Genomic DNA, 50802 nt, shown 5'->3' with positions numbered 1-50802 from the left:
GTCCACAGCCTGGTCGCCTGATACAGCTTGCGTGCCCGGGCAGGGAAGCCCGGGTGCAAGCACTGCGCGGTCCGCCCCGGCGGCCGGCGCAGTGGCTGGTCGGCAGCACCAACATGCTGCCGGCTCCACGGCCATTCAAACTCGCGAAGGGCCGACAACAGAAAATAGAGGAGTCAAAGATGTCTCTTGGAATAGTATTCCTGTCCGAAGTATTCGGAACCGCAATGCTGACCCTGCTGGGTTGCGGCGTTGTGGCCAACGTTGTGCTCAAAAGCACCAAGGGCAACAACGGCGGGTTCCTGATGGTGACCTGGGGGTGGGGCCTTGCCGTCTTCTCCGGTGTCTATGTTGCTTCCATCTCAGGTGCGCACCTGAACCCCGCGGTCACCCTTGGTCTGCTGCTCAACGGCAAGAGGTTGTACGCTCCCGGCGTTCCGGTTGACTTCGCCTCGACCCTGACGTACTTCGGCGGTGAACTGACCGGTGCCTTCCTGGGTGCCGTCGTCATGTGGGTGGCCTACCGGCAGCACTTTGACGTCGAGTCCGAGCCCGCCGGCAAGCTGGCCGTTTTCTCCACCGGCCCCGCGATCCGCTCCTATCCGTGGAACCTGGCCACCGAGATCATCGGCACCTTTGTCCTCGTGTTCGTCATCCTGACCTTCGGCGGGACACCTTCCGGGCTCGGCCCGCTGGCGGTCGCCCTGCTGGTTGTCGGCATCGGTGTTTCCCTCGGTGGTCCCACCGGGTACGCCATCAACCCGGCTCGTGACCTGGGCCCCCGCGTTGCGCACGCCCTGCTCCCCATCAAGGGCAAGGGGTCCTCCGACTGGAGCTACTCCTGGATCCCGGTCGTGGGACCCCTGATCGGTGGAGGCCTTGCCGGACTTGTGGCAGCCGTCGTGCCGATCATCCCCCCTGTACTCCCGCTCTAACCATTAGTTCAACTGCCACGCTAAAAAGACAAGGACGTCAATATGAACCAGTACGTAGTCGCCATCGACCAGGGCACCACGAGCACCCGAGCCATCGTGTTCGACCACAGCGGCAGCATCGTCTCCTCCGGCCAGATGGAGCATGAGCAGATCTTCCCCCAGCCCGGCTGGGTGGAGCACAACCCCGCTGAAATCTGGAACAACACCCGCGAAGTGATCGGCTCGGCCCTGTCCAAGGCGAACCTGACCCGGCACGACATCGCCGCCGTCGGCATCACCAACCAGCGCGAAACGGCGGTGGTGTGGGACAAGACCACAGGCGAGGCGATCTACAACGCCATCGTGTGGCAGGACACCCGCACCCAGCCGATCGTGGACGAACTCGCGAAGGACGGCGGCGTAGAACGCTTCAAGCAGAAGGTGGGCCTGCCACTGGCGACCTACTTCTCGGGCACCAAGATCAAGTGGATCCTTGACAACGTCGATGGTGCCCGGGCCAAGGCGGAGGCCGGCGACCTCGTCTTCGGCAACACCGACTGCTGGGTGCTCTGGAACCTGACCGGCGGGACCGACGGCGGAGTGCACGTCACCGACGTGACCAACGCCTCACGGACCATGTTCATGGACCTTGAGACGCTGTCATGGGACCAGGAGATTCTGGACGCGTTCGGCGTCCCGGCCTCCATGATGCCGGCTATCAAGTCCTCCTCCGAGGTCTACGGCACGGTGCACACCTCCCAGTTGCTGCGCGAGGTTCCTGTGGCCGGCATCCTGGGCGACCAGCAGGCGGCCACGTTCGGGCAGGCGGCGTTCGATGCCGGGGAAGCCAAGAACACCTACGGCACGGGCTGCTTCCTGATCTTCAACACGGCCGAGGAGATTATCCATTCCAAGAACGGGCTGCTGACCACCGTCGGCTACAAGCTCGGCGACGCGGCGCCGCACTACGCGCTGGAGGGCTCCATTGCCGTCACCGGTTCCTTGATCCAGTGGCTGCGGGACAACCTCGGCATGATCAGCAGCGCCCCGGAGGTCGAGACCCTCGCGGCCTCGGTTGAGGACAACGGCGGCGTGTACATTGTGCCGGCGTTCTCCGGCCTCTTTGCGCCGTACTGGCGCTCGGACGCCCGCGGCACCATTGTGGGCCTGACCCGATTTGTTACCAAGGCCCATATCGCCCGCGCGGCGCTGGAGGCCACCGCCTTCCAGACCCGTGAGGTCCTCGACGCCGTCAACGCCGACTCCGGCGTCCCGCTGACGGAGCTGAAGGTCGACGGCGGCATGGTCGCCAACGATGCCCTCATGCAGTTCCAGGCGGACATCCTCGGCGTGCCGGTCATTCGTCCGAAGGTGGTCGAGACGACCGCGCTGGGCGCAGCCTACGCGGCCGGCCTGGCGGTCGGATTCTGGAAGGACCTGGGCGAGTGCTCGGCCAACTGGGCCGAGGACAAGCGGTGGGAGCCGCAAATGGATCAGGCCGAGCGGGAACGCCAGATGCGCCTCTGGAAGAAGGCCGTCACCAAGTCCATGGACTGGGTTGACGACGACGTCCGGTAGGGGCGCACCCTGACCCGCCGACCGGGCACGGCTTCGGCGGACAATGAAGAGCTCCGGCCAGGGAAACCTAGCCGGAGCTCTTCGCTTTCCCGCGTCCGCCTCGTCCCTCAGGACACGGGCCGCGTTGAYGTGGTGGTCACGACAGCACGCGGCGTCTTGGCGTAGACGTCCTTACTGACTGTGTAGCCCCTGCTGTCGAGCTCCAGGGCACGTTTGTTGATGAGAGCCAGTTCCGTGGTGTTCAGCTTCCTGATTTTGACCAGATCCATGAACTCCTGGTCCTCGCCGCCGACGGCCGTCACTTTGATGAGCCCGGTCCCGGCTGAGTAGAACTTGCGCTGGTGGCCCGCGCTTGGCGGATCCAGCGGGTTGAACTCATCGATCACCATGACATCGTTGTAGCAGCCCGTGGGGACACACACGCGCAGGTGCTTGTACTTGACGTCACCGCAGTCCAGGAAGTCCACGCTGGGGGCGTAGGCCTGGACGTAGGCAGGGGTATTCCGGTGCGGCTCGGCCTGCATCGCGATGCCGGCCTGGGCCTTGTCGATGCCGCTGATGAACGTGCTGGGCGCGCCGACAAGCTTGCCGTTTTCGTACTCCTCCGGATACTCGCCGAAGAGCCAGACCGTCCCCTTCGTCGYCTGGGCGAAGAAGGCGAGCTCGGACTCCACCAGTACGCCGTCGGAGTAGTCCCGGTCCCAAATCGCGATCGTCTTGACCCCGTCGATCACTTTGGTCAGACCCGTGACGGTGCTGACCACCTTGCGGGTGGTCGTTCCGTCCGGGGAGACTACCTTGCCGACGGTGGTGGACTGCATGCCGGGCTTAAGCGTCAGCCACTGGTTGTTGATCAGTGGCTTGGCCGGGAAGGCAGAGCGGTTGAAGGACAGCGCCGAGCCGGGGCCGCACAGTTCCTGAGAACTGGTGGCCGCCGGCGCGGCCGCCGATGCAGCGGTGGCCGCGGTCAGTGACGCCACCACCAGCAAGAGCGCGGAGCCGTAGGCGGTAAATCTCTTTGATCGTGGAGTCATCTGACTGGCCTCTCAGTAGGTGGTTGATGCTAGGCGGCTGGTACGGGTTCCGGCTCGCGGGGCCCGCGTTCGCGTGCCGGACCCTTCTTGGCGAACCGAAGGTAGAGCGATGGAACGACGAACAGGTTGACGAGTGTCGAAGTCACCAGCCCGCCCAGAATCACCACGGCCATGGGGTGCTCGATCTCATGGCCGGGCCGGTTGCCCAACATCACCAGCGGCACCAGTGCGAGTGCGGTGGCGAGTGTGGTCATCAGGATTGGAGACAAGCGTTCGGCAGCGCCGCGCAGGACCAGGTCCCGGCCGAACGGCACGCCCTCGAACTGCTCCAGATGCTGGCAGTGGTTGATGAGCAGGATGCCGTTGCGGGCGGCGATGCCCATCACTGTCAGGAACCCGACCAGCGACCCAAGGGACAGGATTCCGCCGCTCATGTGCGCGGCGATCACCCCGCCTACCAGGGCTACCGGCAGCGTCAGGATGCCGAGGGTGGCAAGCCGCCAGCTGTGGAATGCCGCCTGGAGCAAGAGGAACACCACAACCAGGGCGCCGATGGCGAAGAGGAGGAGCCGTTGTGAGGCGGCCTGCCGCTCTGCGTATTCGCCCAGGATGTCCGCGCTGTAACCGGTGGGGAACTCAACCGACTTGAGGTCGGATTCGAGTTTCTCCACGACTTTGGCAAGATCGCCTTCCTTGACGTTGGCGCTGACATCGAGTCGGCGGGACCCTTCCGAACGCTCTATCACGTTGGGAGTGGGCTTTACCGTGATCTTGGCGACGTCGGCCACCCGGATCTTCTGTCCGCTGGGAGTGTCCAGCGGGAGGTTCTCGATGCTTGTGACGCTGGTCCGGATCGCGGGAGGACTCCAGACCTGGACGTCGTAGGCTTTGCCGTCCCGATAGACGTCGCCGACCTCCTCACCGGACACCAGGGTGGCTGCGGCACGGCGGACGTCACCGGGCTTCAGGCCATAGCGGTTGGCGGCGTCCAGGTTCACCTCGACGTCCACCTGCGGAACATTCACCTGCAGGGCGACTTTGGCTCCAATTGCCCCCTCGATGCCCGCGAGGACCGTCTTGACCTTGTCCGCCTGCTTCTTCAGTGTGTCCAGGTCATCGCCGTATACACGGACGACGATCGAGTAGCCGGTGCCGGTGAGCACCTCGCGGACACGTTCCTTGAGGTAGGTCTGGACGTCCCGGTGGATGCCGGGGTATCCGTCCACGACCTGCTGGATGGAGGCCAGGGTTTTGTCATAATCGACCGAGGGGTCAACGCTGATCCAGTTCTCTCCAAAGTTGACGCCCACCACCTCATCGGCGGCGAACGCCTGACCGATGTGGGACCCGCAGTTGTTGACGCCTGGGATGGTCATCAGCTCCCGGCAGGCCAGTTGGCTCACGCGGACTTCCTCGGCATTGGACGTGCCGGGTTGGGTGACCCAGTGCATGAGGAAGTCGCGTTCCTTGAACGACGGCAACAGCGACTGACCCAGGAGCGGTGCCGCTATGATACCGACGACGCCGAGCGCCGCCACCGCGAGATAGCCCGGGAGCGGCCGCTTTACAATGGGCCGCAGAGCCTTGCCGTACCAGCGCTTGAGAACCCGGACCACCGGCGGATCCCGATCTTCCAGCTTGGCATTGCGCAGGAAGATGTACGCCATGGCCGGCGTGACCGTGAGGGCCACCAGCATGGACGCCATCACGGCCAGGGTGTAGGAGGTGGCCAGRGGGCGGAAGAAGGCGCCCGTCAGTCCGTCCAGGAAGAAGATCGGCACCGTGGCGGCGACGATAATCAAGGTGGCGTAAACGATGGGGCCGCGAACTTCCAGGGAAGCATTGACGACCACACGGGCGGTACTCTCGGTTCCGCCGCTGGCGCGGTGGTGCCGGAGCCGCCTGACGATGTTCTCGACGTCGATGATGGCATCGTCCACCACCACCCCGACGGCGATCACCAATCCCGCAAGCACCATCGTATTAATAGTGCCTCCGGTCCAGTACAGCACCAGGGCCGCTGCCATCAGCGACAACGGGATCGCCGTCACGCTGACCAGCGCCGTCCGCCATTGGAACAGGAAGACGCTCAGCACCAGGACCACCAGGAAGCAGCCCAGCAAAAGCGCGAGGCTCAGGTTGCCGAGGGACTCCTCGATGAACGAGGCGGGCCGGAACAGGGTTGTGTCGACTGCGATCCCGGTGAGGCCGGGCTGCAGTTCCTTGAGCGCTTCCTCAACCCCGCGCGTGACTTCGAGCGTGTTGCCCCACGGCAGCTTTTCGACAATCAGCATGAGTCCGGGGCCGCCGTTGATGACCGCGTCACCGATCAGTTGCTGGTGGTCCTCCACGACGGTTGCCACGTCGGCGAGCTTCAGGGGAGGCAGTCCCTCGCGTTCCTCCAGTGCCACTTGGGCAAGGTCCGCCGGGGACGTGATGGGTTGTACGTGCCTGATGGTCAAGCTCTGGCTCGGCGTTTCCAGCGCCCCGCCGGTGCCGATCAAGGCGCCGGGGGAGTACTTGAGCAGGCCGGCGTCCAGGGCGTCGGACGTGGAGTTCATGACGTTCTCCAGCGTGACGTTGTTGGCCGCCAGCTTGGCCGGATCAACCTGGACCTGCAGCATCTGAAGGCGTTCGCCCCAGATCGCCACGTTCGCGACGCCCGGCACCCGCAGGAGGTGCGCCCGGATATTCCAGTAGGAAACCATGGACATCTCGATCAGGGAGCGGGTCTCGGAGGACAGCCCGATCTTCATGACACGGCTGGTGGAGGACAGCGGCTGGAGCATCACCGGCGGCGCGGCCCAGGTAGGCAACGTCGGTATGACCGTTGCCATCCGCTCCGACACCAGTTGCCTGGCGGTGAGCAGATCGGTTCCTGGCTTGAACTCCATCACAATGGCGGACAGCTGCGACACAGACTTGGACCGCATCTGGTCCAGTCCGTCGATGCCGTTGAAGGCCTGCTCCATCGGGACCGTTACGAGTTCCTCGACTTCGGAGGCGGTGAGTCCCAGACACGCGGTCTGGACCTCGACACGGGGCGGGGCAAACTCCGGGAAAACATCCACCGAAGCACTGCTGAGTTGCGCGCCGCCCACGATCATGAGGGCAGCCGCCATCGCAATGATGATCGACCGGAACCTCAGACTTGCAGCGACAATCCGGCGCATGTCAGTGCGCCGTATCGAATTCAGCGCCGAAGAGTTCAGCCGCGCCTACCGTCACGATGGTGGTGCCGACCGCGGGGCCAGCCGAGGCCGTGACCAATCCGTCCTCCACCTTGGCTACAGTGACCGCCTGCCGCTGGTAGACCCGCGGGGCCGGGTTGGTGTACACCCAGGTTTTTCCGCTGGAGTCATAGAGCAGGGCTGCGTAGGGCACGACGACGTTGGTCCCCGTGCCGGCCTTAACGGTTTCGGTTTTCAGGTCGAGGCGTTCGATTCCCTTTTCGGTCAAGGTCAGTTTAGCGATGCCTGTTGCGGCATTCTTCTCCACCTTGGCGGGCTCGTTGGCCGCGACGACGGCGGGGGCCGCCGCCGTCGTCTGGGCACATGCGGGCAACGCGAACAGAAGTGCTGCGCATACAGCGGCCGCCAGGGGCAGGCGCCGCAGGGGCTGTTGGCTGGTCATTTTGCTTCCACCTTTTCCTGCGTAACGGGCTGGACGGGAACTTCGGCCTCGTAGACTTCCGCCCACTCTTCCGGGGCGGACTTGGGCCCGAACCAGAGTGCGAGCAGGGGGAGTACGAAGATCCCGATGAGAGTTGTAGTGATGAGTCCGCTGACAATGATCAGGGCCATTGGACCCAGGAGGGCCTCGCCTACGGCGCCGCCGAAGAATCCCGGCGGAATCAGGATCGCCATGGTGATCAGGGCGGCCTTCAAGATGGGCGATACCCGGTCCCGGGCCGCCATCATGATGACTTTGTCAGGGGATTCGTGCGGGGCAGCCCGCCACAGCTCATCCGTCCTGGCCGAGAGCAGCGTCGCGTTGCGGACGGCGACGGCCAGCACCGCGGCAAACGCCGTGAGCGCCAGCACCGTGATGGCGCCTCCCGCGATCCACGCTGCCACGGCGGACCCGGCCAGCGCGGCCGGCAGGGAAAGGAAGACGGCAAGCGCCAGCTTCCAGCTCCGCACGGCTGTCTGGAGAAGGAGCAGGATTGCCAGGAGGGCGGCCGCGCCGATCCACAGAACCAGGGCGTCCCCGGCGAGCTGCTCACTGTACTTTGTGGGGATTTCGGCGTGGTATTCCAGTGGGAACTGGATCTGCTCGATCRCCGTGTTGATATCGCGCTGGATATCCGCGAGCGGCCGTCCGCTGACCTCGGCCACGACGTCGATCCGGCGCGAGGTGTCATCGTGCAGGATCACGACTTCATTGGGAACGAGCCGGACGTCGGCGATCTGGCCCAGCTGGACCTGGCCGCCGCTTGGCGTGTCGAGCAGGAGTTCACGAATGCTGGTCAGGTCATCCCTGACACCCACCGCGCCCCGCACCACCACTTCAAAAACCTTCTGCTGTTCGAAGAGGTTGCCGACGACGATGCCTTGCATCAGGGCGGCAGCGGCGCGCCGTGCGTCGCCGGGTTTGATGCCGACCTTTTGCGCCGCCTCGAGGTTGACCTCGACTTCGACGATGGGCGTCATGGCGCTGGCATTGATCGTCGGGTTCTTCACGCCGTCGACCTTTTCGATGGCCTTGCGGACCTCTTCGGCTTTCTCGCGCAGGACCGGCAAGTCGGTTCCGTAAACGCGGACGGCGAATCCCGGATCCATGCTGCTGCGCTGTTCCCCGATCTTCTGCTGGGAGTAGTTCACCACGTTGTGGGCAATGCCCGGGTAGCCCTGGACGACCTCACGGACCGCCTGCTCCGTTTCGCTGAAGTTGGCGTCCGGTGTGATGGATACCCAGAGTTCGGCGGAGCTGTTCCCAACAACCTGGTCGGAGGAAATGGCGCGGCCGATATGCCCGCCCACTCCCGAAACACCCGGCAGGGTCCGCAGTTCATCGGACGCCTTCGACGCCACCCGGCGGACCTCGTCATTGGACGTGCCTGCCATCGAGTCCCACTGCACCAGGAGCGTCCGGTCCGGAATAGTGGGAACGACCGCCCGGTTTCCGACCAGCTGGGATGCGGCGGCCAGTCCGAGCAGTCCCACGACGGCGACGGCGACGATGCCGAGCGCGGTGCGGGAGCGACCGCCTTCGAGGGCCCGGTTGTAGTAGGACCTGGCCCGGGCAACAGTTGACGAGTCCGCCCGCCGGGGTTTCTCACCGGGAAGCAGGAGATACGCCAAGACCGGTGTCACGGACAAACCCACCAGCATTGAGGCGGCAAGCGCCAGCGCCAGGGACCAGAAGAGCGGCTGGAAGAACGCACCGCCGACTCCCGTAACGAACAGCGTCGGAACGAGCGCAAGGGCCATGATGAGGGACCCGTGGAACAGCGGTGTGCGGACACTGCGGACAAGCTGGACCATGCGGAACCTGATGGTGGCATCAGTCTCCGTCTCCGTGGTCCGCAACGGCCGGCGCCGCTGTGCCTGCACGTCCTCCACGATGTCACCCACAATCACGGAGACACCCAGGATGATGCCGGCCAGGATCGAGATATTCAGTGTGGAGTCGAGCAGGTAGAGCACCACTCCTGCCGCCATGACTGTCGTGGTGATGGCCACGAGGGCGATCACCGCGACACGCCAGGACCGGAAGAGGACCCAGAAGAGCAGGACGGCGATCAGGAGGCTCACGAGCAGCGCCACGCCGAGTCCATCCACGGCATCTTGCAGGAACGAGGCGGGCCGGAAGACGGACGTATCCATCTGGACTCCGGAAAGCCCAGGCTGCATGTCGTTCAGGGCGGCTTCGATGTCCTTGGTGACCTGCAGTGCGCTGGTTCCGGGGAACTTCTCCACGACTAGCAGGAGGCCTGCATCCTGGCCGACGACGGCGTCGCCGATCAGCGGCTGGTGGTCCTCCTTCACCTGGGCAATGTCACCGAGGAGCATGGGAGGTTGGGCGTCCTCGACACTGACCTTGGCCAGGTCCGCGGGCGTTCGGATGGGCAAGACGTGCTGGATGCCCAGACGCTGGCTCGGCGACTCCACGAACCCGCCCGTGCCGGGGGTTGACGCCTCAAGGAAGCTAAGCGGCGACACCCAGACTGCGTTGCCTGTGGTCTTGATGATCTGTTCGAGCGTGATCCCCTTGTCGCGCATTTGCGTGGGGGTCACCTCGACCTGGAGCTGCTGCTCGCGCTGTCCCCAAATGGAAACGTTGGCGACACCGGGAATGCCGATCAGCCGTGGCTTGATCTTCCACCGGGCCAGGACCGACATTTCGATCCCTGAGAGCTCCTTGGAGTTCATCCGGACCATGAGGACGCGGCTGGTTGACGACAGAGGCTGCATGATCAGTGGCGGCGCCGAGACGTTCGGCAGTGCGTGGGCCTGGGTCATGCGTTCGGCCACGAGCTGGCGCGCGCGCAGAAGGTCGGTGCCCGGCTCGAACACGAGCTCGATGGAGGAAAGGCCGGGAACGGACTTGGACCGGATTTCATCGAGCCACGCCACCCCGTTAAGGAGGTCGGCTTCCATCGGAGCGGTGATGAGCTGTTCGACTTCAGCAGCTGAGAGGCCCAAGGCCTCTGTCTGGATCTCGACGTGCGCGGGAGCAAACTCGGGCATGCTGTCGATGGCGACATTGGGGACGTTCACTACCCCGAAGGCAATGAGTCCGGCGGCCAAGGCGAGAACCAGGATACGGAACTGCATACTGAAACGGGTGATCCAGCCGAACATGGCTAGCTCGGTTCCAGGGAGCCGGCGTCGCGGGTGCCGCCAGCGGGGGTATTCGGCAGATGCACAGAAGAATAGCGCAAGTGATACATGATAGGCTCCTCAACCCGAGACCATTTGCGAATCCCCCCAAGAGATCCCATTTGCTGATCTTTACCGAATAGTGTTCCCATTTGAATCTTTTGGCAAGATCAAAATTTTTTGTCCTGGCCTAGGTTATTCACGGCATTCTCCCAGCCTAGAGCGGCATAATCCGCTTTCGGGGCGAACTTCGTGGAAATGTACGGACGTGCGCAAAACGCCACCCGAGTATTAGTGGTTTTTCTACTTGTTTTCCCGGGGAATGCTACCTGAATTTCCATTTTTGCTACCCGCCTGAGGCGTTCTGCAATTGGCAGTAAGTACCGCTGTTCCATAGGTATGGCATTTGTAACAATTTTGGAAATAACGGCCCGCGAAGGGCGACGGAGCGCGAGTCCACTGCGACTACCGGGCAGCATCGGGGCCGGCGGTTCAGCGCGAACCAGCCCGAGGGGCTAAAGTGGTCCTATGCGCGCCGTGCTCCTGCTTAGCTAGCCGCCCGGCATCCCGACGAGACCTCGATCCCGAAGAGTCCTCGGATTGCCGAGCGGCGGCCCCTCCATGTCGAGGGGCTTTTGTGTGTCCGGGGTACATTCCCGGACGCAACGCATGTAGTAGTAGCAGGAGTGCCACGTACGAACAGTATGGAGTCAGGGCCGGGCAGCCGGCCGTGACAGTGCAGACTTGATGGTGAACAGGCCTGGCGGCAGGCAGGCCTGAAGGTAGACAGGCTTGGGATAACAGGCCGCATAGAACAGAAGAGGCCAGCAGTGAGCGTTCAGCCGGAAACACAGACCGGATCACCAGCCGCCGCGGCGGAGGGGCCCGAGGAAGGTGCCTACAGCTTCGCGGCAATGGAAGCCAAATGGCCGCAGGTCTGGGAGGACCTGAAAGTCTTCACGCCGCTCGACGACGGCTCAAAGGAACGCCGCTACGTGCTGGACATGTTCCCGTATCCGTCCGGTGACCTTCACATGGGCCACGCCGAGGCATTCGCGATGGGCGACGTTGTGGCGCGCTACCTGCGCCAGCAGGGCTACGACGTGCTGCACCCGATCGGCTGGGACTCCTTCGGCCTGCCGGCAGAGAACGCAGCGATCAAGCGCAACGCGCACCCCAGCGAGTGGACGTACGCCAACATCGACACCCAGGCGGCGTCGTTCAAGCGTTACGCCATCTCAGCGGACTGGTCCCGCCGGCTGCACACCTCCGACCCGGAGTATTACCGCTGGACCCAGTGGCTGTTCAAGCGTTTCTACGAGCGTGGACTGGCCTACCGCAAGAATTCGCCGGTCAACTGGTGCCCCAAGGACCAGACTGTGCTGGCCAACGAACAGGTAGTCAATGGCGCCTGCGAGCGGTGTGGCACGCCCGTAACCAAGAAGTCCCTGAACCAGTGGTATTTCAAGATCACCGACTACGCCGACCGGCTGCTCGATGACATGGACGAACTGCGCGGGCACTGGCCCGAGCGCGTCCTGGCCATGCAGAAGAACTGGATCGGCCGCTCCGAGGGCGCCCACGTCAACTTCGTGATCGAAGCCGAGGGCGGCAAGGCCGCCAAGGATGTCACCGTCTTCACGACGCGTCCGGACACCCTCTACGGCGCCACCTTCTTCGTCGTCGCCGCCGACGCGCCGCTCGCCGTCGAACTGGTCACCGTCGAGCACGCCGCCGCCCTGGACGCCTACCGCGAACAGGTCAAGGCGCTGTCCGAGATCGAGCGCCAGTCCACCGAGCGCGAAAAGACCGGCGTCTTCACCGGGCGCTACGCGACCAACCCGCTCAACGGCGAGAAGCTGCCCGTCTGGGCCGCGGACTATGTCCTGGCCGACTATGGCACGGGCGCCATCATGGCCGTCCCGGCGCACGACCAGCGCGACCTCGACTTCGCCAAGACCTTTGACCTGCCCGTCCGGGCAGTACTGGACACCGGCGAGGAAGACCCCGCGGCCACGGGCATTGCCACCACCGGCGAGGGGACCCTGATCAACTCCGGCGGCCTCGACGGGCTGCCGAAGGCCGAGGCCATCCCGGCAGCCATCGAGATCCTGCGTGAGCTGGGCACAGGCGAGAAGTTCGTGAACTTCCGCCTGCGTGACTGGCTGCTCAGCCGGCAGCGGTTCTGGGGCACCCCGATCCCCATCATCCACTGCCCGGCCTGCGGCGAGGTTCCCGTCCCCGACGACCAGCTGCCTGTGACCCTGCCGGCGGATCTGCGCGGCGAAGACCTGTCCCCGAAGGGCACGTCTCCGCTGGCCGCGGTCGAAAGCTGGGTCAACATCGAGTGCCCCAACTGCCACGGACCGGCCAAGCGGGACACGGACACCATGGACACCTTCGTGGATTCCTCCTGGTACTTCCTGCGCTTCGTCTCGCCGCAGTACACCGAAGGCCCGTTCGATCCGGAGAAGATCAACGACTGGATGCCGGTCGGCCAGTACGTGGGAGGCGTGGAGCACGCCATCCTGCACCTGCTCTATGCGCGGTTCTTCACCAAGGTCATCCACGATCTCGGCATGATCGAGGCCGACGAGCCGTTCAGTGCGCTGCTGAACCAGGGCCAGGTGCTCAATGGCGGCAAGGCCATGAGCAAGTCCCTGGGCAACGGCGTCGACCTCAGTGAGCAGCTGGACAAGTTCGGCGTGGACGCCGTACGCCTGACCATGATCTTCGCCTCCCCGCCGGAGGACGACGTCGATTGGGCGGACGTATCGCCGTCGGGCTCCGCGAAGTTCCTGGCCCGCGCCTGGCGCCTCGGCCAGGATGTATCGAGCGCACCCGGCATCGACTTCGCCACCGGCGACCGTGCCCTGCGCACCGTCACGCACCGCACGATCGCCGATGCGCAGGCCCTGCTGAACCACAACAAGTTCAACGTGGTTGTGGCAAAGCTGATGGAACTGGTCAACGCGACCCGCAAAACCATAGATGCAGCCACGGGGGCCGGCGGCGCGGACCCCGCGGTCCGCGAAGCCGTGGAGGCCGTTGCCGTCATCCTGAGCCTGTTTGCGCCCTACACCGCCGAGGACCTGTGGAACGTTCTGGGACACCCGGCCTCGGTCGCCAACGCAGGCTGGCCCACGCACGACGACGCCTTGCTCGTAGAGGACACGGTCACCGCCGTCGTCCAGGTGCAGGGCAAGGTGCGGGACCGCCTGGAGGTGTCCCCGGACATCTCTGAGGAGGACCTGCGCGAACTGGCGCTGGCCTCGGAGAACGTCCAGCGCGCCCTTGACGGCCGTGCCCTTCGCACGGTGATCGTGCGGGCGCCTAAACTGGTCAACATCGTCCCGGCCTAGCTGGACGTACTAGCCAGCACTGGCCGCCGGCTGATACCGGCGGCCAGTGCAGGGAACGTGACATGCACCGCCCTGGCCGGAGAAAAAGTCCATGCGTCCCGACAGCAGGAGGTCCCTCGTGCCAGACCGCGAGCCGTCAGGCTGGCCATGGCTGCGCGAGCGGCTTGTTCGCCTTCGGCAGGGCCCCCGAGGCGGCGTTCCCGAAGCAGCTCCCGACGCCGTCGTGCAGGTTGCGGTGGTCACTGACTCTGCCGCCGCGCTGCCCGCGGACTGGATCCGGGCTTTCGCTGCCGACGGCGCGCTGACCGTGGTCCCGATGCCCGTCATGGTCGGCGCCGAAATCTATGGCGAGGGCGAGGACGACATTGCCGAGACGATTGCCGTGGCCCTCGCCAGCGGCAAGCCCGTCAAGACCTCGCGTCCGTCACCGGGGCAGTTTGAACACGCCTACCGGGCGGCCAGCGAGCGTGGCTTCCAGTCCGTGGTCTCGATCCACATCTCCGGTGCGCTGTCCGGGACTGCCGACGCCGCCCGTCTGGCAGCACAGCGGGTGGGCATCCCGGTAGAGGTCCTCGACTCCCGGACGGTGGGGATGGCGCAGGGGATGGGCGTGCAGGGCGCCGTCGTCGCGGCAGCGGGCGGCAGGAATGCGGCCGGCGTGTTGGCTTTCGCGCAGGACCGGCTGGACCGCACCAAAGTGTATTTCTACGTTCCGAGCCTGGAACAGTTGCGCCGGGGCGGCCGGATAGGGGCCGCGGCCTCGCTCTGGGGCACCATGTTCTCCATCAAACCCATCCTGGCGGTTGAAGACGGCCGGATCATCCCGCTGGAAAAGGTCCGGTCCGCCGCGAAGGCCATCGCACGGCTGGAGGAAATCGTTGCCGCCGATGCCTCCACCCGCCCCGCCGGGCAGGCGCGGCTGGCTGTGCACCACTTCGGCAACCAGGCCGAGGCCGAGGAGCTTGCCCGGCGCCTGGCCGTGGCATTGCCGGCTTGTCCGCCTGCCCAGATCAGCGCACTGCCGGCCGTCCTGGCCGCCCACGCGGGACTCGGTGTGCTGGCGGTGATTGTGGGGGAGGGAAGCACGCCCGGAAGTTCGAGGCCCAGCGGTGTCAGCGACGCCACTGCGACTGGCGGGGAACCGGCTGCCGGCGAGCCGGACGGCGGGGAGCCGGGCGCTGGCCGGGCAACCGCGCGCGCTGGAGACTAGCACCGGAGGCATCCCTGGTGGGCGAAAGGCTGGCCGGGAGCGGGCGCCGGAGGTAAAGTCACTGCACCGAACCCCAGCGAACCCGGAGGTCGCCATGGCAATGCAGGTGCACCACGTAGCCCAGTTCGATCGCGACGTTGCCGAAGAGGTGACCAAATGGCTGAAATACCTCAAGGGCCAAGTGACCAGCGTCCAATTCCTCACCACCACCGTGCCGGATCCCAAAGCCGCTGACAAATGGCGGGTGCAGTACGAGGCCTACATCACCTACCAGCAGTGAATTCCTGACGGAAGGTGCGTCTCACGGGTTAGGCGCGGGAGCCGGCGGATTCGTTGGCGCGGGGGCTGGAGCGGTCGTTGGTGCGGGCGCGGGCGGGTTCGTTGGTGCGGGCGCCGGTGCGCTAGTTGGTGCGGGCGCCGGTGCGCTAGTTGGTGCGGGCGCCGGTGCGCTAGTTGGTGCGGGCGCCGGTGCGCTAGTTGGTGCGGGCGGTGGCGCAGGGGCTGGAGCGGTAGTTGGCGTGGGGGCTGGCGGCGGCGTTGGCCCGGGGGCCGGCTGATTCGGCTTGATGGTGTAGCTGGGCTGCTTGCCCGAGCCGTTGACCCAAAGGGCTGCTTTCACCCTGTGGGCGCTGCCGGGCTCCAGCCACCAGAGCACCTGGACGTTGCAGTGGTAGACAATCGTGACATTGGCGACGGCGCCCGCGGGTGGCACCGAGTGAATCGACGTGGCGGCCGTCTGGGTGGTCCAGATGAAATTTTGGTCGGCCGTCATTCCTGCCGTGCCGTCAACCGTCACGTGCGCTATGCCGTACAGGCCGTGCTGCGGGCAGAAACTGCTGTCAAGGGAAAAGTTGACGATCTGGGTTGAGGTAGCTTGCGTCGTGTCTGCCACAGCAGGCGGGGCCGGCAGCATGGCGCCGCCAAGAGCCACGACCGCCGCTGGCCAAAACAACCACTTCATTGCACACCAGCTTTCGACGCCTGATGGTCACATCCAGGCGATCAGGGTTGCCCCCAGCCGGCAAAGTCTTCTCGATTGAGGATGCAGACGTTACCACCGGGTCCGAGTGGGCACCAGCGTAGGGAATACTTGCCCGTTGCTGCGAAAATACGCGTATTACTCAGGTATTTCCACATACGCCTGGTGCCGGATATCGGTGTGGGTGAGGGTTGCCTAGAGTCGCTTCCATGTCACGCCGGAACCCGGAAGCCGAATCCGCCACCGGAGTTAGGGTTGCCCGTGAACGCCTGGCGGCGACGCTCGGCGGTGCGGCGGATGCCGGAGACGCCGGGCATTCGCCGAAGGCCGGGAGTTCGGGGATGTCGTTGGACGCGCAACGGGCGGCGGAGCTGTCCTCGGGGCTGTTGGACGTGCCGGCGTCCGGCCTCCCCATCCCGTCCCTGGCCGCCGGGGTCGTCGGCGGTGCCGGCAGGCGCCGTGCCGGCGGTGACGGAACGCACTCCGAGGAGCTCCCCGGGCGCGGGCGCGTTGCAGGGGCGCCGCTGTCCACGGTGTTGCGGGCCAGGACCGGTCTGCGGGCGGCGGTTCTGCTGGGCGTCCTCGCCGCGGTGCTGGGCGGTTACTTCTGGTGGCAGGCTGGCACCGGCGGCGCGCAGGTGGTCGCGCTCAGCGAGCCCGCCCCGGCCGCGGAGGAGGCTGCCGATCCGGCAGCGGGCGAGACCGTCGCGCCGCCGGCAGAAGATGATGCCAGCACGGCGCCGAAAACCATCGAGGTCCATGTTGCCGGCGCGGTGCTCAGGCCGGGGGTGGTTCAGTTGCCCGCGGGGAGCCGGCTTTACGAAGCGATCCTGGCGGCAGGCGGGGCCACGGACACGGCGGATCAGGACCGGCTCAACCTGGCCGCCGTGTTGGAGGACGGCCAGAAGGTCCTGGTGCCCATCCGCGGCGAACCCGATCCGGCCGATGCGCCCACAGGCGGCTCGCCTGAGCCCGGTTCCGCCCCGGGTGGCACCACATCAGGCAGCGGTGGCGGAAAGRTCAACATCAACACCGCCAGCCTCGAGGAACTGGGGACTCTCCCGCGCGTCGGTCCGGTCTTGGCGCAGCGCATCGTGGACTGGCGTCAGCAGCACGGGCGCTTCAAGAGCGCGCAGGAGCTCGACGCGGTTGACGGAATCGGTCCAAAGTTGCTCGAGGCCCTGCTCCCGTTGGTAGGCATCTGACATGGCGCGGGGGGACGCTGACGCGTCGCGGCATGCTGCGCAACATCGTGACGTGCCACAGCCTGACGTGCCACAGCGTGACGTGAGTCGGACCAGCCTGCGGGGTCTGGTGGCAGCAGCCCCGCGGAGCCGTTGGCAGCGCTACGTCGACGCGGCCGTCCATTCGCCGGCGCCCTCGGAACGCGATGCCCCGGTGGGCGGCGGCCGGGTTCGCGGGTCGGGCATGACCGCGCCCGCAGCCCACGGTCTACAGCCCGGTGGCAGCCCTTCTGCGAGCCAGAGGGCAAAGCGCCTCCCGGATTTCCCGGGGTGCCTTGGGCGCATTGGATGGCTCCCTCCCGGGCACCTCACCGGTCACATCACCGAAAGCCTGCTGTCCCGGGCCGCGCGCGACATTGCCTTGCCTCGACGCCTGACGGACCGGACACGGCGGACGGACCTTCGGCTGGTGCTGCCCACCCTCCTTGTTTGGGGGACCGCTGTGGCCGGAAACTCGTTGTCCCCTTCCGGACTGGCGGGACTCTGCACGGCACTGGCGGCGACCGCCGGAATCCTGCTCTTCTTGGCAGGACGCGGCAACCCCGGCCGCGCTGGGTTCGGCCGCGCTGGGTTCGGCCGTGCCCACGGCAGGAGCGCCAGGGTTCGGAGCGCCACGGATGTGCGCGAAGCCGCCCGGCACGGCCCCCGTCCCGGGCCGGTGGCTGCGCGCAGCCTTCGCGTCACTCTGGCTGTGGCGCTGGTGCTGTCCGTGGCGGCGGGCGCCCATGCCGCCGTCGAGGCGTCCCGGCGGCATGACGGCGCCATCGCCGAGGCCGTGGCCGCGCGCGCGGCTGTCGTCGCGGAACTGGAAATTGCGGGCGCCCCGCGGCGGCTTCGGGTTCCCGGGGCCGGCGGACTGGCGGACCGCTGGGCGGTCCCCGTCATGCTGAAGGCGATGACCTTCGGCGGCCAAAGGGTCGCCGGAGAAGCCCGGCTCGTCGTCATGGGTGGAACGGCGTGGGAACTCGCCGTTCCGGGCCAGCGCCTGCGCGCCACGGGCAGGCTCCGGCCGGCCGCGCCAGGGGAGCCGGACACAGGAATCCTTTCAGCCTCGTCCGCTCCAACGGTGTTGCGGGGACCCGGGCCCTGGCAGCAAGGTCCCGGTGAGCTGCGCCGTGCATTCACCGCCGCGGCGGCACGCTTCGGCGGCGATGCCGGCGGGCTGCTGCCCGGGATGGTCACCGGCGACACCAGCGCCCTGGACGCGGAATTGGAAGTCGCTATGAAGACGGTGGGCATGACGCACCTGACGGCCGTCAGCGGAGCGAACTGCAGCCTGATCCTGGGGACGTTGCTGCTCGCTGCCCGCACACTGCGCCTGCCGCGCACCGCAGCCGCCGCGGTCAGTCTCGCGGGGCTCGGGCTGTTTGTCCTCATGGTGGGACCGGATCCCAGTGTGCTGAGGGCCGCACTCATGGGCAGCATTGGTCTCGCGTCCGTGGCCTTTGGCCGGGCGGGGCGTGGACTCAGCCTGCTGTGCGTTGCCGTCATCGGCCTGCTGTTGGCACAGCCGGTCCTGGCCACCAGCTTCGGATTCCTGCTCTCGGTGCTGGCCACGCTTGGAATTGTGGTCACTGGACGTCGCATCATGGAGTGGCTGCCACCAGCGGTGCCGCGCTGGGCGGCAGCCGGGGTTGCCGTACCCCTGTCCGCCCAGCTGTTCTGCGCTCCGGCGATCGTGCTGTTGCAACCGCAGTTCGGCTTGTACGCCCTGCCCGCGAACGTGGCCGCTGCGGGACTCGTGGCGCCAGTGACACTCCTCGGCACGGCCGCTGCGGCGCTCCTGCCCGCAGTCCCTGCCGTTGCGCAGCTCCTGATGGCCGCTGCTGCCTTCTTCGCCGGCGCTGTGGCGGGTATCGCGCGGTGTTTCGCGGCCCTCCCGGGCGCTGCGCTGCCGTGGCCGGAAGGGGCCTTCGGCGCAGCCACCATGGGTGTCTTTTCCGCGACTGTGCTGGCAGCGGCGTGGCTGGCTCTGCACCCGGCGGTGGTTGTTCGGGCTGTCCTGGTGGCACATGCGAGGGTGGTTGCCGGGCTCGAAGGACGGTCGCCTTCGGAGGCACGGCCGCCCGCCGGGCAGGCCGTCCGGCGCGGCTTGGAGCACCGGTCCGGGCGTGGGACGCTTAGAGTCCGCAAATCAACTTCCGGGAGGAATCACGAGTGGCTGCTGCCCAGACCCAACGGCCCAGGACCTCGGCGTCGAACACCGCCACCTGGCGCGACGTGACACCGGCTGCCGTAGTCCTGGTCGGCGGCCCGGAAGACTACTTGGGCTCGCGTGCCATGGACCGTATCCGCGGGCAGGTTCGCGAGGCGGCGCCCGACGTCGAAATTACCCGGCTCAATGCCGGCAGCTACGTGGCGGGGTCGCTGGCTATGAACGTCAGCCCTTCACTGTTTGGCGAACAGAAGCTCATCGAGGTTGACGGGCTCGAGGCGATGAACGACGCCTTCCTGGCCGATGCCCTTAAATATGTGGCGCAGCCGGAACCGGACGCCGTCCTGGTGCTTCGCCACGGCGGGGGAGTCCGCGGCAAGAAGCTGCTGGACGCCATCAAGGCCGCGGGCTGGCCCGTCGTGGACTGCCAGCCGCTCAAAAAAGACGCCGAGAAGATCGCCTTCGTCACGGCCGAGTTCAAGACGGCTTCCCGTCGGATCGACCCCGACGCCGTGCACGCCCTCGTCAATGCGGTCGGCGCGCAGCTCGCGGAACTCGCCGCCGCCTGCAGCCAGCTAATCGCGGACGCCACCACCGGCGTGGACGCCGCCATGGTGGACAAATACTACGGCGGCCGGGTCGAGGCAACGGCCTTCAAGGTCGCCGACGCTGCGATGGCCGGCAACGGCCCTTTGGCCCTTTCCACGCTCCGCCACGCCCTGGCCACCGGCGCGGATCCCGTTCCGATCGTGGCGGCGCTGGCGTCCAAGCTGCGCTCCCTGGCCAAGGTGGCCGGCGCCCAGGGTTCGTCCTCGCAAATCGCAAAGCAACTCGGAATGCAACCCTGGCTCGTCGAACAGGCCCAGCGGGAAGTCCGGCGCTGGACACCCGACGGGCTGGTCCGCTCCATCCAGGTCACCGCCGAGGCCGACGCCCAGGTCAAGGGGCTCTCCCGGGATCCCGTCTATGCCGTGGAACATGCGGTAACGGTGATTGCCACCTCGGTCCGAAGTTCCTGACACCCGGGTTCTGACCCACCCGCACGGCGTCCGGTCAGACCCGGCCGCGGCCAGCCGGCGACGTGTCCGGATGAGAACGCAACGTGCGGCTTAACTGGATGTGGCCGGCACCCATGGGGTGCCGGCCACAATCATCAGTTCGAGTGAACTGGAAACCTTAGAGCGCGTTGACCTTCTTGGAGATGGCCGACTTGCGGTTTGCAGCGTTGTTCTTGTGGAGAACGCCCTTGCTGACAGCCTTGTCCAGCTTGCGGCTGGCAGAAAGCAGTGCAACAGCAGCAGCATCCTTGTCGGTGGACTCAACGGCGGTGTTGACGGCGCGGATGGCCGTCTTCAGCTCGGACTTGACTGCGTTGTTGCGCAGGCGAGCCTTTTCGTTGGTCAGGATGCGCTTCTTCTGGGACTTGATATTAGCCACGTGTGAACTCTCTTTTTCAATGCGGAAAATGGTCTAGAGGGCTTTCAGATTGGCCATTGACTGAGCGGCGTGGGGATACCTATGGCGACCAACCATCTGTGGCCGTCGACCTGCACGGACACACAGCTGTAAATAATAGCAGAGATGAACGTGCAGGCACGAGTACCCGTGGCAATCCGCCGCAGGACCCGGCGCCGGGCGGGTCAGTTCCAGCCGCGGCGCTCCCGCAGGGCCGCTGCGATGAGATTGAAGCGGCCTACGTCCAGGATCGCTCCTTCGCGCCGGATGTCATTGGCATTGATCTGCAGAATCCGGTCCAGCTTCGCTTCGCTGGGCCGCCACTGGCGGTCCCAGGGGCCCGTGCCGATGTCAACGTAGTCATCCGACCGGGGGGAATCGCCGTTGTGGTCCTTGCTCGTCAGCATCAGACCCAGCAGATACCGGCCGCTGGTGCCCACCAGCAGCACCGGACGGTCCTTGCCTCGGGAATAGTCCTCTTCATAGGGCACCCAGGTCCACACGATTTCGCCGGGCTCGGGCAGGCCGTTGGGTGCGGGGGCGTAGCGGACGGCCGCCCGGCCCCGGAAGTCGCCGGGATACGTCCCGGTCAGTCCGGCGGCCGGAGTGCCGCCCGTGCCGCCCGTGGCGCCCGGCCGTGTCTGACCCGGCCGCGCCTTCCCCGTCGGCTTGCCCGTCGGCTTCCCCGCAGGTTTTGACGCCGGGCCGCGGGTGGTGCCCGGCGCGGAGCCGCCGAGTTTGTCCAGGAAGCGGAGCGCGTCGCGGACCGCGTTGCTGATCGATCGTAAATTCCAAGCCATGGGGAAACCATACCGGCAACCCCCAGAGGGGAGAGGGCCGGGGGAGCGGGCGGGCGGGAGGAGGGGACGAGATAGGCGGGAGAGGAGAATCCACGGGGCGATGCAGAGTCCGCAACGCAATGCAGGGATGCACTGCCACCGGCCCGGACGTGGGAGACTATTAGGAACGACAAATGCGCCACGTCGCAGGATGGGAAACCAGCATCCGCGCCGATCCGTGGACAGCCAACCTTAATGCCAACAGTAAGGACCCTGCGTGTCTCCCATGGCCCGCACCGCCCCGGTGCCCGCCGCAACAGATCCGGCCATCATCCGGAACTTCTGCATCATTGCGCACATTGACCACGGCAAATCCACACTGGCCGACCGGATGCTTCAATTCACCGGCGTCGTCCAGTCCCGTGACATGAAGGCCCAGTACCTGGACCGCATGGACATTGAGCGCGAACGCGGCATCACCATCAAATCCCAGGCCGTCCGCATGCCCTGGGAACTCGACGGCACCAGCTACGCGCTGAACATGATCGACACCCCCGGGCACGTTGACTTCACGTACGAGGTCTCCCGCTCGCTCGCGGCCTGCGAGGGCGCGATCCTGCTGGTGGACGCGGCCCAGGGCATCGAGGCCCAGACCCTCGCCAACCTCTACCTGGCGATGGAAAACAACCTCACGATCATCCCGGTCCTGAACAAGATCGACCTCCCGGCGGCCCAGCCGGAGAAGTACGCGGCGGAACTCGCCAACCTGATCGGCGGCGACCCCGACGACGTGCTCCGTGTCTCTGGCAAGACAGGCATGGGCGTCGAGGTCCTGCTGGACAAGATCGTCCGCGACCTGCCGGCACCCGTGGGCGACCCGAACGCCCCGGCCCGGGCCATGATCTTCGACTCGGTCTACGACACGTACCGCGGTGTGGTCACGTACGTCCGCGTGGTCGACGGCATGCTGCACCCCCGCGAACGCATCCAGATGATGTCCACCCGTGCCACGCATGAGCTCCTGGAGATCGGGGTGAGCTCCCCGGAGCCCACCCCCTCCAAGGGCCTCGGTGTCGGCGAAGTCGGCTACCTCATCACCGGCGTGAAGGACGTCCGCCTGTCCAAGGTGGGCGACACCGTCACCAACCTTGCCAAGCCGGCCACCGAATCCCTCCCCGGCTATGCGGACGCCAAGCCGATGGTCTTCTCCGGCCTGTACCCGCTGGACGGCACCGACTATCCGGTGCTCCGCGATGCGCTGGAGAAGCTGATGCTCAACGATGCCGCGCTGGTGTACGAGCCCGAGACGTCCGCCGCGCTGGGATTCGGCTTCCGGGTGGGATTCCTGGGCCTGCTGCACCTGGAAATCACCCGCGAACGGCTCGAACGCGAATACAACCTGGACCTGATTTCCACCGCCCCCAACGTGGAATACGAGGTGACGCTGGAGGACAAGAAGATTGTCCACGTCACGAACCCCAGCGAATACCCCACCGGAAAAATCGCCGAAGTCCGCGAGCCGATGGTGTCCGCCACCATCCTGGCGCCGAACGAGTTTGTCGGCGCCATCATGGAATTGTGCCAGAGCCGGCGCGGCGTCATGGGCGGCATGGACTACCTCTCCGAGGACCGGGTGGAAATCCGTTACCGCCTGCCGCTGGCCGAAATCGTCTTCGACTTCTTCGACATCCTCAAGTCCAAGACCCGCGGCTACGGGTCGCTGGACTGGAAGGCCGACGGCGAGCAGGTGGCCGACCTCGTCAAGGTGGACATCATGCTCCAGGGCGAGCAGGTTGATGCCTTCTCCGCCATCACGCACCGCGACAAGGCCTACGCCTACGGCGTGATGATGACCGGCAAACTGCGCGAACTCATTCCCCGCCAGCAGTTCGAGGTGCCCATCCAGGCCGCCATCGGTTCCAGGATCATCGCCCGCGAAAGCATCCGCGCCATCCGCAAGGACGTCCTTGCCAAGTGCTACGGCGGTGACATCACCCGAAAGCGCAAACTGCTGGAAAAGCAGAAGGAAGGCAAGAAGCGCATGAAGATGGTGGGCCGCGTCGAAGTACCGCAGGAAGCCTTCATCGCCGCGCTCACGACGGACGAGTCCAAGGACAAGGCCAAGAAGTAGCGGTGCTGGTAATGACTGTTGCTGCAGTGACGGCAGGCCGGGCCCGTGCCTAGCGTTCTTCCCCTGGGCGACCCGGCGCCGCCGGACGGGCTCCTGCCCGCCCAGGCGTGCCAGGGCGCCGATCAGCGTGCCTTCGGGCTGTACGTGCACATCCCGTTCTGCGCGGTCCGCTGCGGGTACTGCGACTTCAACACCTACACCGCCACCGAGTTGGGCGGCGGCGCCTCCCAGGACGCCTACGCCGCCACGGCGGTCGCGGAAGTGGAATTCGCCGCCGAGGCCCTGAATCGCAGCGGATTGCCCGCGCGCCCCCTCAGCACGGTCTTTTTCGGCGGCGGCACGCCCACGCTGCTGCCGGCCGAGGATCTGGCGCGCATACTCACGGCCGCGATCGGCGCCTGGGGCCTGCAGCCCGGCGCCGAGGTTTCCACYGAGGCAAACCCGGATTCCGTCACGCCCGAGTCACTGCAACTGCTCGCCGACGCCGGGTTCACCCGGGTGTCCTTTGGTATGCAGTCGGCCGTGCCGCACGTCCTGAAGGTCCTGGACCGCACGCACACGCCCAGCAGGGTGCCCGAAGTGGTGCGGTGGGCGCGGGACGCGGGGCTCGCGGTCAGCCTCGACCTCATTTATGGGACGCCGGGGGAGTCGCTGGATGACTGGCGCTTCTCACTGGAGACTGCACTGTCCTACGCCCCCGACCACATCAGCGCCTATGCCCTGATTGTGGAGGACGGCACCAAACTTGCGGCGCAGATCCGCCGCGGCGAAGTGCCGGAAATCGACGACGACGACCACGCGGCCAAGTACGAACTCGCCGACGAGCTGATTTCCGCGGCCGGGCTCGCCTGGTACGAGGTCAGCAACTGGTCCCGCACCCCCGAACAGGCCTGCCGGCACAACCTCGCCTACTGGCGGGGGGACGACTGGTGGGGCATCGGACCCGGGGCGCACTCCCACGTCGGAGGCGTGCGGTGGTGGAACGTCAAGCACCCCACCGCCTACGCCAACCGCCTCGGCGCCGGGGTCTCGCCCGCCGCCGGACGCGAAACGCTGGACCCCGAAACCCGCAACGTGGAACGCGTCATGCTCGAGGCCCGGCTGAACTCCGGACTCGACATCCCCAGCCTCGGCGGCCTCGGGGACACGGGCAGGCACGCCGTCGCGGGGCTGATTGCCGACGGCCTCGTGGACCCGGCGGCCGCTTTCAAGGGCCGGCTCATCCTTACGCTCAAGGGCCGGCTGCTGGCCGACGCCGTGGTCCGCAGGATCCTGCCGGACTGAACGGCCGCACCTAACCGTGCGGCCCGACTAAGCTGCCGCACACAACGATGAAGCCGCACAAGAAGAGCCGGCCGCTACCCCTGGTGGGAAGCGGCCGGCTCTTCTTGCTTGGGTCCGGGCTGGGCTATTTGATCCAGCGCAGGTTGAACTCGTACCGGTGCGGCTGGCCACGGTTGACGTGGATGCCTGCCGCCACCGAGAAGCACGTCACGGCGATCCAGATCACGGTGGCGAGCACGGCGAAGAGGTTGCCCACCACGGGAATGAACACCAGCAGATTGGCGAGCACCGCGGCGATGGTCGGCGGCAACGTGAAATTGAGGGCTTCCTTGGATTCCTGCGCCGTGAACGGGCCGCGGTCCTTGAAGATGAGGTAGATCAGCAGCGACGGAACGCAGCCTAGGATGCCGCCGAAGTGGGCCAGCGTGGCCCATTGCCGGTCCTCGCTGGCCGTCAGCGGCAGCGCATTTGCCGGAACGCCATGGTACGGGGGCTGACCTTGGCCGGCCTGGTTGCCCGTGTGTTCGCGTGCGTTATCTGCCACGGTATAGCCCTTCGGATTGCGGTGATGCGTTGCTGCCTGGGTTGTGCCTGGAATAGCCGGAACCGCGCTGGGTGCGCGGCCGCCGTTCCAAGAATACTTGCTCGGGCGCGGAAATGGAGATCAGGGAGTGTCCGCCGCGGCGGACTAGGGCACGGTGAGGAAGTCAATGACCTCTTCCACGCGGCCCAGCAGGGACGCCTCCAGATCCGCATAGCTGCGGACAGCCCCCAGAAGTTTCTGCCAGCCGAGGCCGATGTCCTCCTTCGTGGAGTGTGGCCACCCGAATGCCATGAGGATGCCGGTCTTCCAGTCGACGCCGCGCGGGATCACGGGCCACTGCTCAATACCCAGGACCGCGGGCCGGATGGCCTGCCACACGTCGACGTAGGGGTGGCCCACAATCAGGACGTTGCCGGCGGCGCCCGGTGACGCCATGACGGCGTCGGCGATCCGTGACTCCTTGGAGTCGGCCACCAAGTGGTCAACGAGCACGCCGAGGCGGCGGCCCGGGCCCGGCCCGAACTCCGCCACGGCGGCCGCGAGGTCGTCAATGCCGTGCAGCGGTTCGACGACGATGCCCTCCACACGGAGGTCATCGCCCCAGACCTTCTCCACCAGTTCGGCGTCGTGCTTTCCTTCCACCCAGATGCGGCTGGCCTTGGCCACCTGTGCGCGGTGCCCCGCCACCCGCACCGAACCCGACGCCGTGCGGCCGGCACCGGCGGCCGGCGCCGCCTTCTTCGGGGCCGGCGGCATCAGCCGGATCGGCTGGCCGTCCAACAGGAAGCCAAAGCCGAGGCGGAAGGAACGGGACTTGCCCCGCCGGTCCTCCAACGCCACCACGTGCATGCCGCCGGATTTTTCCACCCGGGTCACGGCACCCACCCAGCCGGACTGGACCTCCTCGAGGACCATCCCGCGTTCCACCGGGACTTCCGGCAACTGGGTCTTGGCGGGGGCGGACAGGTCCTGGGGTCCCCAGTTCTGGTACGACATCTCTACACGCTTACTTTGCACTCGGAATGTACGGCGGTCGGTGGAACTCTCCGGGGCCGGAACCGGACCGCGACGGCGCGGCAACGGCAGCGGCTGCCACGGTCTCGGCACCGACGTGACGGGAATCGCGATCGCGAGGGCCACGCCTGGAGCGAATCCAATGCTAACAACGCGGCGACTCATATTAGACTGGTTAGCACTTAGGCATGTCGAGTGCTAACCCTTGTCCCGAAGAGGGCCGTCTCAGTATTACTTCTGGGTACTGCTTCTGGGCGCGAACCGGACAACGCGGGCGGCACCGACTGCGGGACAGTCGATTGGAGGTGGAGCGTGAGCGAACCGCGCAAACTCGAAGTGCTGCGCGCCATCGTGGAGGACTACGTCCATTCGCGTGAGCCCGTTGGTTCCAAAGCGCTCGTTGAGCGGCACCATCTTGGCGTGTCCAGCGCCACGATCCGAAATGACATGGCGGCGCTGGAGGACGAAGGCCTGATCACGGCACCGCACACTAGCGCAGGCCGGATCCCCACCGACAAGGGCTACCGGCTTTTCGTTGACCAGATTTCAGCGGTGAAGCCATTGTCTTCGGCCGAGCGCCGGGCCATCCAGGCGTTGCTGGAAGGATCCGAGGACCTCGACGACATCCTCGACCGGACCGTGAGGCTCCTCTCCCACCTGACCAACCAGGTCGCCGTCGTGCAGTATCCGCTGCTCAGCCGAGCCAAGGTGCGGCACATAGAATTCGTGCTGCTGGCCCCCCGGAAGGTGCTGATTGTCCTCATAGCGGACACCGGCAAAGTGGAGCAGCGCGTCATCGACGTCGGGCAGGACCTTCCCGACGACGCCCTGGCGGAGCTGCGTACACGGTTCCTGGCGAGCCTCTCCGGAACGCCGTTGAGCCTGCTGCCCCAGCTTCTGCCCACGGTCGTCGCCAGTGGCGCGCCGGCGAGCCGCGGAGCGGCCCAGGCCCTGGCCCGCGGCCTTGAAGCCCTGGCCACGAGCAGTCGCGAAGAGCGGATGGTCATGGCCGGTACCGCGAATCTGGCACGCTCCAATGTGGACTTCCCGCTCAGCATCGGCCCCGTGCTGGAGGCGCTCGAGGAGCAGGTGGTCATGCTCCGCCTGCTCAGCGAAATGGCCGAAGACCCGCGCGGCGTAACCGTCAGCATCGGCCGGGAGAATCCGTACGTCGGTCTTGCCGAGGCCTCGGTCGTGGCCACTGCCTACGGGCCGGACGCCACGGCCAAGGTCGGCGTCCTTGGACCCACCCGGATGGACTATCCCACCACCATGGCCGCCGTCCGCGCGGTGGCCCGTTACCTTTCGAGGATCCTGGGGCCCTGACGGGCCCGGGACCGAACGCGACTTCTTGCCCCACAGGCAGTGCCCCACCGGCAGTATGAAAAGGAAGAGATACACACTTTGAGCAGCCACTATGACGTTCTTGGAGTCTCCCGCGACGCAACGGGGGAGGAGATCAAGAAGGCCTACCGGAAACTGGCCCGGACCTTGCACCCGGACGTGAACCCAGGAGAAGACGCCTCGGACCGGTTCAAGGCCGTCACCCACGCCTATGAGGTCCTCTCCGATCCGCAGAAACGCCGGGTGTATGACACCACCGGCAACGAGAACGGCACCGACAACGGCTTCGGTGGCGGCAGCTACTCAGGCCAGGGCTTCGCCTTCCAAGACATCTTCGAGACCTTCTTCGGGGCGGGCGGCGGCCAGGGCGGCCCGGCGTCCCGTGTCCGCCGCGGCCAGGATGCGCTGATCAGCGTCCGGATTGACCTGCGCGACGCGGTGTTCGGCGTGAACAAGAAGCTTGAGGTCGACACGGCTGTCGTCTGCCCCACCTGCGAAGGCTCCTGCTGCCGCGAGGGCACCCACCCGGTGCGCTGCGACATCTGTGGCGGCAGTGGCCAGGTCCAGCGCGCTGTGCGCTCCATCCTGGGCCAGGTCATGACCTCGGCGCCCTGCGGGTCCTGTGAGGGCTTCGGCACCGTCATCAAGGACCCCTGCAACGAATGCAGCGGCCAGGGCCGGATCCGCAGCCGCCGCTCGCTGACCGTCAAGGTACCGGCCGGCGTCGGCACCGGCACCCGCATCCAGCTGTCCGGCCAGGGCGAGGCAGGGCCCGCCGGCGGTCCGGCGGGGGACCTGTACGTGGAGATCCGGGTCAACAACGACGCCACGTACGTCCGCGACGGCGACGACCTGCACGCGAGCCTCAACATCCCCATGACGGCCGCCGCACTCGGCACCGAAATTAGCCTCGACACCTTCGACGGGCAGCAGGAGATCGACGTCAGGGCCGGCACCCAGTCGGGCGAGATCATCACACTGCGCGGCCTTGGTGTCACCCACCTGCGAGGCCACGGGCGCGGTGACCTGAAAGTGCACCTGCAGGTCGAAACACCGGGCAAGCTCGACGCCGCCCAGGAAGACCTGCTCCGCCAGCTGGCCAAGCTGCGCGGCGAGCACTTCACGGCCGGAAAGCTCGCGGCCAGCGGCGGCGTCTTCGCTAAACTCCGGGACAGGCTCGGTAACCTGTAGCGGTGAGTAACCCGGTCTTCTTCACCGCCCCCGGCACCTTGGACCAGCAGGTCCCCGGCTCCGCCTTCGTCCTGGAGGGCCCTGAGGCCCGCCACGCCGTCACCGTCAAGCGGATCGCCGTCGGCGAGGCCGTCGACATCGCCGACGGCGCGGGCAAGCGGCTGACCGGCACGGTGACCGCCGCCCTGCCCGGCGAGCTGACCGTCGAGTGCCTCGAGGTTGCCAACGAGCCGCGGCCCGGGACCCGGCTGGTCCTGGTCCAGGCCCTCGCCAAAGGCGACCGTGACGAACTTGCGGCCGAAACGGCCACCGAGCTGGGCATCGACGCCGTCATTCCCTGGCAGGCGGAGCGGTCCATTGTGCGGTGGAAGGCTGAACGGGCCGCGAAGGCGCACGCCAAATGGCAGTCGGTGGTGACAGCAGCAGCCAAGCAGGCGCGCAGGGCCTGGATACCGGAGGTCCGGGCGGCAGTGGACGGCGCCGGTCTGCAGGCGGCCGTGGCGGCCGCAGATCTCGCGGTCATCCTGCACGAAGATGCCGTCCGACCGCTGCGGCACGTACTCGAATCATGGCTGGCAACCGCGCAGCCCGGCGACAGCGGGTCCCGTGAAGTGCTGCTGATCGTGGGCCCTGAAGGCGGCATCAGCCCGCGGGAGGTGACCCGGTTGTGCGACGCGGGGGCGGTCACGGCCCTGTTGGGCCACCATGTGCTGCGCTCGTCCACCGCGGGGCCCGCCGCCACCGTACTGGCCAGCGACATCCTCGGCCGCTGGTAACCGGCGGCCGGCGTCGTCGCTTCTTGACGCGCAAGACCATTTGACGCGAAAGACTATTTAACCGTGAAGCCGCGGGTGTCCTGGAACACTTCCTTGGCGCTGTCCGACGCGTCCACCTGGGACACCCGGACCTCGTAACGGCCCGGGCCGAGGTTCACGGACAAGGTAAACAGCCCGGACTTGACGGAGTCGGCCGAGGCCGTGGCGTTGCCGTTGAGATAGGCCGTCTTGTCGTTGTCGCCGTCACCGTCGACTTTGAGGATCGCCCAGCGGAGCTTCCCGCCCTGGACGGTGCTCCGGCCGCTGATCTTGACCGAACCGTCAGCCACGGAGGTGCCTTCCTGCGGATCAATGATCCACACAGGTGCCACCATCCCGGCGCTGCGGGACGTCGGCTCGCCCAGCCGGACATGGTTGAAGGCCACGTAGTCCGTGTGACCGTCAACCAGCACAACCACCTGGATCTGCTGTCCGGCATCGATAAGGCCTGCGCTGGCCGCGGCAGCCGTCGCCGTGTAGACGAGCTGCTGGATGGCGCGCTCGGCCATGGCCGCATCCACGTTGCTGTTGAAGGCATCCGCCGAGACATCCACCGTGATGACATTCTTGCCGGAAATCGACGTCGCGAGCTTCTTCGGGTTTTGCCAGGGCGTGAAGAAATCCGGGTCCAGCGGCTTCTGGGACATCATCACCCGCAGGGCGCGGGTGACGGGGTTGTCCTGGTCAGGGACGTCACGGAACTCGCGGTAGAGGAACGCGTTGTCATTGCTCCGGCCGATCCAGTACACCGGAGCCTTGTTCGACGTCTGGGCTGTTTCGAGCGGAGCGCTGGTGGTGGGCACACCCGACGCCGGGACGGGAATGAGCTCCGACGGGCTGCTGGAGTTCGTGATGCCGCTCTGCGGCGTCGCCACGCAGCCGGACAGGAGGAGGGCGGCGGGCAGCGCCAGCGCCAGCGCGGCGCGGCGGACGCGCCCCACCGATGAGTGCTGAACTTCACGCTTCCTGATGCCGCTGTCCCTTCTTATGCCCCGCGTTCCGCGGCGATGATCCGTTGTAGCCGTCGTAGACCGCTCGTGACCGCCCCATCCTTCACCTGCCGGAGAGCAGCCCGGCGATCCTGGGACAGCCGGATTCCAGCATGGCACACCGGCACGGCGCGACAGCCGGGTTTCGGTCCCGGCGCCGGAACTGCAACGGGAACGATATGAGGCCGATACAAAGTTGATACCTAATTCGTTCGGTTCTGTCCTGCAATGAGCTCCCGGACTGGCCCCTCGTGCAGGGCCAGATAAACATCGTCCCGGATCTGATTCGCCTCTGCATCCGTCATGGTCCGAGCGAGGGGACGCAGCACCAGACGTATTAGTGCGTTGGCCTGCCCATCGCAGATGCGAAGTCGTTCCTGCGCTTTTACCGGAAGGTCTCCATACGAAGTTAGGGCCAAGAGTTCGACGCTTTCCAGGTCCTCGGCCTTTTCGCCTAATGCTGTTCGCACTCGGTCACCGAGCACTTCGGTATCCATGTCCGCGGGAACCACGATGGAGATGTCCCTGCGGATGGATGGCATCTGGGAGACCGGTTTCCACCGGGACAGGTCCAGCATCTGCTGTTCGATTCTCTCGTCCGTCGACCTAAGCAACCTGATGTCGGGGATGCCTTTGCGGAGCATCAGGGCCCGGTCCAAACCCATCCCAAGAGCCAGGCCAGACCACCTTGTGGGATCCAGGCCGGCTTCGGAGAACAGATGAGGTGCCATGAGCCCGCATTCTGCGAGTTCGAGCCACTCTCCCTCCATGAGGACATCGACCTGCAAGCCTTCTCTGGTGTAGGGATGAACGGCTGGAACTGCGCGCCATCGTGCCCCTGGAAGCACCGCCTTCACCAGCGATCCGATCATGTCCTGCAGGTTCTCTGCGTCGAGTCTTTCTAGCGAGCTGACGCGCCACAGGTCGACCTGGTGGGGAGTTCCCACGTGGGTGCGGTCGACGCAGTCGCGTCGATAGACCAGACCGGGGACGGCCCAGAGTTCGTCCGTGGATGCGTCGTCGTCCAGTGCCCGCAGCTGCGACGGGATGGATGCCGACGTGTGGCTGCGGAGCATGACCGTTGGACTGAGGTAGCGGGAGTACCTTTGGTCCCGCGTGACGTCCGATGCGTTGAACCCCAAACGATCGTAATTGTCGGCCACACTCACGAGGGGGCTGTGGCGGACGATTCGTCCTGGCACTGCCCATTCATGGCAGAGAGCGTCGATGATGCCCTGCAACAGCGGCTGCATCGCATGGGGCCGGCCGTCCGGATCTGAAAGATCGCGGATGGTCAAAGCGTCGTGGAGCTCGGAGGGACGGAGATGTGCTCTGTCTGGCTTGAGCAGCCCTCGAAGGCCCGGGCGAATGGATCACTTTCGCGGCAGCCGGCACAGAGACGATCCGCAAGAATGTTCAGGGGGCCTGGGTAGCCCCGGTTCTGGGAGGCGCGTCTTTCCGAAGAACAATGGCTGCGACTGCGCCGGCAGATGCGATGAGGACCAATGGAGTTTGGAAGACGGCGGCCAGAATGGCGAAGCCTGAATCTGCTGCGGGTTCCGACGACGAAAATATCGACGCCACGTCGATCATCAACGCAACCGCATATCCGGCGTAGAAGCAAAGCCGGATGGCCATGGCGTCAGTATGGCATTGCTCGTAAAGTGGCTTCCCTCGCGGCCCTACTTTTACTGCGGGTCCCGGCCACGGAACAACAGGGTCAAAGCTAGGCTGGGCAGATGGAATACCAGATCCGCCAGGCCGCGGTTGAGGATGCTGATGCCGTAGTTCGGATGCACACCCTGGCCCATGAGGAATGCTACGGGCACCTTTTGCCCTCGGAATTCTTCGATGCGCGCCGTGCCAGCATCCCGGAGCGCGTGGAAAAACGTCGAGCGTATCTGGACAGCGCTCAGCCTCGAATCATCGCCTTGGACGCGAGCGATGAAATCGTTGGATTTGCCGACGCAGGTACGGGACGTGACCATGACTTGCCCGGAGAATTTGAGCTTTACTCCATCTACACTCTGAGGCGCACGCATGGCACTGGGCTCGGTGTCGCGCTGCTGAAGGCCGCACTCGGCGATTTACCCGCCTATCTGTGGGTGCTCGAGGCCAACGCCCGCGCCCGGGCCTTCTATGCCAAGAACGGTTTTAGGCCCGATGGGAAACGCAAGTTGCTTTCACCCGACTGGGAGGAACTACCTGAGATACGGATGGTCCGGTCTGACATATAACCGGGCAACGTGCCACGCTGGGCGTCAACTGAGGTCACCCGCCGTCCCGTGCGTTACCAGGTGGTGTTGACCGCTGAAAAGACGAGAGAATCCCGCCAATGCCCACGAATGATTTTGTCCGCCCTCCGCAATCCGACCTGGACCATACCCATCTTTTCCAGCACCCTCGCCGAAGCGGTGGTCTGCAGGTTGCGGTAACGTCCCGCAGTCTGAGGGTTTCTTTGCCGAATCTGAGGAGGGAGGCTGCGGCCTCAGTGGCATACCCGCGGCCCCAGTGGTCAGCATCAATCACGTACCCGAGTTCGCCCCGGCCCTGATCAACGGCGAGCCCGACAGAACCAAAAGGGTAGCCACCCGGAAAGGTGACAGCGAGAGTGAAGTTTGTCCGGCTCGCGCCGCGTTGCGCCCCCACGCACATTTCGAGGAATTCCTGAGTTTCGCCGGTTGTATTCGGTCCCCAGTCCACGAAATCGGCGATTCTCACATCAGAAGCGAACGAATGTACCGCTGCGAAATCATCCATCGTGTACTCGCGCAGCAGGAGACGCTCAGTCTGCAATTCCATGTCTTCATCATGCCGTAGCCGACGCATCGGCCTCGCTGAAGGGGAGCAGGTCTGGATTCACACGGACTTGCAACCAGGAAACCTTATGATTGCCGACGCGCGGCTCGCCGGTGTCCTCGACTGGGGAGGCCATTGGCGATCCGGCGGTCGACCTCATCGTCGCCTGGAACCTGCTCGAGGATAAAGGACGCGCCGCATTTCGCGATGCAGTAGGCGTTGACCAGACGACGTGGGAACGCGGCCGCGCTTGGGCACTGTCGATTGGAATCATCACCTATCCCTACTATGTCCACACCAACCCGGCCCTTGCGCGGGTTTCCAGGTATCAAATCGATCAGGTAGTTGCGGACATCTCGCGAACGGCGTGAGGCCGGGCACCTGCCAGCCGAGTGTCAAGGAAGGTAGCCAGCCGGTTTGGGCATCAGCTAGCACTCCGTAGCCGGCGCCTTCGTCTTCCTGGAAGCAAGGACCCCTCCAAAGGGTTCGCCAATTCCTTATTGGAGGGAGGCTGTCAGGCGCGCCAGGTTGTCGAATACTTTTTGGGCTATGGGCCGCCGGAGCCAGTCCGCGAGCTGCAGCTCACGGCTTTCCACGCGGTACCCGTCTTCGATCCCTCGAATTGCGTCCACAAAACCGCGCCCGTGCACAAGTACGGATACCTCCATGTTGAGGCTGAAGGAACGGACATCCATGTTGCTGGACCCAATTACCGCAACCTCCTCATCGATGGTGAAGTGCTTCGAGTGCAGCACCTTGGGCGACCGGTATAGGTAGATCCTGACGCCGGCGCGGAGCAGTGCCTCGTAGTAGGAACGCTGAGCATGGTAGACCATGCTCTGGTCTCCGACCTCGGAAACAAAGAGCTCGACGCTTAGCCCCCGCGCGGCTGCCGTGACAATAGCCATCAGGATGGATTCGTCCGGGACAAAGTATGGACTGGTGATGCTGACACGCCGCTCAGCTTTGTGGATGAGCGTCGCGTAGAGCTTCAAATTGTTGTCGTTGTCGAAGCTGGGACCGCTGGGCAGGACTTGTGCGTCAATGAGTGCAGAACCGTGGCTGGCGCCTATGGGGCTTGAATCCAGTGGCAGTATCACATCCGTTTCGCTGTACCAGTCCGTCGCGAAGACCGCATCCAGTTCCCGGACCACAGGTCCCTCAACGCGCATCATCAGCTCGTGCCACTGGAGCCCGCGCTTCAGGTTGGCCTTCGTGTCGTAGCTCGCGTCGATGACGTTCTGGGATCCAGTGAATCCCACGCGGCCATCGACGACCAAGATCTTCCGGTGATTGCGCAGGTCAGGCCTCTGCCATTCGCCGCGCCATGGCCGCACCGGCAGCATGGGGCGATATTCCGCCCCTATCTCCTGGAAGAAGTCCAGGGTTTCTTTCCGGCCGGGGAACTTCAGGCCAGCCAAATGATCGGACAGAACCCGGACGTCGACGCCGCGTCGTCTTGCCCGGGCCAACGCTTGAAAATACGGCGTCGTCGTTGCGTCCAGCACCAGGATGTAAAACTCCACGTGCACGTAACTGGTGGCCGAATCAATCTCAGCGATCATGGCATCGAAAGTGCCGTTGTAGTCGCCCAATAGGGTCGCACTATTGCCCGACACCATAGGGAGCGCCCCAAGGTTGCTGTTCAATACCACCGCAGAATGCAGCCACTCCGGCCAGTCAAGGCCGCGGCTAACCAGCGGGCTGCCTTCAGTCCGCGCCAGGACCAGATTGTTGACTTCGCGCTGTTTGTCCCGGCGCGCCTTGGGCAGTTTCGAGTAACCGACAAAGAAAAACGCGATTGCACCAAGGATCGGTATGAAGATTATGGCGAGCACCCAGGCAATAGCAGAGGATGGACGGCGATTCATCGACACGAGGACAGTTGCGACGGTCACGAGCAGTATGTGGGCCGCCAGCAGGAGCAAGGCGAACGTTTCAATATCCTGGAAGAATCCGCGCACTGCTGCCTCAACGTTCTTCGATGCCGCGAACGCCGTCAGACGAGCACACGGTTCTTGATTCTTTCTAACTCTTCAGCGCTGCCGGTTCCAGCGTCCAGGAGTTCCTTGGCTTTGGAATGGTTCAATTCCTGAGCGCGAAAGAGGTCACCGATGAGCGCAAAAACACCAAACAGGCAGGCAAAGAATACGGACGCTGTGAGGAACCACCAGAAAATATCCCAAAAGTTTCCCGGGAGACTCATTTGTGATTCCTGCTCTCAAAGTTGCGGCGTCTCGGTGCGACGCCTTCTCGTTTCCGGGACGGTCCGTCCTTCAGCCCTGCCAGTGGAAGGTATGACTATTGTTGGCGTCATGCGTGGCATGGGCCTCACCCGCTGCGGGTGAAATCCCTACGAGGGGACGGAGGGCTTGTCGACGAGGATGGCGGCCTGAGGGTCTTTCTCCATGGCTCTCGGCGAACGCACAAGCTGGGCGCGCATCACAAAACCTTGCTCGGTGAACCGCAGCGCCACGTCGTCGGGGGCGTGCCGTTCTGCACGGAGTTGGACGTCGTGTCCGTAGGCACGGTCAATAGTGCGGTGGCCGCTGCCGGCGTGGAATCCGATGAGGGCCGAGCCGCCTGGGCGGAGCGTTCTCCAGAACTCGCGCGCGATCGCCGGCAGGGCCGTCGGGGGAGAGTGGATGATCGAATACCAGGCCAGGATGCCGTCTGCAGCGGCGTCGGCTGCCGGCAGGTCAGTCAGCTCTCCGACTTCGAACGACAGCTCGGGATGCAGCTGCTGCCCGACCCGGACCATTTCGGGCGACAGGTCGACGCCGCTGACGTTCAGCCCGGCGTGGCTGAGGTAGCTGGTCATTCGTCCGGCACCGCATCCGACGTCGATCAACTGTGTCATACGCGGATCTGACGTCCAACAGGTTCTCGGAGTTTGGCATCGACCGAGCCTAGCGGCCATGGCCGGCGAACCCCAGTTACCCGGATGCCGCCGGCAGCCCGCGGTCCAGGTCCCTACGGTCCGCAAGGTTCCCAGGCGGTGCCGAATTTTTACGTCATGCAACGGGTCCGTGACGCGCTGTGTCGCTGCGCGACTGTGCGTTGCAGCCGGGCTTGGGAAGCCGGGTCCGCGGTGGTTGATTGGGGTTTCCAGCGTCGAAAGGACCCGCCATGACGGAACAAACTGATCTCAGCCCGAGGACACTCCGCCACATTCTCGGACACTTCGCCACCGGCCTGACGGTGATCACGGCAGCAACGAAGCACGGGCCGGCCGGGTTCACGTGCCAGTCCTTCTCCTCCCTGTCCCTGGAGCCGGCCCTTGTCACCTTCAGCCCGGCACGGACGTCCACCACCTGGCCGCTGCTGCGTGAGGCGGGCCGGTTTACCGTGAACATCCTGCCCGCAGAACATCAGCATCTCGCGGGGCAGTTCGCGCGGTCGGGAACGGAGAAGTTCGCCGGCGTTGAGCACTCGCCCTCGCCCTTGGGCAACCCCGTCCTGGACCAGGCACTGGCCTGGGTGGATTGCGAACTGCACCAGGAGTACGACGGCGGGGACCACACGATCGTCGTCGGCGCCGTCCGCGCCCTGGGCGCACGACCCGGCGCCGAGCCCCTGCTCTTCTACAAGGGAGACTACGTCGGTGTCCGGTCCGGCGCCGGCGCGCTGGAGAGCGTGGCATGACCATGCTGCAGTCGCTGTCCCGCTTGTGGGCAGCCTGGGCCTTGACGGCGGCACGGCCGGCTCGGCCCGGCCGCGGGGACGATGCGGAGCGGGGGAGCGCTGTACAGCCGTTCCCGGTTACCGGCGCCCACTGGCTGGATGGGTGGGTCGGCTTCGGAAACACCGACGTGTAACGCCCGACGCCGGTTCCCCGTACGGCGTCGGGCGCGCCGCGCTGGCGTAAGATGGAAGCACCCGTTGACCCGGGCCGCGGGCGGTGCGAACCGCCGTCGGTACGGATCACGGCGACCGACCATATTCATACTGGAGGGGACCAGAGGCCCGCGGGCCAACACCATGACTGAAGCAGCGAACGGCAAGGCCCGGTTCAGCGCCCGAGAACGCACCGCAGGGGAATTCCCCCACTCCCTACCAGGGCTGCGGACGGAGGTGGTCGTGTTCGACGACTCAGAACAGATGGTCCAGTCGCTGGGCAGCCATGACGAAGCCTTAAGGTTCATCGAAAACCAGTTCCCCGCCGTCGATTTCCATGTCCGCGGGAATGAGCTTGCCATCAGCGGTCCTGCCGCCGACGTGCCGCGCATCATGCGCCTGCTCAACGAGGTGCGCGGGCTGGTGGCCAGGGGCACCGTCATCACCCCGGCCGTCCTGCAGCAGCTCGTCTCCCTGCTCCGCAGCCAGTCACTGCAGAACCCCGTGGAAGTGTTGACCACCAACATCCTCTCCACCCGCGGGAAGACCATCCGGCCCAAGACGCTGAACCAGAAGAACTATGTGGACGCGATCGACGCGAACACGGTGATCTTTGGGATCGGGCCGGCCGGTACCGGCAAGACCTACCTGGCGATGGCCAAGGCGGTCCAGGCCCTGCAGCAGAAGGAAGTCAGCCGCATCATCCTGACCCGTCCCGCCGTCGAGGCGGGGGAGCGGCTAGGCTTCCTGCCGGGCACCCTGAGCGACAAGATCGACCCCTACCTGCGGCCCTTGTACGACGCCCTGCACGACATGATGGACCCCGAATCCATTCCGCGCCTCATGGCCGCCGGCACCATCGAAGTCGCCCCGCTGGCCTACATGCGCGGCCGGACGCTGAACGACGCCTTCATCATCCTCGATGAGGCCCAGAACACCACGCCGGAACAGATGAAGATGTTCCTGACCCGTCTGGGCTTCGGCTCCAAGATGGTGGTCACCGGGGACATCACCCAGGTGGACCTGCCCTTCGGCACCCGCTCGGGGCTCAGGATCGTCGAGGAGATCCTGCAGGGGATCGAGGACGTCAACTTCTCGATCCTGGATGCCTCCGACGTCGTCCGGCACCGCCTGGTCGGGGATATCGTCAACGCCTACAGCATCTGGGACGAAGTCCAAAGGAACCGGGTCAAGCACTCCGTTGCCCGGGAAACGCGGGGAGAACACGCATGAGCATTGAGGTCAACAACGAATCCGGCGTCGTCGTGGACGAGTCGGAGCTCGTGGCTCTGTCGCGTTTCATCTTCGAAAGCCTCTACATCCACCCGCAGGCGGAACTGTCCATCCTGCTGGTGGACGAACCGGCCATGGAAAAGCTCCACCTTGAACTGATGGACGAACCCGGCTCCACCGATGTCCTTTCCGTGCCTATGGACGAGCTCACCCCGGGCACGCCGGACAAGCCGACGCCCCAGGGCATGCTCGGCGACATCGCCATCTGCCCCCAGGTGGCCGAGGTCCAGGCCCGCAACGCCGGCCACTCCACCCAGGACGAGATGCTGCTGCTGACCACGCACGGCATCCTGCACCTGCTGGGCTATGACCACGCGGAGCCGGAAGAGAAGGAAGAGATGTTCGGGCTGCAGCGCGAACTGCTGACCGCCTTCACCGGCAAAGCGGCCCCGTCCGAGACGGTTCAGTGACCCCACTGATCCTGGCCGGCATGGCGCTGGTGTTCCTTAGCTTTGCCGCGGTGCTCACCGCTGCCGAGTCCGCTTTCAACTTCCTGCCCCGGCATGATGCCGAGCAGGCGGTCCTGCACAGCAGGGGCACGTCGCTCAAACGCATCCTGGCGCAGCCCGTGGGGCACATGCGCGCCCTCCGGTTCTGGCGGGTCTGGTTCGAGATGGCAGCCGCCGTCGCCGTGACCGTCCTCCTCTACAGCATGCTGGACAACGTCTGGCTCGCCGGCCTGGCGGCCACCGGCATCATGGCAGTGGTCGGCTTCGTGATCGTGGGGGTGTCCCCGCGGCAGCTCGGCCGGGTCCACTCAGCCGCCCTGGTCCGGTTCAGCGCCCCGCTGGTCCGGTCCCTCTACGCCGTGCTCGGCCCGATCCCGGGCTGGCTGGTGCGGCTTGGCAGCGTCGTCGCCCCCGGCGCGCCGGCCGACAGCGAGGCGTTTTTCAGCGAAGAGGAATTCCGCGAACTTGTGGACCGGGCCACCGAGTCCGACGTGATCGAGGACAACGAGGCCGAGCTGATTCAGTCGGTCTTCGATTTCGGGGACACCCTGGTCCGCTCAGTCATGGTGCCGCGGACCGACATCCTCACGATCGACTCCGGGTCCAGCCTGCGGCGTGCGATGTCGTTGTTCCTGCGCTCCGGGTACTCGCGGATCCCGGTCATCGGCGAAAACACGGACCAGATCCTGGGCATTGTGTACCTCAAAGACGTCGCCGCCTGCCTCCACAACCTCGGCCCGGACGAGGACCCGCCGGCGGTGGACGAACTCGCCCGCGAGGTCCGCTACGTGCCGGACTCGAAGCTTGTCAGCGACCTGCTCCGCGAACTCCAGAAGGAATCCACGCACGTTGCGATCGTCATCGACGAATACGGCGGAACGGCAGGGCTGGTCACGCTTGAGGACCTCATCGAGGAGATCGTCGGCGAGATCGTGGACGAATACGACACCGAAAGCGCCGAGGCCGTGGCCCTGGGCGACGGAAGCTACCGGGTCAGCGCCCGGATGAGCATCGATGACCTCGGAGAGCTCTTCGACCTCGAGCTCGACGACGACGAAGTGGACACCGTGGGCGGCCTGCTCGCCAAGGCCCTCGGGCGGGTGCCGATTGTCGGCAGCGCCGTCCAGGTCCACGGGCTGTCCCTCCGCGCCGACCGGCTCGAGGGCCGGCGGAACCGCGTCAGCCACATCATTGCGGCCGCCGTAGCAAAAGAACAAACTGACCTTGAAGACCTTCTCGACGAGGCCGCACCAATCCAACAGGGAGTCTCACGTGAGCAAGCAGAATAAGTCCGACGGCGAAGCAGCCTACGGCGGCTACCGGGCCGGGTTCTCGGTGCTGGTGGGGCGGCCCAACGCGGGCAAGTCCACCCTCACCAACGCCCTGGTCGGCCAAAAGGTCGCGATCACCTCGGCCAAGCCGCAGACCACCCGGCACACGATCCGTGGCATCGTGCACCGGGATGACGCCCAGCTGATCCTCGTGGACACCCCGGGCCTGCACCGCCCGCGCACGCTGCTGGGGAAGCGGCTGAACGAACTCGTCGCCGACACCCTCGCCGAGGTTGACGCGATCGGTTTCTGCCTGCCGGCCAACGAGAAGATCGGCCCGGGAGACAAGTTCATCGCCGCCCAGCTCGCCGCCCTCGGCAACAAGCCGATCATTGCGATCGTGACCAAGGCCGACACCGTGGACCGCCAGGGCCTCACCGAGCAGCTGCTCGCCGTCGCCGCCCTGGGCCGCGAGGTCCTCGGCGAGGACGGCTGGAAGGACATCGTCCCGGTCTCCGCCACCGACGGCTTCCAGGTCGAAACCCTTGCCGACGTGCTGATCAGCCACATGCCGGCGTCGCCGCCGCTGTACCCGGACGGGCACCTGACGGACGAACCCGAAGCGGTGATGATCGCCGAACTCATCCGGGAAGCCGCCCTCGAAGGCGTCCGCGACGAATTGCCGCACTCCTTGGCCGTCGTCGTCGACGAAATCGTTCCGCGGGAAGGCCGGCCCGAAGACCGGCCGTTCCTGGACGTCCGCGTCAATCTCTACGTTGAGCGGCCCTCCCAGAAAGCCATCATCATCGGCAAGGGCGGCGCCCGGCTCCGCGAGGTCGGGACCAACGCGCGCAAGGCGATTGAGGCGCTGCTCGGTGCCCGGATCTACCTCGACCTGCATGTGAAAGTCGCCAAGGACTGGCAGCGGGACCCGAAGCAGCTCGTCAAACTGGGCTTCTGAGCCGGGCGCTGTTTAGGCCCTATTTCGGCCGTCGGCTGGCTCCGCCGCTCCCAAGGCGGGGCCCATCGGCGTTTTCTCAGATTCGGACTCTAAAATGGGCTGACTCCCCGTTCGTTTAGGAAGGCTCAACAAGTGGTTCGACCCCGTGACAACCGTGCCGACGGATCCGCCCCGCCGGCTCGGTCAACCGCCGTTGCCCGGCACACGGCCGATCCCGCCGTTGGTCCGGCCCGCCACCTCGGCGCTGCCCGCCGGACCCCCACCTGGCTGAAAGTCTTCACGGGAGTGGTGGCCGTGCTCCTGGTCGGCGTGATCGCTTTCGGCGCCTACTGGGCCATCCGGCTCCAGGGCAACCTCACCAAGGCCCCGCTGAGCGCTGGCAGCACCAAGACCGAGAACGCCGTGAACGATTCGACGGACCGGATGCAGATCCTGGTCCTGGGTTCGGACACGCGCGACGGGAAGAATGCGCAGTACGGAACCAGCGATGACGCGACCGGCTATGGGCACTCGGATGTGATGATGCTGATGGACATCTCCGCGGACAACAAGCGGGTCAATGTCGTCAGCTTCCCCCGGGACCTGCTGGTCGACATTCCCAAGTGCAAGGATCCGAAAACCAACAAGGAGTACCCGGCCCAGACGGGTGTCATGATCAACTCGGCTATGTCCGAGGCCGGCATCGGCTGCGCCGTGGACACCGTCAACAAGCTCACCGGCCTGGAAATCGACCACTTCATGATGGCCGACTTCAACGCCGTCAAGGAACTCTCCAACGCCGTCGGCGGTGTGTCAGTGTGTGTCAGCGACGCCGTGTACGACCCCGACTCGAAGCTGCGGCTGCCCAAGGGCACGTCCACCGTCCAGGGCGAGCAGGCACTGTCCTTCGTCCGCACCCGGCACGCCTTCGGCGACGGCGGCGACCTCGGCCGCATCAAGGCCCAGCAGGGCTTCCTGTCCTCCCTGACCAGGAAAATCAAGGACGACGGCACCCTCACCAACCCGGCCCGGATGCTCGGCATCGCGGACGCGATCACGAAGAACCTGACCATCGACGACGGTCTGGCCTCGGTGCCGACGCTGCTGACCGTGGGCAACCGGCTCAAAAACATCGACGTCGGCAAGGTGGCCTTCGTGGCCACGCCCACTGTCCCGGCCGAAGCGGACCCCAACCGGCTGCAGCTGGCCGAGCCCGCGGCATCCCAGCTGTTCAATGCGATGCGCAACGACGTCGACCTGACGGATCCCACCGCAACGCCGAGGGCTTCCCCTAGTGCCAGCGCCACGCCGACGCCCAGCGCCACGGTACCGGCCTACGACAAGACGCTGCAGCCCGTCACTGTGGCCAACGGCTCGGGCGTTCCGGCCCGGACCCAGGAGATCATGCAGGCCATCAAGGGCGCCGGCTTCACACAGGTGGGACAGTTGACGGCTCCGCCCGTCGCGGCGACGGCTGTGTACTACGGTGCGGACTACGCTGACGTGGCCGCGGACGTCGCGGCGGCGCTGGGTGTGGCGCCGGGCCGGGTGCTCCCGGCCGCCGGAGTTGCGGGAGTCCAGGTTTACCTGGGCAGCGATTTCGCGAACGGGACACCGACCGCAGACACCACGCCGCAATTGCCGGCGGACATCGTCAACCAGACAGCCGGCGACACCGTCTGCCAGCAGGCGAACCCGGCGCTGATCACCGGCTGACTATGCGCTGAAGCGCAGGGTCCCGGCAGTGACTGAAACCTGCGGCGACAAACTGGCGCCAACGACGGAGGGCCGGCCCGGGAAACCCCGTGGCCGGCCCTTTTAGCTTTGACAGCCGCCGGTCACCAGATGCTGACGCGCTCCTGCGGTGGCATCCACATGCCGTCCTGATCGGTGACGTCGAACGCTTCGTGGAAGGCATCGAGGTTCTTGGCGATCGAGTTGGTGCGGAACTCGTTGGGGGAGTGCGGGTCCGTCGCCAGCCGGCGGACGGCCTCTTCAGTCCGGATGACCTGCCGCCACCCCGCGGCCCAGGACGCGAAGAAGCGCTGGACCCCGGTCAGGCCGTCGAGCACCGGGGGCTCCTTCCCGTCGAGGCTGATCAGGTAGGCCTTGTAGGCGATTGTGAGGCCGCCGAGGTCGCCGATGTTCTCGCCCAGGGTCAGCTTGCCGTTGACGTTGTGGCCGGGGGCGGCCGTGGGGGAGAGCGCGTCAAACTGCGCCACCAGCCGGGAGGTCAGCGCCTCGAAGGCGGTGCGGTCGTCCTCGGTCCACCAGTTGCGGAGCAGGCCGTTGCCGTCATACTGCGAGCCCTGGTCATCGAAGCCGTGGCCGATTTCGTGGCCGATCACGGCACCGATGCCGCCGTAGTTGACGGCGTCATCGGCGTCGGCGGTGAAGAACGGAGGCTGCAGGATGGCGGCGGGAAAAACGATCTCGTTCAGCAGTGGGTGGTAGTAGGCGTTGACCGTCTGCGGGGTCATGAGCCACTTCTCGCGGTCCACGGGCTTGCCGACCTCGTCGAGGTGGCGGTCGACGTCGGCGCTGTGCGCGCGCTCCACGTTCCCCAGCAGATCGGCGGGATCGACCTCCACGGCGGAGTAGTCGATCCACTTGTCCGGGTAGCCGATTTTGGCGCGGAAGGTGTCCAGTTTCTTCAGGGCCTCGAGCTTCGTTGCCTCGCCCATCCAGTCCAGTCCCAGGATGGAGTCCCGGTACGCCGCGATGAGGTTGGTGACAAGGGTCTGCATGCGTGCCTTGTTGCCTTCCGGGAAATGTTCGGCCACGTAGATCTGGCCGACCGCCTCACCGAGGCCCGCCTCGACCACCGCGACGCCGCGCTTCCAGCGGTCTTTGATCCGCGGCGTACCGCTCAGGGTGGTGCCATAGAACGCGAAGTTCGCGTCCACGAACGCCGCGGACAGGTAGGGGGCGGCCGCGCTGACCACGCGCATGGCGAGCCATTCCTGCCATGTGGCCAGCGGTTCGGTGGCCAGCAGGGAGGCCGCGCCGGAGAAGAAATCTGGGGTGCTCATCACGAGTTCGGCGCGCTTGTCCGGCTCGATGCCGGCGGCGTCGAACCAGTCGGCCAGCAGCGGGAACAGCTCCGCGGCCTCACCGGCTGACTTCAGGTTGTACGTCTTTTGCGGATTCCGCAAAGTCACGTTGTCCCAGTGGTGCGAGGCGAGCGAAGTTTCCAGCGCCACCACGCGTCCGGCCGCGCCCTCCGCGTCCGCCACATCGGCGAGGCCCAGAATGGCCTGAACGTGTTCCCGGTAGGCCCGGACCATCGGGGCGAACTTCTCTTCCCGGTAATAGGACTCATCCGGCAGGCCGAGGCCGCCTTGGCCGGTGTAGAGCAGCACCCGGTCCGGGTTTCCGGCGTCCGGGGCGGGGTAGATATAGAAAAGCCCCGAGACATCGGCGCGGAACAGGCGTCCGGCCAGCGTCACGAGTGCGGGCACCGACGTCGTGGCAAAAACCTCCGCCAGCCGCGCGCGGAGCGGGTCCAGGCCCTTGGCTTCCACCGCCGCCTCGTCCATGAAGCTGTTGTACAGGTCCCCGATCTTCCGCTCGATGCCGGTAGCCTCGGCACCACGCGCGGCGGCCCGCTCGATAATTTCCTTCACGGCGAGCTCCGAAGCGTCGCGCAGCGCAGTAAACGTGCCCTCCAGGGGCCGGTCGTCCGGAATGACCGTGCTGTCGAGCCAGCCGCCATTCACGTGCTGGTACAGGTCATCCTGAGGACGGACGTTGGCGTCGATGGTGGACAGGTCGATTCCCGAAAGTGGCACGGATGCTCCTTTGAGAGGCAGTCCGGCGCCGGAGCGTTTGTCGGCGCACAGTCTGCATGGTGGACGTTACGGTGGTCTGGCTCCTTCATCTTACGCACCCGTGTTACTGTGAAATTGTGCGCGCAGAACTGCTTCTTCTTAGCTGCCGCGGCGAGGCCTCAGACGCGATCTAGCGCAAGGCCCACCCTCGCTGCGGAGTTTGTGTTGCCCGGCCACCCTTTCACCAAGAACCACAGAAAAGGCCCCGATTGTAATGCAGAACGCACAGAAGCCCTCAGGAATGCCGGTCCACCGTTACATCCCGTTCCAGGACCAGATCACCGTTGAACTGCCGGACCGCACCTGGCCCGACAAAGTCATCACCAAGGCCCCGCGCTGGTGCGCCGTGGACCTGCGCGACGGCAACCAGGCCCTCATCGATCCCATGAGCCCGGCCCGCAAGCTGAAGATGTTCCAGCTGCTGGTCCGGATGGGCTACAAGGAGATCGAAGTCGGTTTCCCCTCGGCGTCGCAGACGGACTTCGATTTCGTCCGGCAGCTGATCGAGGGCAACCACATCCCCGACGACGTGACGATCCAGGTGCTGACGCAGGCCCGTGAGCACCTGATTGAGCGGACCTATGAGTCCTTGGTCGGCGCGAAACAGGCGATCGTCCATCTCTACAACTCCACGTCCGTCCTGCAGCGCCGCGTGGTCTTCAACCAGGACGAAGACGGCATCCTGGACATCGCCCTTCAGGGCGCTCGGCTGTGCAAGAAGTACGAGGAAACCCTCGTCGATACGCACATCACCTACGAATACTCGCCCGAGTCCTTCACCGGAACCGAGCTGGAATACGCCATCCGCGTCTGCAACGCGATCGCCGACGTCTTCGAGGCGTCCGCGGACCGGCAGGTCATCATCAATCTGCCCGCCACGGTGGAAATGGCCACCCCCAATGTCTACGCCGACTCCATCGAGTGGATGAGCCGGAACCTGCACCCCCGGGAGGGCATCATCCTCTCCCTGCACCCGCACAATGACCGCGGCACCGGCGTTGCCGCCGCCGAGCTCGGCTACCTGGCCGGCGCAGACCGGATCGAGGGCTGCCTCTTCGGCAACGGCGAGCGGACCGGCAACGTGGACCTGGTGACCCTGGGCCTGAACATGTTCGTCCAGGGCATCGATCCGATGATCGATTTCTCCGACATCGACGAAATCCGCCGCACCGTGGAGTACTGCAACCAACTGCCCGTGGCCGAGCGCTCCCCGTACGGCGGAGACCTGGTCTTCACCGCGTTCTCCGGCTCGCATCAGGACGCGATCAAGAAGGGCCTGGAGGCCCTCGAAAAGGATGCGGCCGCGGCGGGCAAGGACGTGGCCGACTACACCTGGCAGGTCCCGTACCTGCCGGTCGACCCGAAGGACCTTGGCCGCAGCTACGAGGCGGTCATCCGCGTCAACTCGCAGTCCGGCAAGGGCGGCGTCGCGTACCTGCTCAAGAACGAACACAGCCTGGACCTGCCGCGCCGCGCCCAGATCGAGTTCTCCGGCGTCATCCAGAAACGGACCGACACGGTGGGCGGGGAAGTCAGCGGACCCCAGCTGTGGCAGGTCTTCCAGGACGAATACCTGCCCTCGGGTTCGGCCGACACGCAGTGGGGCCGCTACGCCCTCGGCTCGATCAGCACCGAAACTGACGAGGACGGCGCCATGACCCTGACCGCCGCCCTGAAGGTCGACGGAAACCAGGTCCGCCGGACCGGGACCGGCAACGGCCCCATCGCGGCCCTGCTGAGCATCCTGCGCGAGGACGGCGTGGACGTACGCGTCCTGGACTACAGCGAACACGCGCTCTCCGAAGGCGGCAGCGCCCTGGCCGCCGCGTACGTCGAATGCGCCGTGGGGGAGCGCGTGCTCTGGGGTGTCGGGATCGATGCCAACACCAGCACGTCCGCCCTCAAAGCCGTCATCTCGGCCGTGAACCGCGCCATTCGGGACGCCCGCGCCTGATCCGTCCGCCGGCACGGCATGCTCCGGCACGGCGTCCGCCAGAACGGCAGACACAGCCACGGAAGACACTGACCTGAGACACACTGCGCCGCCGGAACACTCCGGCGGCGCAGTGTTTTACCTCGGCGGTGCTGCCCATGCCGTGATTCCGTAAAGACAGTGCGAAGATTAACTGTGGCCCAACAATCCTTCGCAGCGCGCGCCTACCGTGATGACGCCGTCGTACTGCGCACCCATAAGCTGGGCGAGGCCGACCGGATCATCACCCTGCTGACAAAGCACCACGGCCAGGTGCGAGCGGTGGCGAAGGGCGTCCGACGCACCAGCAGCCGATTCGGCGCCAGGCTGGAACCGTTCATGGTGGCCGATCTCCAGCTGATTTCCGGGCGCACGCTGGACGTCGTCACGCAAGCCGTGGCCAAAGGCGCCTACGGCGGAAACATCGCGGCGGACTATGGCCGCTACACGGTGGCGGCCGCCATGACCGAGACAGCAGAGAAGCTCACGGACGTCGACGGCGAAGCCGGAACCGCCCAGTACAACCTGCTGGTTGGTGCACTCGCGTCCCTGAGCCGGGGTGACCACGCCTCCGAACTGATCCTGGATTCGTACCTGCTCCGCGCCCTTGCGACCGGCGGCTGGGCGCCGAGCTTTACCGACTGCGCCCGGTGCGGTGCGCCCGGGCCGCACACGGCCTTTTCCGTGCCGCTGGGGGGCATGGTCTGCCCCGAGTGCCGGCCGCCGGGGTCCCCGGCGCCTGCCCCGGAAACCGTGGTCCTGCTTGGTGCCCTGCTCACCGGGAACTGGACGACGGCGGATGCCTCCGAATCCGTTCACCGCCGGGAAGCGGCCGGCCTGGTGGCCAGCTACCTTCAGTGGCACCTGGAGCGAGTCCTCAAATCCCTCAAACATGTGGAGCGAACGTAAAAGTGGCATTGGGAAGAAGCTTGGGAAGAAACCTGGAGAAGAGCCAGGGGAAGCAGGCCATTGTCCGGCGGCGGACCGCCCCGGTGGTGGCTCCCTATCCGCATCCATCCGGCGCTGTTCCGCCCGCGATTCCCGCGGAGCTCATTCCGAGGCATGTAGCGATCGTCATGGACGGCAACGGACGCTGGGCGAACCAGCGCGGCCTGCCGAGGATCGAGGGCCACAAGGCGGGGGAGCCCGCCCTGCTGGACGTCATGGCCGGCGCGATCGAGCTGGGAATCGAGCACGTCAGCGTATACGCCTTCTCCACCGAGAACTGGCGGCGGTCCCCCGAGGAGGTGCGCTTCCTGATGGGCTTCAACAAGGACGTGCTGCGCCGTCAACGGAACCAGCTCGATGACTGGGGGGTCCGGATCCGCTGGTCCGGGAGGCGTCCGAAACTGTGGGGCTCGGTGATCCGCGAACTCGAAGAGGCCGAGGACTACACCCGCGGCAACAGCACCTGCACCTTGAACATGTGTGTCAACTATGGCGGACGCGCCGAGATCGCCGACGCCGTCGCCGCGATCGCGGAGGAAGTGGCGCAGGGCCGGCTCAAACCGGGCGCCATCACCGAACGGACCATCCAAAAGTTCCTGGACGAGCCGGACTTGCCCGACGTTGACCTGTTCCTGCGCAGCTCCGGCGAGCAGCGGCTGTCCAATTTCATGCTGTGGCAGTCGGCCTACGCCGAGTTCGTGTTCATGGACACCCTGTGGCCGGACGTGGACCGCCGGACGCTGTGGGACGCCGTCGAGATCTATGCCCAGCGGGACCGCCGCTACGGAGGAGCGGTCGACGCCGCTCCCGTCGCAGGCAATCAGGGCACCTGACCGGCCGGCCGGACCGGGCCTCTGCCTGCCGGAGGCGGGCCGCTGCCGCCGGCGCCTAGTTCGCGTCAGCCGAATACGTACGCCCTGAGCCACCGGGACAGCCGGGCATAGGCGTCCGCGCGGACCCGGGGTGCGGAGAGGAAGACGTCATGCAGGGCCCCGTCAATCCGCTCCAGCGTGACGGTCCGGCCCAGGCTAAGCGCTCGTAGGGCGATCGTGTTCACGTCGAGGACCGCGTCGGTGCGGCGCATGGACTCCTTCCAGAACATCCCGTTGGCGCTGGCGCCCGAAATCAGCACGAGGATGGGCACATCGATGTTCAGGCCGCGCGCCACCTTGGACTGACCGCTCAGCACGGCGCTGAGCCAGCCGGCACGGACCGGAAAGGCATGCGGCGGACGGTAGGCATCGTCCAGCGCCCATTCGCCCTCCGCCGCGCTGCTGATGCTGCGCCAGTAGAAGGCACGCTCTGGCAGCCGGATCACCGACTCTGGCCAGAACCGGGCGAACGGCTCCACCATGGTCCGCGCGGCCCGGCGCAGGGCGGGGCTGCCGTGGACCTCCAGCCACGGGCTGTCCAGAACCAGCTGCGATGCCACCCCCGGGTGCCGGTCGGCCCACAGCGCCGCGATGAGGCCGCCGGTGGAGTGGCCCATGAGTATCAGCCGCGGCGCCGCGCCGGCCGGCCGGAGCGAGCCGATGATGCCGATCGCTGCTGTGATTTCGGCGTCGTAGTTGTCCAGGTCCGCGACGTAGCCGCCGTGGGTGCCCGGCCGCAGGCTGCGGCCGTGGTTGTGCATGTCGAGTGCGAAGAACTCAAATCCCTGCCGGGCCCAGAATTCCGCGAGTTCCTCGTTGAAGAAGTAGTCACTCCAGCCGTGCAGGAACAGCACGGCCCGGGCCGGCAGGGCAGATGGTGCCGGTCCCAGCGGGGTATGGCGGACCAGGGTGGCCGTGCGCAGCACGCCGTCAGGTCCGGTGGCCTCGAAGGCGCACGCCTGGAAATCATCCCCCAGTATGTCGGTCCGCCACTGCATCGACTTTCCTCCTGCGCTGTTGCCTGCGCCGCTGACTATGCTGCGGACGCCGCGGAGCGGCCGGCCGAACGTCCGGAGAAGAGGCACCCGCCCAGGAATGTCCCCTCGAGGGCCCGGTAGCCGTGAATTCCGCCGCCGCCGAACCCTGCGGCTTCACCGGCGGCGAACAGCCCGGGTACGGGCTGCCCGGTCACGTCCAGGACCCGCGACTGCAGATCCGTGTGCAGGCCGCCGAGGCTCTTGCGTGTCAGGACGGAGAGCCGGACGGCAAGCAGCGGACCGTGGCGCGGATCCAGCAGCCGGTGCGGTGGCGCCACCCGCATGAGCTTGTCGGTGGCGAAACGGCGCGCGGCCCGAATGGCCGCCAGCTGCGGATCCTTGCCCAGCCCGCTGGAAAACTGCCGGTCCCGGTCGCGGATCAGCTGGTCCAGGGTCCCGGGGTCAATGAGCTGTCCGCCAGTCAATTCGTTCATTTGGCCGGCCAGCCCGGCGGGGTTGTCCGCCTGCAGGAAGTCGACTCCGCGGTCCAGGAAACGCTGCAGCGGCGTGTCGCTGCCGGGCTTCAGCCTGGCGGCCAGCAGGCGGACATCCTTGCCCGTGAGATCCGGGTTCTGCTCTGATCCGGACAGGGCGAACTCCTTCAGGGCGATGGTCCTGTTGAGGACGAACCAGGAATGGGCATGTCCGGTGGGCAGAATGTGGCGGAGGGCGCCGAGGGAATCGAATCCGGGAAACAGGGGAGGGGGTAGG

Annotated in this window: 41 protein-coding genes and 1 pseudogene; 25 read left to right on the top strand and 17 right to left on the bottom strand. The window is 66.0% G+C overall.

What is annotated here, in order from left to right:
• The first annotated feature begins 179 nt into the window (after positions 1-179).
• Together AC1DR1_RS18500 and glpK are read left to right on the top strand one after the other, a co-directional pair.
• On the top strand, positions 180-932 hold the full coding sequence (locus AC1DR1_RS18500; protein WP_229995422.1) for an MIP/aquaporin family protein: 753 nt from the start codon (positions 180-182) through the stop codon (positions 930-932).
• 42 nt (positions 933-974) lie between these two features.
• Entirely contained in the window at positions 975-2489 is a 1515-nt protein-coding gene (gene glpK / locus AC1DR1_RS18495; protein WP_229995421.1) for a glycerol kinase GlpK, read from the top strand.
• Between the two features lie 107 nt (positions 2490-2596).
• On the opposite strand, the gene AC1DR1_RS18490 is transcribed toward glpK, so the two are convergent.
• From AC1DR1_RS18490 to AC1DR1_RS18475, 4 genes are read right to left on the bottom strand one after another with little or no spacing between them, the layout of a single operon-like run.
• Positions 2597-3523, bottom strand: a complete 927-nt coding sequence (locus tag AC1DR1_RS18490; RefSeq protein WP_476993056.1) for a hypothetical protein — start codon at positions 3521-3523, stop codon at positions 2597-2599.
• A gap of 29 nt (positions 3524-3552) precedes the next feature.
• The gene (locus AC1DR1_RS18485; protein ID WP_229995419.1) at positions 3553-6645 is read right to left on the bottom strand and encodes an efflux RND transporter permease subunit; all 3093 of its coding nucleotides are present in this window, start codon (positions 6643-6645) and stop codon (positions 3553-3555) included.
• Positions 6646-6697: 52 nt separating this feature from the next.
• Positions 6698-7156 carry a hypothetical protein gene (locus AC1DR1_RS18480; protein ID WP_229995418.1) on the bottom strand — a complete coding sequence of 153 codons (459 nt, stop codon included), beginning with the start codon at positions 7154-7156 and terminating at the stop codon, positions 6698-6700.
• Positions 7153-10302, bottom strand: coding sequence for an efflux RND transporter permease subunit (locus tag AC1DR1_RS18475; protein ID WP_476993055.1), 3150 nt, complete (start codon positions 10300-10302; stop codon positions 7153-7155). Before AC1DR1_RS18475 ends, AC1DR1_RS18480 begins: the two co-directional genes overlap by 4 nt.
• An 875-nt stretch (positions 10303-11177) precedes the next feature.
• On the opposite strand from AC1DR1_RS18475, the gene leuS reads away from it, so the two are divergent.
• The 6 genes from leuS (at position 11178) to holA (ending at position 20316) form a co-directional block, all read left to right on the top strand.
• On the top strand, positions 11178-13709 hold the full coding sequence (leuS, locus tag AC1DR1_RS18470) for a leucine--tRNA ligase (RefSeq protein WP_229995416.1): 2532 nt from the start codon (positions 11178-11180) through the stop codon (positions 13707-13709).
• Positions 13710-13827: 118 nt separating this feature from the next.
• Entirely contained in the window at positions 13828-14919 is a 1092-nt protein-coding gene (locus AC1DR1_RS18465) for a DegV family protein (protein ID WP_229995415.1), read from the top strand.
• 94 nt (positions 14920-15013) lie between these two features.
• A complete protein-coding gene (locus AC1DR1_RS18460; protein ID WP_090581036.1) occupies positions 15014-15199 on the top strand; it encodes a hypothetical protein in 186 nt (61 codons plus the stop codon).
• Between the two features lie 908 nt (positions 15200-16107).
• The gene (locus tag AC1DR1_RS18455) at positions 16108-17103 is read left to right on the top strand and encodes a helix-hairpin-helix domain-containing protein (RefSeq protein ID WP_476993054.1); all 996 of its coding nucleotides are present in this window, start codon (positions 16108-16110) and stop codon (positions 17101-17103) included.
• An 82-nt stretch (positions 17104-17185) separates the two neighbouring features.
• A complete protein-coding gene (locus AC1DR1_RS18450) occupies positions 17186-19366 on the top strand; it encodes a ComEC/Rec2 family competence protein (RefSeq protein ID WP_476993053.1) in 2181 nt (726 codons plus the stop codon).
• On the top strand, positions 19300-20316 hold the full coding sequence (holA, locus tag AC1DR1_RS18445; protein WP_229996095.1) for a DNA polymerase III subunit delta: 1017 nt from the start codon (positions 19300-19302) through the stop codon (positions 20314-20316). The genes AC1DR1_RS18450 and holA overlap by 67 nt, the downstream gene beginning before the upstream one ends.
• 157 nt (positions 20317-20473) lie before the next feature.
• Here holA and rpsT read toward each other — a convergent pair whose 3' ends face one another.
• Positions 20474-20734, bottom strand: a complete 261-nt coding sequence (gene rpsT, locus AC1DR1_RS18440) for a 30S ribosomal protein S20 (protein ID WP_018773112.1) — start codon at positions 20732-20734, stop codon at positions 20474-20476.
• A gap of 203 nt (positions 20735-20937) precedes the next feature.
• Positions 20938-21552: a type II toxin-antitoxin system PemK/MazF family toxin gene (locus tag AC1DR1_RS18435; RefSeq protein WP_476993052.1), complete on the bottom strand. Its 615-nt coding sequence runs from the start codon at positions 21550-21552 to the stop codon at positions 20938-20940.
• Positions 21553-21808: 256 nt separating this feature from the next.
• On the opposite strand from AC1DR1_RS18435, the gene lepA reads away from it, so the two are divergent.
• Together lepA and hemW are read left to right on the top strand one after the other, a co-directional pair.
• Entirely contained in the window at positions 21809-23662 is a 1854-nt protein-coding gene (gene lepA / locus AC1DR1_RS18430) for a translation elongation factor 4 (RefSeq protein ID WP_229993353.1), read from the top strand.
• Positions 23663-23707: 45 nt separating this feature from the next.
• Positions 23708-24946, top strand: a complete 1239-nt coding sequence (hemW, locus tag AC1DR1_RS18425) for a radical SAM family heme chaperone HemW (protein ID WP_229993352.1) — start codon at positions 23708-23710, stop codon at positions 24944-24946.
• Between the two features lie 124 nt (positions 24947-25070).
• Here hemW and AC1DR1_RS18420 read toward each other — a convergent pair whose 3' ends face one another.
• Both AC1DR1_RS18420 and AC1DR1_RS18415 read right to left on the bottom strand, forming a co-directional pair.
• Positions 25071-25490: a DUF4870 domain-containing protein gene (locus AC1DR1_RS18420; RefSeq protein ID WP_229993351.1), complete on the bottom strand. Its 420-nt coding sequence runs from the start codon at positions 25488-25490 to the stop codon at positions 25071-25073.
• A gap of 144 nt (positions 25491-25634) precedes the next feature.
• The gene (locus AC1DR1_RS18415) at positions 25635-26486 is read right to left on the bottom strand and encodes a DUF3097 domain-containing protein (protein ID WP_229993350.1); all 852 of its coding nucleotides are present in this window, start codon (positions 26484-26486) and stop codon (positions 25635-25637) included.
• Positions 26487-26816: 330 nt separating this feature from the next.
• On the opposite strand from AC1DR1_RS18415, the gene hrcA reads away from it, so the two are divergent.
• The 3 genes from hrcA to AC1DR1_RS18400 all read left to right on the top strand — a co-directional run bounded on the left by hrcA (position 26817) and on the right by AC1DR1_RS18400 (position 29815).
• Entirely contained in the window at positions 26817-27830 is a 1014-nt protein-coding gene (gene hrcA, locus AC1DR1_RS18410; protein WP_364743522.1) for a heat-inducible transcriptional repressor HrcA, read from the top strand.
• A 78-nt stretch (positions 27831-27908) separates the two neighbouring features.
• On the top strand, positions 27909-29039 hold the full coding sequence (gene dnaJ / locus AC1DR1_RS18405) for a molecular chaperone DnaJ (protein WP_229993348.1): 1131 nt from the start codon (positions 27909-27911) through the stop codon (positions 29037-29039).
• Positions 29040-29041: 2 nt separating this feature from the next.
• Entirely contained in the window at positions 29042-29815 is a 774-nt protein-coding gene (locus tag AC1DR1_RS18400) for a 16S rRNA (uracil(1498)-N(3))-methyltransferase (protein ID WP_229993347.1), read from the top strand.
• A 53-nt stretch (positions 29816-29868) separates the two neighbouring features.
• Here the strand turns inward: AC1DR1_RS18400 and AC1DR1_RS18395 are convergent, their stop codons facing one another.
• Both AC1DR1_RS18395 and srmL read right to left on the bottom strand, forming a co-directional pair.
• On the bottom strand, positions 29869-30795 hold the full coding sequence (locus AC1DR1_RS18395; RefSeq protein WP_229993346.1) for a GerMN domain-containing protein: 927 nt from the start codon (positions 30793-30795) through the stop codon (positions 29869-29871).
• 251 nt (positions 30796-31046) lie between these two features.
• On the bottom strand, positions 31047-32141 hold the full coding sequence (gene srmL / locus AC1DR1_RS18390) for a PheS-related mystery ligase SrmL (protein WP_229993345.1): 1095 nt from the start codon (positions 32139-32141) through the stop codon (positions 31047-31049).
• Positions 32142-32582: 441 nt separating this feature from the next.
• Between srmL and AC1DR1_RS18385 the strand changes: the two genes are divergently transcribed.
• Entirely contained in the window at positions 32583-33080 is a 498-nt protein-coding gene (locus AC1DR1_RS18385; RefSeq protein WP_364743518.1) for a GNAT family N-acetyltransferase, read from the top strand.
• A gap of 34 nt (positions 33081-33114) precedes the next feature.
• On the opposite strand, the gene AC1DR1_RS18380 is transcribed toward AC1DR1_RS18385, so the two are convergent.
• Complete coding sequence (locus AC1DR1_RS18380) at positions 33115-33645, bottom strand: GNAT family N-acetyltransferase (protein WP_476993051.1); 531 nt, start codon at positions 33643-33645, stop codon at positions 33115-33117.
• Here AC1DR1_RS18380 and AC1DR1_RS18375 point away from each other — a divergent pair.
• Together AC1DR1_RS18375 and AC1DR1_RS18370 are read left to right on the top strand one after the other, a co-directional pair.
• A pseudogene (locus AC1DR1_RS18375) lies at positions 33644-33730 on the top strand (hypothetical protein); the annotation flags it as partial. The gene AC1DR1_RS18380 and the pseudogene AC1DR1_RS18375 overlap by 2 nt on opposite strands.
• Positions 33731-33734: 4 nt before the next feature.
• Positions 33735-34013, top strand: coding sequence for a hypothetical protein (locus AC1DR1_RS18370; protein ID WP_229993340.1), 279 nt, complete (start codon positions 33735-33737; stop codon positions 34011-34013).
• Between the two features lie 126 nt (positions 34014-34139).
• Here AC1DR1_RS18370 and cls read toward each other — a convergent pair whose 3' ends face one another.
• The 3 genes from cls to AC1DR1_RS18355 all read right to left on the bottom strand — a co-directional run bounded on the left by cls (position 34140) and on the right by AC1DR1_RS18355 (position 36562).
• Entirely contained in the window at positions 34140-35606 is a 1467-nt protein-coding gene (gene cls / locus AC1DR1_RS18365) for a cardiolipin synthase (protein WP_229993339.1), read from the bottom strand.
• Between the two features lie 35 nt (positions 35607-35641).
• Positions 35642-35848 (bottom strand): hypothetical protein, encoded by a 207-nt coding sequence (locus tag AC1DR1_RS18360; protein WP_364743514.1) that lies wholly within the window; start codon positions 35846-35848, stop codon positions 35642-35644.
• 147 nt (positions 35849-35995) lie between these two features.
• A complete protein-coding gene (locus tag AC1DR1_RS18355) occupies positions 35996-36562 on the bottom strand; it encodes a class I SAM-dependent methyltransferase (protein WP_414645449.1) in 567 nt (188 codons plus the stop codon).
• A gap of 209 nt (positions 36563-36771) precedes the next feature.
• Between AC1DR1_RS18355 and AC1DR1_RS18350 the strand changes: the two genes are divergently transcribed.
• From AC1DR1_RS18350 to AC1DR1_RS18325, 6 genes are all read left to right on the top strand, one after another.
• A complete protein-coding gene (locus tag AC1DR1_RS18350) occupies positions 36772-37287 on the top strand; it encodes a flavin reductase family protein (RefSeq protein WP_229993336.1) in 516 nt (171 codons plus the stop codon).
• A 336-nt stretch (positions 37288-37623) separates the two neighbouring features.
• On the top strand, positions 37624-38712 hold the full coding sequence (locus AC1DR1_RS18345) for a PhoH family protein (RefSeq protein WP_229993335.1): 1089 nt from the start codon (positions 37624-37626) through the stop codon (positions 38710-38712).
• Entirely contained in the window at positions 38709-39182 is a 474-nt protein-coding gene (gene ybeY, locus AC1DR1_RS18340; protein ID WP_018773095.1) for an rRNA maturation RNase YbeY, read from the top strand. Before AC1DR1_RS18345 ends, ybeY begins: the two co-directional genes overlap by 4 nt.
• Positions 39179-40510 carry a hemolysin family protein gene (locus AC1DR1_RS18335; RefSeq protein ID WP_229993334.1) on the top strand — a complete coding sequence of 444 codons (1332 nt, stop codon included), beginning with the start codon at positions 39179-39181 and terminating at the stop codon, positions 40508-40510. Before ybeY ends, AC1DR1_RS18335 begins: the two co-directional genes overlap by 4 nt.
• Positions 40494-41453, top strand: a complete 960-nt coding sequence (era, locus tag AC1DR1_RS18330) for a GTPase Era (RefSeq protein ID WP_229993333.1) — start codon at positions 40494-40496, stop codon at positions 41451-41453. The genes AC1DR1_RS18335 and era overlap by 17 nt, the downstream gene beginning before the upstream one ends.
• Before the next feature lie 132 nt (positions 41454-41585).
• Complete coding sequence (locus AC1DR1_RS18325; protein ID WP_476993050.1) at positions 41586-43148, top strand: LCP family protein; 1563 nt, start codon at positions 41586-41588, stop codon at positions 43146-43148.
• A gap of 122 nt (positions 43149-43270) precedes the next feature.
• On the opposite strand, the gene AC1DR1_RS18320 is transcribed toward AC1DR1_RS18325, so the two are convergent.
• A complete protein-coding gene (locus tag AC1DR1_RS18320; protein WP_476993049.1) occupies positions 43271-45223 on the bottom strand; it encodes a M13 family metallopeptidase in 1953 nt (650 codons plus the stop codon).
• A gap of 253 nt (positions 45224-45476) precedes the next feature.
• Here AC1DR1_RS18320 and leuA point away from each other — a divergent pair, with 253 nt between their 5' ends.
• The 3 genes from leuA (at position 45477) to AC1DR1_RS18305 (ending at position 49015) form a co-directional block, all read left to right on the top strand.
• A complete protein-coding gene (leuA, locus tag AC1DR1_RS18315; protein ID WP_229993330.1) occupies positions 45477-47216 on the top strand; it encodes a 2-isopropylmalate synthase in 1740 nt (579 codons plus the stop codon).
• A 174-nt stretch (positions 47217-47390) separates the two neighbouring features.
• The gene (recO, locus tag AC1DR1_RS18310; RefSeq protein WP_229993329.1) at positions 47391-48143 is read left to right on the top strand and encodes a DNA repair protein RecO; all 753 of its coding nucleotides are present in this window, start codon (positions 47391-47393) and stop codon (positions 48141-48143) included.
• Positions 48144-48163: 20 nt separating this feature from the next.
• The gene (locus tag AC1DR1_RS18305; protein WP_364743505.1) at positions 48164-49015 is read left to right on the top strand and encodes an isoprenyl transferase; all 852 of its coding nucleotides are present in this window, start codon (positions 48164-48166) and stop codon (positions 49013-49015) included.
• A 65-nt stretch (positions 49016-49080) separates the two neighbouring features.
• Here the strand turns inward: AC1DR1_RS18305 and AC1DR1_RS18300 are convergent, their stop codons facing one another.
• Both AC1DR1_RS18300 and AC1DR1_RS18295 read right to left on the bottom strand, forming a co-directional pair.
• Positions 49081-50052 carry an alpha/beta hydrolase gene (locus AC1DR1_RS18300; RefSeq protein WP_229993327.1) on the bottom strand — a complete coding sequence of 324 codons (972 nt, stop codon included), beginning with the start codon at positions 50050-50052 and terminating at the stop codon, positions 49081-49083.
• A 35-nt stretch (positions 50053-50087) separates the two neighbouring features.
• The coding region (locus AC1DR1_RS18295) for an FAD-binding protein (RefSeq protein WP_476993048.1) at positions 50088-50802 on the bottom strand (715 nt) is incomplete at its 5' end.

It is taken from the genome of Arthrobacter sp. P4_F10 (assembly GCF_056401435.1).
This window is presented reverse-complemented; position numbering and strand designations above follow the sequence as displayed.

Coding starts and splice junctions, on each gene's coding strand:
- AC1DR1_RS18345 (WP_229993335.1), top strand. CDS start 37,624: ATGACTGAAGCAGCGAACGGCAAGGCCCGGTTCAGCGCCCGAGAACGC.
- AC1DR1_RS18460 (WP_090581036.1), top strand. CDS start 15,014: ATGGCAATGCAGGTGCACCACGTAGCCCAGTTCGATCGCGACGTTGCC.
- AC1DR1_RS18480 (WP_229995418.1), bottom strand. CDS start 7,156: ATGACCAGCCAACAGCCCCTGCGGCGCCTGCCCCTGGCGGCCGCTGTA.
- AC1DR1_RS18435 (WP_476993052.1), bottom strand. CDS start 21,552: ATGGCTTGGAATTTACGATCGATCAGCAACGCGGTCCGCGACGCGCTC.
- leuA (WP_229993330.1), top strand. CDS start 45,477: ATGCAGAACGCACAGAAGCCCTCAGGAATGCCGGTCCACCGTTACATC.
- AC1DR1_RS18300 (WP_229993327.1), bottom strand. CDS start 50,052: ATGCAGTGGCGGACCGACATACTGGGGGATGATTTCCAGGCGTGCGCC.
- AC1DR1_RS18355 (WP_414645449.1), bottom strand. CDS start 36,562: ATGGCCGCTAGGCTCGGTCGATGCCAAACTCCGAGAACCTGTTGGACG.
- AC1DR1_RS18360 (WP_364743514.1), bottom strand. CDS start 35,848: ATGAGTCTCCCGGGAAACTTTTGGGATATTTTCTGGTGGTTCCTCACA.
- AC1DR1_RS18500 (WP_229995422.1), top strand. CDS start 180: ATGTCTCTTGGAATAGTATTCCTGTCCGAAGTATTCGGAACCGCAATG.
- glpK (WP_229995421.1), top strand. CDS start 975: ATGAACCAGTACGTAGTCGCCATCGACCAGGGCACCACGAGCACCCGA.
- AC1DR1_RS18380 (WP_476993051.1), bottom strand. CDS start 33,645: ATGGAATTGCAGACTGAGCGTCTCCTGCTGCGCGAGTACACGATGGAT.
- AC1DR1_RS18350 (WP_229993336.1), top strand. CDS start 36,772: ATGACGGAACAAACTGATCTCAGCCCGAGGACACTCCGCCACATTCTC.
- ybeY (WP_018773095.1), top strand. CDS start 38,709: ATGAGCATTGAGGTCAACAACGAATCCGGCGTCGTCGTGGACGAGTCG.
- AC1DR1_RS18415 (WP_229993350.1), bottom strand. CDS start 26,486: ATGTCGTACCAGAACTGGGGACCCCAGGACCTGTCCGCCCCCGCCAAG.
- AC1DR1_RS18385 (WP_364743518.1), top strand. CDS start 32,583: ATGGAATACCAGATCCGCCAGGCCGCGGTTGAGGATGCTGATGCCGTA.